Annotated in this window: 48 protein-coding genes and 1 tRNA gene (2 of these 49 cut by a window edge); 22 read left to right on the top strand and 27 right to left on the bottom strand. The window is 70.1% G+C overall.

Going from position 1 to position 56,626, the window contains the following annotated elements:
* On the top strand, positions 1-388 hold the 3' portion of the coding sequence (locus tag EEY80_RS06535; RefSeq protein WP_126975774.1) for a hypothetical protein. Its footprint begins 488 nt before the window's first position; the window shows 388 of its 876 coding nt (coding positions 489-876); its start codon lies off the left edge, out of view; its stop codon occupies positions 386-388.
* On the opposite strand, the gene EEY80_RS06540 is transcribed toward EEY80_RS06535, so the two are convergent.
* Together EEY80_RS06540 and EEY80_RS06545 are read right to left on the bottom strand one after the other, a co-directional pair.
* Complete coding sequence (locus EEY80_RS06540) at positions 380-1,582, bottom strand: DegT/DnrJ/EryC1/StrS family aminotransferase (protein WP_126975775.1); 1,203 nt, start codon at positions 1,580-1,582, stop codon at positions 380-382. The two genes, EEY80_RS06535 and EEY80_RS06540, sit on opposite strands and share 9 nt — an antisense overlap.
* Positions 1,579-2,253: an HAD-IA family hydrolase gene (locus tag EEY80_RS06545; RefSeq protein ID WP_126975776.1), complete on the bottom strand. Its 675-nt coding sequence runs from the start codon at positions 2,251-2,253 to the stop codon at positions 1,579-1,581. The genes EEY80_RS06540 and EEY80_RS06545 overlap by 4 nt, the downstream gene beginning before the upstream one ends.
* A 110-nt stretch (positions 2,254-2,363) precedes the next feature.
* On the opposite strand from EEY80_RS06545, the gene glmU reads away from it, so the two are divergent.
* The 5 genes from glmU to EEY80_RS06570 are packed head-to-tail and all read left to right on the top strand — an operon-like array spanning position 2,364 to position 7,669.
* A complete protein-coding gene (gene glmU / locus EEY80_RS06550) occupies positions 2,364-3,713 on the top strand; it encodes a bifunctional UDP-N-acetylglucosamine diphosphorylase/glucosamine-1-phosphate N-acetyltransferase GlmU (protein ID WP_126975777.1) in 1,350 nt (449 codons plus the stop codon).
* Complete coding sequence (gene glmS, locus EEY80_RS06555) at positions 3,714-5,528, top strand: glutamine--fructose-6-phosphate transaminase (isomerizing) (RefSeq protein ID WP_126975778.1); 1,815 nt, start codon at positions 3,714-3,716, stop codon at positions 5,526-5,528.
* Positions 5,525-6,202, top strand: a complete 678-nt coding sequence (locus EEY80_RS06560) for a DNA alkylation repair protein (RefSeq protein ID WP_126975779.1) — start codon at positions 5,525-5,527, stop codon at positions 6,200-6,202. Before glmS ends, EEY80_RS06560 begins: the two co-directional genes overlap by 4 nt.
* 41 nt (positions 6,203-6,243) lie before the next feature.
* Positions 6,244-7,245, top strand: a complete 1,002-nt coding sequence (moaA, locus tag EEY80_RS06565) for a GTP 3',8-cyclase MoaA (protein ID WP_126975780.1) — start codon at positions 6,244-6,246, stop codon at positions 7,243-7,245.
* Position 7,246: 1 nt separating this feature from the next.
* A complete protein-coding gene (locus EEY80_RS06570; RefSeq protein ID WP_126975781.1) occupies positions 7,247-7,669 on the top strand; it encodes a DUF1810 domain-containing protein in 423 nt (140 codons plus the stop codon).
* Here the strand turns inward: EEY80_RS06570 and EEY80_RS06575 are convergent.
* From EEY80_RS06575 to EEY80_RS06595, 5 genes are read right to left on the bottom strand one after another with little or no spacing between them, the layout of a single operon-like run.
* Positions 7,666-8,082 (bottom strand): hypothetical protein, encoded by a 417-nt coding sequence (locus EEY80_RS06575; RefSeq protein ID WP_126975782.1) that lies wholly within the window; start codon positions 8,080-8,082, stop codon positions 7,666-7,668. The two genes, EEY80_RS06570 and EEY80_RS06575, sit on opposite strands and share 4 nt — an antisense overlap.
* Positions 8,083-8,118: 36 nt before the next feature.
* A complete protein-coding gene (locus EEY80_RS06580; RefSeq protein ID WP_126975783.1) occupies positions 8,119-9,285 on the bottom strand; it encodes a M20 aminoacylase family protein in 1,167 nt (388 codons plus the stop codon).
* A 15-nt stretch (positions 9,286-9,300) separates the two neighbouring features.
* Positions 9,301-10,638 carry an NAD(P)/FAD-dependent oxidoreductase gene (locus EEY80_RS06585; protein ID WP_126975784.1) on the bottom strand — a complete coding sequence of 446 codons (1,338 nt, stop codon included), beginning with the start codon at positions 10,636-10,638 and terminating at the stop codon, positions 9,301-9,303.
* Positions 10,635-11,801 (bottom strand): acetylornithine deacetylase, encoded by a 1,167-nt coding sequence (gene argE, locus EEY80_RS06590; RefSeq protein ID WP_126975785.1) that lies wholly within the window; start codon positions 11,799-11,801, stop codon positions 10,635-10,637. The genes EEY80_RS06585 and argE overlap by 4 nt, the downstream gene beginning before the upstream one ends.
* A 2-nt stretch (positions 11,802-11,803) precedes the next feature.
* Positions 11,804-13,660 carry an ABC transporter ATP-binding protein gene (locus tag EEY80_RS06595; RefSeq protein ID WP_126975786.1) on the bottom strand — a complete coding sequence of 619 codons (1,857 nt, stop codon included), beginning with the start codon at positions 13,658-13,660 and terminating at the stop codon, positions 11,804-11,806.
* 384 nt (positions 13,661-14,044) lie between these two features.
* Between EEY80_RS06595 and EEY80_RS06600 the strand changes: the two genes are divergently transcribed.
* The 3 genes from EEY80_RS06600 (at position 14,045) to EEY80_RS06610 (ending at position 17,764) form a co-directional block, all read left to right on the top strand.
* Complete coding sequence (locus tag EEY80_RS06600; RefSeq protein WP_126975787.1) at positions 14,045-15,751, top strand: peptide ABC transporter substrate-binding protein; 1,707 nt, start codon at positions 14,045-14,047, stop codon at positions 15,749-15,751.
* A gap of 98 nt (positions 15,752-15,849) precedes the next feature.
* Positions 15,850-16,857, top strand: coding sequence for an ABC transporter permease (locus EEY80_RS06605; protein WP_126975788.1), 1,008 nt, complete (start codon positions 15,850-15,852; stop codon positions 16,855-16,857).
* A complete protein-coding gene (locus tag EEY80_RS06610; protein WP_126975789.1) occupies positions 16,850-17,764 on the top strand; it encodes an ABC transporter permease in 915 nt (304 codons plus the stop codon). Before EEY80_RS06605 ends, EEY80_RS06610 begins: the two co-directional genes overlap by 8 nt.
* Before the next feature lie 75 nt (positions 17,765-17,839).
* Here the strand turns inward: EEY80_RS06610 and EEY80_RS06615 are convergent, their stop codons facing one another.
* Positions 17,840-19,123: a DUF3422 family protein gene (locus EEY80_RS06615; RefSeq protein ID WP_126975790.1), complete on the bottom strand. Its 1,284-nt coding sequence runs from the start codon at positions 19,121-19,123 to the stop codon at positions 17,840-17,842.
* 333 nt (positions 19,124-19,456) lie between these two features.
* On the opposite strand from EEY80_RS06615, the gene EEY80_RS06620 reads away from it, so the two are divergent.
* Positions 19,457-20,203, top strand: a complete 747-nt coding sequence (locus EEY80_RS06620) for an SDR family oxidoreductase (RefSeq protein WP_126975791.1) — start codon at positions 19,457-19,459, stop codon at positions 20,201-20,203.
* Between the two features lie 30 nt (positions 20,204-20,233).
* Here the strand turns inward: EEY80_RS06620 and EEY80_RS06625 are convergent, their stop codons facing one another.
* Entirely contained in the window at positions 20,234-21,667 is a 1,434-nt protein-coding gene (locus EEY80_RS06625; protein ID WP_126975792.1) for an NAD(P)(+) transhydrogenase (Re/Si-specific) subunit beta, read from the bottom strand.
* Positions 21,668-21,680: 13 nt separating this feature from the next.
* Positions 21,681-23,255 carry a Re/Si-specific NAD(P)(+) transhydrogenase subunit alpha gene (locus EEY80_RS06630; protein WP_126975793.1) on the bottom strand — a complete coding sequence of 525 codons (1,575 nt, stop codon included), beginning with the start codon at positions 23,253-23,255 and terminating at the stop codon, positions 21,681-21,683.
* Positions 23,256-23,482: 227 nt separating this feature from the next.
* On the opposite strand from EEY80_RS06630, the gene kynU reads away from it, so the two are divergent.
* Positions 23,483-24,676 (top strand): kynureninase, encoded by a 1,194-nt coding sequence (gene kynU, locus EEY80_RS06635; protein ID WP_126975794.1) that lies wholly within the window; start codon positions 23,483-23,485, stop codon positions 24,674-24,676.
* A gap of 21 nt (positions 24,677-24,697) precedes the next feature.
* On the opposite strand, the gene EEY80_RS06640 is transcribed toward kynU, so the two are convergent.
* Both EEY80_RS06640 and EEY80_RS06645 read right to left on the bottom strand, forming a co-directional pair.
* Positions 24,698-24,784 (bottom strand) — tRNA-Leu (locus EEY80_RS06640).
* A gap of 127 nt (positions 24,785-24,911) precedes the next feature.
* Positions 24,912-26,426: a peptidoglycan-binding domain-containing protein gene (locus EEY80_RS06645; RefSeq protein WP_126975795.1), complete on the bottom strand. Its 1,515-nt coding sequence runs from the start codon at positions 26,424-26,426 to the stop codon at positions 24,912-24,914.
* A 122-nt stretch (positions 26,427-26,548) separates the two neighbouring features.
* On the opposite strand from EEY80_RS06645, the gene lipB reads away from it, so the two are divergent.
* The 4 genes from lipB to EEY80_RS06665 all read left to right on the top strand — a co-directional run bounded on the left by lipB (position 26,549) and on the right by EEY80_RS06665 (position 30,232).
* Complete coding sequence (gene lipB / locus EEY80_RS06650; protein ID WP_126975796.1) at positions 26,549-27,199, top strand: lipoyl(octanoyl) transferase LipB; 651 nt, start codon at positions 26,549-26,551, stop codon at positions 27,197-27,199.
* A gap of 119 nt (positions 27,200-27,318) precedes the next feature.
* Positions 27,319-27,738, top strand: a complete 420-nt coding sequence (locus tag EEY80_RS06655; RefSeq protein WP_126975797.1) for a c-type cytochrome — start codon at positions 27,319-27,321, stop codon at positions 27,736-27,738.
* A gap of 224 nt (positions 27,739-27,962) precedes the next feature.
* Positions 27,963-29,642, top strand: a complete 1,680-nt coding sequence (gene ctaD / locus EEY80_RS06660) for a cytochrome c oxidase subunit I (protein WP_126975798.1) — start codon at positions 27,963-27,965, stop codon at positions 29,640-29,642.
* A 101-nt stretch (positions 29,643-29,743) separates the two neighbouring features.
* Positions 29,744-30,232 carry a DUF2244 domain-containing protein gene (locus EEY80_RS06665; RefSeq protein WP_126975799.1) on the top strand — a complete coding sequence of 163 codons (489 nt, stop codon included), beginning with the start codon at positions 29,744-29,746 and terminating at the stop codon, positions 30,230-30,232.
* Positions 30,233-30,319: 87 nt separating this feature from the next.
* Here EEY80_RS06665 and EEY80_RS06670 read toward each other — a convergent pair whose 3' ends face one another.
* Together EEY80_RS06670 and EEY80_RS06675 are read right to left on the bottom strand one after the other, a co-directional pair.
* On the bottom strand, positions 30,320-30,505 hold the full coding sequence (locus EEY80_RS06670; RefSeq protein ID WP_126975800.1) for a DUF3008 family protein: 186 nt from the start codon (positions 30,503-30,505) through the stop codon (positions 30,320-30,322).
* Positions 30,506-30,610: 105 nt separating this feature from the next.
* Positions 30,611-31,072, bottom strand: a complete 462-nt coding sequence (locus EEY80_RS06675) for a GatB/YqeY domain-containing protein (protein WP_126975869.1) — start codon at positions 31,070-31,072, stop codon at positions 30,611-30,613.
* Between the two features lie 181 nt (positions 31,073-31,253).
* On the opposite strand from EEY80_RS06675, the gene carA reads away from it, so the two are divergent.
* The gene (gene carA, locus EEY80_RS06680) at positions 31,254-32,420 is read left to right on the top strand and encodes a glutamine-hydrolyzing carbamoyl-phosphate synthase small subunit (protein ID WP_126975801.1); all 1,167 of its coding nucleotides are present in this window, start codon (positions 31,254-31,256) and stop codon (positions 32,418-32,420) included.
* Between the two features lie 247 nt (positions 32,421-32,667).
* Positions 32,668-34,497 carry a glycosyltransferase gene (locus EEY80_RS06685; RefSeq protein WP_235829731.1) on the top strand — a complete coding sequence of 610 codons (1,830 nt, stop codon included), beginning with the start codon at positions 32,668-32,670 and terminating at the stop codon, positions 34,495-34,497.
* Here the strand turns inward: EEY80_RS06685 and EEY80_RS06690 are convergent.
* On the bottom strand, positions 34,494-35,129 hold the full coding sequence (locus tag EEY80_RS06690; RefSeq protein ID WP_126975871.1) for a GntR family transcriptional regulator: 636 nt from the start codon (positions 35,127-35,129) through the stop codon (positions 34,494-34,496). The genes EEY80_RS06685 and EEY80_RS06690 overlap by 4 nt on opposite strands.
* Positions 35,130-35,261: 132 nt before the next feature.
* On the opposite strand from EEY80_RS06690, the gene EEY80_RS06695 reads away from it, so the two are divergent.
* On the top strand, positions 35,262-35,966 hold the full coding sequence (locus tag EEY80_RS06695) for a pyrimidine 5'-nucleotidase (RefSeq protein WP_126975802.1): 705 nt from the start codon (positions 35,262-35,264) through the stop codon (positions 35,964-35,966).
* A gap of 86 nt (positions 35,967-36,052) precedes the next feature.
* Positions 36,053-37,264, top strand: a complete 1,212-nt coding sequence (locus EEY80_RS06700) for a UbiH/UbiF family hydroxylase (protein WP_126975803.1) — start codon at positions 36,053-36,055, stop codon at positions 37,262-37,264.
* On the opposite strand, the gene EEY80_RS06705 is transcribed toward EEY80_RS06700, so the two are convergent.
* Both EEY80_RS06705 and EEY80_RS06710 read right to left on the bottom strand, forming a co-directional pair.
* Positions 37,261-37,719 carry an Lrp/AsnC family transcriptional regulator gene (locus EEY80_RS06705; RefSeq protein ID WP_126975804.1) on the bottom strand — a complete coding sequence of 153 codons (459 nt, stop codon included), beginning with the start codon at positions 37,717-37,719 and terminating at the stop codon, positions 37,261-37,263. The two genes, EEY80_RS06700 and EEY80_RS06705, sit on opposite strands and share 4 nt — an antisense overlap.
* 72 nt (positions 37,720-37,791) lie before the next feature.
* Positions 37,792-38,250: an Lrp/AsnC family transcriptional regulator gene (locus EEY80_RS06710; RefSeq protein ID WP_126975805.1), complete on the bottom strand. Its 459-nt coding sequence runs from the start codon at positions 38,248-38,250 to the stop codon at positions 37,792-37,794.
* A gap of 121 nt (positions 38,251-38,371) precedes the next feature.
* On the opposite strand from EEY80_RS06710, the gene ilvC reads away from it, so the two are divergent.
* Positions 38,372-39,394, top strand: coding sequence for a ketol-acid reductoisomerase (ilvC, locus tag EEY80_RS06715; protein WP_126975806.1), 1,023 nt, complete (start codon positions 38,372-38,374; stop codon positions 39,392-39,394).
* A gap of 269 nt (positions 39,395-39,663) precedes the next feature.
* Positions 39,664-40,854 (top strand): OpgC family protein, encoded by a 1,191-nt coding sequence (locus EEY80_RS06720; RefSeq protein ID WP_164738172.1) that lies wholly within the window; start codon positions 39,664-39,666, stop codon positions 40,852-40,854.
* Between the two features lie 10 nt (positions 40,855-40,864).
* On the opposite strand, the gene glmM is transcribed toward EEY80_RS06720, so the two are convergent.
* The 8 genes from glmM to EEY80_RS06760 all read right to left on the bottom strand — a co-directional run bounded on the left by glmM (position 40,865) and on the right by EEY80_RS06760 (position 51,873).
* The gene (gene glmM, locus EEY80_RS06725; protein WP_126975808.1) at positions 40,865-42,208 is read right to left on the bottom strand and encodes a phosphoglucosamine mutase; all 1,344 of its coding nucleotides are present in this window, start codon (positions 42,206-42,208) and stop codon (positions 40,865-40,867) included.
* A complete protein-coding gene (folP, locus tag EEY80_RS06730; RefSeq protein ID WP_126975809.1) occupies positions 42,205-43,221 on the bottom strand; it encodes a dihydropteroate synthase in 1,017 nt (338 codons plus the stop codon). The genes glmM and folP overlap by 4 nt, the downstream gene beginning before the upstream one ends.
* A 38-nt stretch (positions 43,222-43,259) precedes the next feature.
* Positions 43,260-44,180, bottom strand: a complete 921-nt coding sequence (locus tag EEY80_RS06735; RefSeq protein WP_126975810.1) for a dihydroneopterin aldolase — start codon at positions 44,178-44,180, stop codon at positions 43,260-43,262.
* A gap of 76 nt (positions 44,181-44,256) precedes the next feature.
* Complete coding sequence (locus EEY80_RS20660; protein ID WP_328590505.1) at positions 44,257-45,246, bottom strand: cell wall hydrolase; 990 nt, start codon at positions 45,244-45,246, stop codon at positions 44,257-44,259.
* A gap of 203 nt (positions 45,247-45,449) precedes the next feature.
* The gene (locus EEY80_RS06745; RefSeq protein ID WP_126975811.1) at positions 45,450-48,011 is read right to left on the bottom strand and encodes a putative PEP-binding protein; all 2,562 of its coding nucleotides are present in this window, start codon (positions 48,009-48,011) and stop codon (positions 45,450-45,452) included.
* Between the two features lie 157 nt (positions 48,012-48,168).
* Complete coding sequence (gene glyS / locus EEY80_RS06750; protein ID WP_126975812.1) at positions 48,169-50,454, bottom strand: glycine--tRNA ligase subunit beta; 2,286 nt, start codon at positions 50,452-50,454, stop codon at positions 48,169-48,171.
* Position 50,455: 1 nt separating this feature from the next.
* Positions 50,456-50,932 (bottom strand): DUF6446 family protein, encoded by a 477-nt coding sequence (locus EEY80_RS06755; protein ID WP_126975813.1) that lies wholly within the window; start codon positions 50,930-50,932, stop codon positions 50,456-50,458.
* A complete protein-coding gene (locus EEY80_RS06760) occupies positions 50,929-51,873 on the bottom strand; it encodes a glycine--tRNA ligase subunit alpha (RefSeq protein WP_126975814.1) in 945 nt (314 codons plus the stop codon). Before EEY80_RS06760 ends, EEY80_RS06755 begins: the two co-directional genes overlap by 4 nt.
* 176 nt (positions 51,874-52,049) lie before the next feature.
* Between EEY80_RS06760 and EEY80_RS06765 the strand changes: the two genes are divergently transcribed.
* Positions 52,050-53,861 (top strand): serine protease, encoded by a 1,812-nt coding sequence (locus EEY80_RS06765; RefSeq protein ID WP_164738173.1) that lies wholly within the window; start codon positions 52,050-52,052, stop codon positions 53,859-53,861.
* On the opposite strand, the gene EEY80_RS06770 is transcribed toward EEY80_RS06765, so the two are convergent.
* Together EEY80_RS06770 and EEY80_RS06775 are read right to left on the bottom strand one after the other, a co-directional pair.
* The gene (locus EEY80_RS06770; protein ID WP_126975816.1) at positions 53,862-55,310 is read right to left on the bottom strand and encodes a TrkH family potassium uptake protein; all 1,449 of its coding nucleotides are present in this window, start codon (positions 55,308-55,310) and stop codon (positions 53,862-53,864) included. It lies immediately after the preceding gene.
* Positions 55,311-55,371: 61 nt separating this feature from the next.
* Positions 55,372-56,626, bottom strand: the 3' portion of a protein-coding gene (locus EEY80_RS06775; protein ID WP_126975873.1) for a TrkH family potassium uptake protein. It continues 194 nt past the right edge of the window; the window shows 1,255 of its 1,449 coding nt (coding positions 195-1,449); its start codon lies beyond the right edge, outside the window — the gene reads right to left on this strand; its stop codon occupies positions 55,372-55,374.

Below are 56,626 nucleotides of genomic sequence, written 5' to 3' on the forward strand. Positions count from 1 at the left end.
CCTGACCGGGCGCCCGATTCGCTGGAGCCTTGGCGGCCATTATGCCGACCATCCGCGCCTGCATCTGAGCGAGGCGCTGTTCCTGTTCCACCTGCGCTATGTCGATGCGGGCATCCTGATGGCGCGGCAGGCGCGGCGGCTGGCGATGGCCGGGGCGGCGGCCGATGTGGCCGGGGGCGGCTGGTCGCAGGACGAAAGCCAGATGGAGGCCTTCCTCGCCAGCATCGAGGCGCGCCCGCCCGAGGTCACGGATTTCACCTTCGGCTGGCAGCGCCGGCGCATCCGCGACAGCTGGCGCCATGACGAACAGGCAGGGATCTGGCGGCACGACACGCTGCACAACCGCCGCAGCTATGTGCTGCCGGACCGGTTCGCCGGGTTATTCTGAGGCCAGCGCCCCCACCTCGTCCCGGACGATCCGGGCAATCTGGTCGCAATCCTCCAGCGTGAAGGTCAGCGGCAGGCGCAGGTCGATCAGCCCGGCCAGCACCCGGTCGGTCTGCGGCAGGTCCTGCCGCGGCAGCCAGCGCCAGTGGTCGTGGCGCGAGGTGAAGCCCTGCGGCTCCGCCGCGCCGAACCACTTGACCTCCACCCCCCGCGCCGCGCAGGCCGCGACCAGCGCCGCCATCCGCGCAGGCGGCCAGCCCGGCAGCAGCGCCTGGAAGGACGAACCGACGAAATCCTCGGCCGCCGGGCGCGGGATCAGCCGCAGGCCCGGCGTGCCCGCCAGCCCCGCCTCCAGCCGCCGGTAACGGGCATTCCAGCGCTCGCGGCGGTCGGCCAGCCCCGCCAGCTGCGGGCGCAGGATCGCCGCGCGCAGGTTGTCCATCCGGCCCGAGATATTGGGCATGTCCCATCGCGCGTCCTCGAACGCCTCGGGCGGCGGCGCGGCGCGGTGGCGCGGATACAGCATGTAGCTGCCCGACAGCACCACCGCCCGCGCCATCGCCGCCGCATCGTCCGACACCAGCAGCCCGCCCTCGCCCGAATTCATGTGCTTGTAGGTCTGGGTGGAATAGCAGCCGAACAGCCCGTGCCGCCCCGAGGGCGTGCCGTTCCACGCGGCCCCCATCGTATGGGCGCAATCCTCGATCAGGATCAGCCCCAGATCGCGGCACAGCGCGGCGCAGCGGTCCATGTCGCACAGATGTCCGCGCATATGCGACAGCATCAGCACCTGCGCAGCCGAGGCCGCCGCCTTCGCCGCCAGATCGTCGAGGTCGATCACCAGATCCCCGGTCACCTCCACCAGCACCGGCCGGGCACCGACCGAGGCGATGGCGCCGGGCACAGGGGCCAGGGTGAAGGCGTTGGTCAGCACCGCATCGCCCGGCGCGACCCCCGCCGCGCGCAGGGCGCAGGCCAGCGCATAGCCGCCCGAGGCGACGGCCAGGCAATAGCGCGCGCCGGTCAGCGCCGCGAACTCCTCTTCCAGCAGCGCCGCCTCGCCCGCCTCGCCGGGGGCGAGGTTATAGCGGTGCAGCCGCCCGTGGCGCAGCACGGCCACCGCCGCGGCGATCGCCTCTTCGGGGATCGGCTCCTGCTGGGTGAAGCTGCCGGTGAAGACCTCGCCTCCGGTCACGGCACCAGCCGCTCGGCCAGGTCCGGCAGATCGTCGAAATGGTCGAGCAGCGCCTCGGGCGACAGCCGGGCGATGCCTGCGCCTTCCGGCCCGAAGGTCACCAGCGCCACCGGCACCCCGGCCGCCGCCGCCGTCCGCCGGTCGGTTTCGGTGTCGCCCACCAGCATCGACCGCGCGACCTGCCCGCCCGCCCGTTCCACCGCCGCGACATAGGGGGCGGGATCGGGCTTCCTCACCGGCAGCGTATCGGCCCCGATCATCGAGCCGAAGAGCTGCCGCACCCCCATCTTCGCCAGCAGCGCCTCGGCCAGATCGGCGGGCTTGTTGGTGCAGATACCGACGGCGAAGCCCCGTGCCTTCAGCGCCTCCACCGCCGCGATGGCGCCGGGATAGGCGCGGGTATGCACCATGATGTCGCGGCGGTAATGGTCGAGAAGCCGGGGGTAGTGGTCCGATACCAGCAGCTCGTCCACCGCCTCCTCGGCGGTGGCGACGCGGGCGAGCCCCAGCCGCAGCATCGCCCGGCCGCCATGGAAGGCGGTCAGCGCATCGCAGGCCGGGTCCAGCAGGTCGCCATGGCCCATCGCCCGGAAACAGGCATTGGCGGCGGCGATCAGGTCCGCCGAGGTATCGGCCAGCGTGCCGTCCAGATCGAAGATCACCGTGCGCATCGGCCCGCCTGACGCCCTGAAATCTGTGGTAAGGACAAGTGAAGCCCCCGCCCCTTGCGGGGCACCGGCCCTTCGGTAAAACGGCAGCGAGCAGAAATAAAGGTGCAAGAATGGCCACAGCGCTGATCGTCCTTGCCGCGGGCCAGGGCACGCGGATGAATTCGGACCTGCCGAAGGTGCTGCACCCGCTGGCGGGCGTGCCGATCCTCTGGCACGCGCTGCAGGCCGGCCGGTCGCTGGACCCGGAGCGGGTGGTCGTGGTCACCGGCCACGGCGCCGCGGCGGTCGAAGCCTCGGTCCGCGCCTATGACCCCGACGCGACCTGCGTGCGGCAGGCCGAACAGCTGGGCACCGGCCATGCCGTCGCGCAGGCGATGCCGGCGCTGGCGGGCTTCGCGGGGCGGGTCGTGGTTCTCTATGGCGACACGCCCTTCATCCATCCCGACACGCTGCAGGCGCTGATCGACAGCCCGGCCGAGGTGACGGTGCTGGGGTTCGAGGCGGCGGACCCCGCCCGCTATGGCCGGCTGGTGGCCGCGGGCGACCGGCTGGACCGGATCGTCGAATGGAAGGACGCGACCGAGGCGGAGCGGGCGATCACCCTGTGCAATTCCGGCGTGCTGGCGGCCGAGGCGGGGTTGCTCGCCGAGCTCGTTGCCGGGCTCGGCAACGACAACGCGGCGGGGGAATACTACCTGACCGACGTCGTCGGTGCCGCCCGCGCCCGGGGCCTTGCCGCCCGTGTCGTCACCTGCCCCGAGGCCGAGACGCTGGGCATCAACACCCGGGTGGAACTGGCCCGCGCCGAGGCGGCCTTCCAGGCCCGTGCCCGGGCCGAGGCGATGGAGACGGGCGTGACCCTGCAGGCGCCCGACACGGTGTTTTTCAGCTTCGACACCGCGATCGGGCGCGACGCGGTGATCGGCCCCAATGTCGTCTTCGGGCCCGGCGTCACGGTGGAATCCGGCGCCGAGGTGCGCGCCTTCTGCCATCTGGAGGGCTGCCATATCAGCCGCGGCGCCAGCGTCGGCCCCTTCGCCCGGCTGCGCCCCGGCGCGGAACTGGCCGAGGACGTGCATGTCGGCAATTTCGTCGAGATCAAGAACTCGATCCTCGATGAAGGCGTGAAGGTCGGCCACCTGACCTATCTGGGCGACGCGCAGGTGGGCGAGCGCACCAATGTCGGCGCGGGCACCGTCACCTGCAACTATGACGGCGTGTCCAAGCACCGCACCGTCATCGGGCGCGAGGTGTTCATCGGGTCGGACACGATGCTGGTGGCGCCGGTGACGGTGGGCGACCGCGCGATGACGGCCAGCGGCTCGGTCATCACCGGCGACGTGCCCGAGGCGGCGCTGGCCATCGGCCGCGCCCGGCAGGTGTCGAAACCGGGGCTGGCGGTGAAATTGTTCGAAAAGCTGAAGGCCGAGGCCGATCGGCGGCAGAAGAAGGTGCGGTAAATGTGCGGAATCGTCGGAGTTCTCGGCAATCACGAAGCGGCGCCGATCATCGTCGAGGCGCTGAAGCGGCTGGAATATCGCGGCTATGACTCGGCGGGCATCGCCACGGTGAACGCGGGCCGGCTGGACCGCCGCCGCGCGGTGGGCAAGCTGGTCAACCTGTCCGACCTGCTGGTGCACGAGCCGCTGGCAGGCAAGACCGGCATCGGCCATACCCGCTGGGCCACCCATGGCGCGGCGACGGTGGGCAATGCCCATCCGCACCGGTCCGGCAAGGTGGCGGTGGTCCATAACGGCATCATCGAGAATTTCCGCGAGTTGCGCGCCGAACTGGCGGCCGCGGGCCTGACGCCCGAGACCGATACCGATACCGAAACCGTGGCCATGCTGGCGCGGCTGCATCTGGACCGGGGCCTGTCCCCGCGCGAGGCGGCGGTGGCGACGCTGGACCGGCTGGCCGGGGCCTTCGCGCTGCTGTTCCTGTTCGACGGCGAAGAGGATCTGATGGTCGCCGCCCGGCAGGGCAGCCCGCTGGCCATCGGCCATGGCACGGGCGAGATGTTCGTGGGCTCGGACGCCATCGCGCTGGCGCCGATGACCGACCGCATCACCTATCTGGAGGAAGGCGACCACGCCTTCGTCACCCGTCAGGGGGTGGAGATCTTCGACCGCGCCGGCCGCCGCGCCAACCGCGACATGCAGACCGTGGCGCTGGACGCCACCCGGATCGAGAAGGCCGGCTTCAAGCATTTCATGGCCAAGGAGATCGCCGAACAGCCCGTGGTGCTGGGCGACGCGCTGCGCCACTACCTGCCGGCGGACGGCATCGCCCTGCCCGAGGGCGTGGAGTTCGCCGGCACCGACCGGCTGGTGCTGGTGGCCTGCGGCACCGCCTCCTATGCCTGCCTCGTGGCGAAATATTGGTTCGAAAGCCTCGCCGGCCTGCCCTGCGACGTCGATATCGCCAGCGAGTTCCGCTATCGCGAGCCGCCGCTGTCGCCCGCCTCGCAGGCGATCTTCGTCAGCCAGTCGGGCGAGACCGCCGATACGCTGGCCGCGCTGCGCTTCGTCCGCGACAAGGTGGCGAAGATCCTCGCCGTGGTGAACGTGCCCACCTCCTCGATCGCGCGGGAAGCCGACATCGCCCTGCCGATCCTCGCCGGGGTGGAGGTCGGCGTCGCCTCGACCAAGGCCTTCTCCTGCCAGCTGGCGGTGCTGGCGCTGCTGGCGCTGAAGGCCGCGGCGGATCGCGGGCGGCTCGACCCCGAGACGCTGGCCCGGCATCTGGACGAGATGCGCGCCCTGCCCGGCCTGATGAACCAGGCGCTGGCCCGCTCGGACGAGATCGCACGGCTGGCCGAACGGCTGGCCGAGGCGCAGGACATCCTGTTCCTCGGGCGCGGCGCGATGTATCCGCTGGCGCTGGAAGGCGCGCTGAAGCTGAAGGAGATCAGCTATATCCATGCCGAGGGCTATGCCTCGGGCGAGCTGAAGCACGGCCCCATCGCGCTGATCGACCGGCAGGTGCCGGTGATCGTGCTGGCCCCGCATGACCGGCTGTTCGACAAGACCATCTCGAACATGCAGGAGGTGATGGCCCGGCACGGGCAGGTGCTGCTGATGACCGACAGCCGCGGCGCGGACGAGGCGGCGCAGGGCACATGGGCCACGGTGACCTTGCCCGAGGTGCCGGCGCTGCTGGCGCCCATCGTCTATGCCGTACCCGCGCAGCTGCTGGCTTATCACACCGCCGTCGCCAAGGGCACCGATGTGGACCAGCCCCGCAACCTGGCCAAGTCGGTGACGGTGGAATGACGCCCGGGACCGCGCTGGCGGAGCTGGAGGCGGCGGGCGACCCCGACCGCGCGCTGCAGTCCGCCGCCTATCACAAGGCGCCCCGCCGCTATCTGGGCGTGCCCGTGCCCGCGATCGACGCGATGGCGCGCGACTGGCGGGCGGGGCTGGACGTGCCGGGCCGGGTCGCGCTGGCCGACGGTCTGTGGCGGAGCGATGTGCACGAGGCCCGCGTGGCCGCGGCCAAGCTGCTGACCCAGGCCCGCATCCCCGATGACGGGCCGGTCTGGCGGCTGATCGCGGGCTGGGTGCCGGAGTTCGACGGCTGGGCCATCGCCGACCATGCCTGCAGCGCCGGCGGCCGGCGGCTGGTGGCGGACCCCGCACGCATCGACGAGGTCGAGCCCTGGATCGCGGCGCCGCATATGTGGACCCGCCGCGCCGCGCTGGTGATCACCCTGCCCTGGACGAAGCTGCCCTTCCCGAAGCCCGAGGATCAGGCGATCCGCGCCCGGGTGCTGGGCTGGTGCGCCGCGCTCGCCCCCGACCGCGACTGGTTCATCCAGAAGGCGGTGGCCTGGTGGCTGCGCGACCTGTCGAAGCACGACCCCGCCCTGACCCGCGCCTGGCTGGTGGAACACGGCGCGGTGCTGAAGCCCTGGGCCCGGACCGAGGCCGCCCGCCGCCTCGACTGAGCGGACTTGCGTCGCCCGCGCCGCGCGCCTACGTTCCGTCAATGGCTCCTCTCGTCGATCCCTTCGCCCGGCCGATCAGCTATCTGCGCGTTTCGGTGACGGACCGCTGCGATTTCCGCTGCACCTATTGCATGGCGGAACACATGCAGTTCCTGCCGAAGAAGGACCTGCTGACGCTCGAGGAACTGGACCGCCTCTGTTCCGCCTTCGTGCGGATGGGGGTCGAAAAGCTGCGCATCACCGGGGGCGAACCGCTGGTGCGGCGCGACATCCTGACCTTCTTCCGCGCCATGTCCCGGCATCTGGACTCGGGCGCGCTGAAGGAGCTGACGCTGACCACCAATGGCAGCCAGCTGGCACGCTTCGCCGCCGATCTGGCCGCCTGCGGGGTGCGGCGGGTCAATGTCTCGCTCGACACGCTGGACGAGGGCAAGTTCGCGCAGGTCACCCGCTGGGGCCGGCTGCCGCAGGTGCTGGACGGCATCCGCGCAGCCACCGCCGCGGGGCTGAAGGTCAAGATCAACGCCGTCGCGCTGAAGGGCTTCAACGAGGACGAACTGTTCCGCCTTGTCGACTGGTGCGGGGCCGAGGGCCATGACCTGACCTTCATCGAGGTCATGCCGATGGGCGACATGGGCGAGGAAACGCGGCTCGACCAGTACTGGCCCTTGCGCGAATTGCGCGAACGGCTGGCCGAACGCTTTACCCTGATCGACCTTGCCGAACGCACGGGCGGGCCGGCGCGCTATGTCCGGCTGGCCGAGAGCGGGCAGAAGATCGGCTTCATCACCCCCCTCACCCATAATTTCTGCGAAAGCTGCAACCGCGTCCGGCTGACCTGCACGGGCGAGCTGTACATGTGCCTCGGGCAGGAGGACATGGCCGACCTGCGCGCGCCGCTGCGGGCCTCGCCCGAGGATGGGGTGGTGGAGGCCGCGATCCGCGCCGCCATCGCCCGCAAGCCCAAGGGCCATGATTTCGACTATTCCCGACAACGTGTCGCCGGCCAGATGAGCCGGCACATGAGCCATACCGGCGGCTGAGATGGCAGACCTGTCGCGGTTCCACGCCGCGCAGGCGGACACGATCGAGGCGGCGCTGGCGGAAATGCGCGCCGGGCGCAAGCACAGCCACTGGATGTGGTTCGTCTTCCCGCAACTCGCGGCGCTCGGCCGCTCGGGCACGGCAAAGTTCTACGGCATCGCCGATCTGGCCGAGGCGCGTGCCTATGCCGCCGACCCGGTGCTGGGGCCGCGCCTCGTGCAGGCGGCCGAGGCGATGCTGTCCCATCCCGGCCGCAGCGCCGAGGACATCCTCGGCCCGGTCGATGCGCTGAAGCTGCGCTCCTCGGCGACGCTCTTCGCGCGCGCCGCGCCGGGAACGCCCCTCGGCGCGGCGATGGACCGGGTGCTGGCGGTCTTCTACGGCGGCACGGACTGCGAGGTCACGCGAGCCGCCTTGGACTAGTCGCGCACGGTTATGGTCGGCATCATCAGCACGACCTTGCTGTCGGGCGGAGGCACGGGCACACCCGTCACCCTGCATTCGGCCTCGGATGCCTCCGGCTTCTGGCTCATCCCGACACGCGCGAAGTATTGCAATCCCTCGATGACCGGCTTGCCGTTCACCTCGACGCTCGCCCGCTTCAGCAGCGTCCTGTCGTGCATCATCAGGCTGGGGTCGTGGTGCTGGATTAAGCCGCAGATCACCAGTCGCCCGGACGCGGCATAGGTGTTCCAGTAGACCGTCGACGAGCGATTGGTGATGTTCCGCTGGATCGGAAAGCTGGCGAAATCATCGTCGACCGGAACGCGAAGCGGTTCCGCACGGGCGGGCAAGGCCGCCAATGTCATCAACAGGACAGCAGAAATGAGGCGCATGATGATCCTTTGGGCAAAACGGGCTGCGTCCGGCGGTCACGCCGCCGGCATCCGCGCCTCGACCATACCCGCATACCAGCTGGACCCGAAGGGAATCGCGTTGTCGTCGAATTCATATTCCGGGTGATGCACGCTTGCCGTATTGCCGTTGCCGAGGAAGATGTAGGCGCCGGGGCGTTCGTTCAGCATGTAGCTGAAATCCTCGGCCCCCATCAGCGGCGCGGTGTCCGGATCGACATTGCCCGACACGTCCCGCGCCACGCTGACCGCATGTTCGGTCATCCCGGGTTCATTCACGGTGACCGGATAGCCGCGGTCGTATTGCACCGCCGCCGTCGCGCCAAGCGCCAGCGCCACCCCCTGCGCCACCTCGGACAGGCGGCGTTCGACCATGTCCTGCACCGCCGGGTCCATGGTCCGCACCGTGCCCTTCATCACCACTTCCTGCGGGATGACGTTGTAGGCCGGGCTGTCGGTGGCGAGCGTGCAGACCGACAGCACCGCCTGTTTCAGCGGGTCCACGTTGCGGCTGACGATGCTTTGCAGCGCCACGATAATCTGCGCCGCGACCAGCGTCGTGTCGATGCACTGATGCGGCTTGGCGGCATGGCCGCCCTTGCCGGTGACGGTGATGGTGAAATGGTCCGCCGCCGCCATGATCGCGCCGGGGCGGATGGCGAAGGTGCCGACGGGGATGCCCGGCATGTTGTGCATGCCGTACACTTCCTGGATGCCCCACCGGTCGATCAGCCCGTCGGCCACCATCTCGCGCCCGCCGCCGCCGCCCTCTTCGGCGGGCTGGAAGATCACCACGCAGGTGCCGTCGAAATTCCGCGTCTCGGCGAGGTATTTCGCGGCGCCGAGCAGCATCGCCGTATGCCCGTCATGGCCGCAGGCATGCATCACCCCCGGCGTTTTCGAGGCATGGGGCAGCCCGGTCTTTTCAAGGATCGGCAGCGCATCCATGTCGGCGCGCAGCCCCACCACCCGGCCCGAGGCATCGGTCTTGCCGCGGATCACCCCCACCACGCCGGTGCGGCCGATGCCCTCGACCACCTCGTCGCAGCCGAAGCCGCGCAGCAGGTCGGCCACCTTGCCCGCGGTGCGGTGCACCTCGTACAGCAGTTCCGGATTCTCGTGGAAGTCCCGGCGCCAGGCGGTGATTTCCGGGAGAAGCTCGGCGAAGCGGTTCTTGACGGGCATGGCAGCCTCCTTTGGTCAGATCCAGGGTCCAAGCTCGATCTTGGACCCGTCGGTGAAGCGGGAAAAGCGGAACCGGGTGAGATCATGCCCCGGATCGCGGCCCCGGACCAGATCGGCGACGATCCGGCCGAAGGCGGGGCCGATGCCGAAGCCGTGGCCGCACATGCCGGTGGCGATGGTCAGGCCGGGGATCGGCGCCGCATCCACCACCGGCACGATATCGGGCATGGTGTCGATCATCCCGGCCCAGGCGGTGGCGATCTTCACCTCTCCCAGTTGCGGGAACGCCCGGGCGAAGCCCGCGCGCACCGTCTCCAGCCGCCGCAGGTTCGGCGCAGGCTCCAGCACGCGCATCGCCTCGAACGGGCCGGGACGATCGGCATCCCAGCGGCGGGGCGTGGTCCAGGCATCCGGCCAGCCCTTCGGCGCGGCGGGACGGAAGGCGGTGGAGGACAGGTCGGCGCGGATCTGCGGGATGAAGGGACGCAGGGCGCGAAAGGCGTCGGGGCCGATGTAGAATTCGTGGAAACTGCCGGGCGCCAGCGTATAGCGCCCGTCCTCGCGCCGGCGAAAGGCAAAGCCGCTGCCCGCGGCCCCGCCCGCGAAGACCTCGGGCAAGGGTTCGGTGACGGCGACGGAAGAGCGGACCGACAGCTGCGGAATCGCGACGCCATGCGCCCTGAGGAACAGCGAGGACCAGGCGCCCCCCGCCACCACCACCCGGTCGCAGGCGATGCGGCCCCGTTCCGTGACCACCCCCCCAACCCGCCCCGCGGCCAGGTCGAGCGCGCGGACCGCGCACTCCTCGACGATGATGGCGCCCGCAGCCTCGGCCGCCTTCGCCAAGAGCGGCACCGCGGCCCAGGGTTCGGCCCGCGCGTCCGACGCCGTCCACAGCGCCGTGGTCCAGCCCTCGGCATGGGGCAACAGCGCCGCGATCTGATCCTTCGTCAGGATGCGGGTATCCAGCCCGTGCGCCTGCGCATGAGGCAGCCAGCCTTCGTAGCGGGCGCTGTCCGCCTGCGTCTTGCCCAGATACATCACCCCGGTCTGGCGAAAGCCCAGGCCCGGCATCTCGGCCGCGAGGTCGCGCCACAGGCGGTTCGCCTCGATCATGATCGGCAGTTCGGCGGGGTCGCGGGCCTGCTGGCGGATCCAGCCCCAGTTGCGGCTGGACTGTTCGCCCGCGATGCGGCCCTTTTCCAGCAGCGCGACCTTCACCCCCGCCCGCGCCAGCCACAGGGCGGTGGCGACGCCGATGATGCCGCCGCCGATCACCGCCACGTCGCAGGCGGCGGGCGGCGGGCCGGGATGGGCCACGGGACCGTCGGCCCGGATCGGGAAGCGGATCATCGCGTCAGATGCTCCAGCATCCGGCCCATGAAGGCCCAGCCTTCGTCCAGTTCCGCGATGGCGATATATTCGTCGGCCTTGTGCGCCCGGTCGATGTCGCCCGGCCCGAAGACGACGGTGGACCAGCCCTGCGCCTGGAAATGCCCGGCCTCGGTGCCATAGCTGACCACATGGCCGGCATTGTCGCCCGACAGGCGGCGCAGCAGTGTCTCGGCGCTGCCGCCGGGTTCGGGCACCAGCGGCGGCACGGTGAAATAGCGGTCGGCATGGATCCGCGTCTCGGGCCGCACCGCCTGCATCTGCGCCTCGACCTCGGCCACCTTCGCCTCGAAGGCCGCCACCCAGTCCTCGACCCGTTCGCCCGGCACCACGCGGAAGTCGAGCAGCATCCGGCAATCGCCTGCGGTGATGTTATGCGCGGTGCCGCCCTCGATCTTGCCCACATGCACCGTGGTCCAGGGCGGCTCGAAGGCCGCGCCGACGGGATCCGGCGTCTTCGTGCGGTTGGCGGCATTGGCCTCGTTCGCCCACATGGTCAGCTTCGCCGCCTCCATGATCGCGTTGACGCCGGTGTGCATGATCGAGGAATGCACCTCGTAGCCTTCCAGATGCAGCCGATAGGCGGTGCCGCCCTTGTGGCCGGTCACGACCTTCATCCGCGACGGTTCGCCCACGATCACCGCCTCGGGCGCGGGCAGGCGGGTGGCCATTTCCGCCACCATGTCCTTGCAGCCCTCGCAGCCCAGTTCCTCGTCATAGCTCAGCGCCAGCATCAGCGGCCGTTGCAGCGGCAGTCGTGCCGCCCGCGCCATCGCGGCGATGGCCAGCGCGTCGAAGCCCTTCATGTCCACCGCGCCGCGCCCGTACAGCCGCCCGTCGCGTTCGGTCAGCACCCAGGGGTCGGTCGTCCAGTCCTGCCCCTCCACCGGCACCACGTCGCTGTGGCCGGACAGCACGATCCCGCCCGGCACTTCGGGCCCCGTCACCGCATAGAGGCTGGCCTTGTCGCCGCCCGGGTTCGGCACCCGCGCGGTGCGAACGCCGTAGCCAGCGAGATAAGCCTCCACCCAGTCGATCAGCGGCAGGTTCGTGTCGCGGCTGACGGTGGGAAACGCCACCAGCTGCGCGAGGATCTCGCGCGGGGTCAGGTCCGGGGTCGTCATGGTCAGCCTTTCAGGACGTAGTGGTCGGGGCCGATCTCGTCATAGGCCGAGGCGGCGGGTTCATGGCCCACCGGGAAGATCGGCGAGGGGATGGGGGTATATTCCACCTCGCCCCGCAGCACCCGGCGGCGGGGATCCGCGATGGGCACCGCCGACAGCAGCGACCGGGTATAGGGGTGCGTGGGGTTGCCGAAGACCGCCGCGCGCGGCCCGATCTCGACGATCCGGCCCAGATACATCACGCCGACATGATGGCTGACCCGTTCGACCACCGCCATGTCGTGGCTGATGAACAGGAAGGACAGGCCGAGGTCGGACTGCAGTTCCATCATCAGGTTCAGCACCTGCGCCTGCACGCTGACATCGAGCGCGCTGACCGCCTCGTCGGCGATGATCAGCTTGGGGTTCAGCGCCAGCGCCCGGGCGATGGCGACGCGCTGGCGCTGCCCGCCCGACAGTTCGTGCGGATAGCGGCGCAGGAAGCTGCGCGGCAGTTCCACCCGGTCGAACAGCCCCGCCACCCGGTCATGCAGCGCGCTGCCCGAGGCGATGCCGTAGTTGCGCAAGGGTTCGGCCACCACGTCCAGCAGCCGCATCTGCGGGTTGAGGCTGGCGAAGGGGTCTTGGAACACCATCTGCACCTCGCGCCGGGCGCGGCGCATGCCGCGCTCGTCCAGCGTCAGCACATCCTGCCCGTCCAGCCAGACCTGCCCCGAGGTGGGTTCCACCAGCCGCAGGATCGACCGGCCGCAGGACGACTTGCCGCAGCCCGACTCGCCCACCAGGCTCAGCGTCTGGCCCTGCCGCAGGGTGAAGCTCACATCCTCGACGGCGTGGACATAAGCGATGGTGCGGCGCAGCAGCCCGCCCTTGACCGGAAAGCGCGTGGTCAGGTGCTTCACGTCCAGCAGCACCGCGGGCTCCACCGCGGGCGCGACCGGCGCGGGGCGGGCAGCGGCGGGTTCCGCCTGCGCCGCGCCGCCGCGATCCAGCAGGCGCATCGGCTCCGGCGCATCCTTGCCCGCCATCTCGCCCAGGCGGGGCACCGCGGCGAGCAGCGCCTTGGTATAGGGATGTTCCGGGGCCTCGAAGATCTTCTCGACCGGCCCCTCCTCGACCTTGTTGCCGCGATACATGACCACGACGCGGTCGGCCATCTGCGCCACCACCGCCATGTCATGGGTGATGAACATGACCGCGGTGCCCTTCTCGCGCTTCAGCCGGTCGATCAGGGCGAGGATCTCGGCCTGGATCGTCACGTCGAGCGCGGTCGTGGGTTCGTCGCAGATCAGCAGCCGCGGCTCGCAGGCCATCGCCATGGCGATCACCACCCGCTGCCGCATCCCGCCCGACAGTTCGTGCGGGTATTGCCGGATGCGGCGTTCGGGTTCGCTGATCCGCACCAGCCGCAGCAGTTCCAGCGCGCGGGCCTCGGCCGCGGCGCGGGACAGGCCCTTGTGCACGCGCAGGCCCTCGGTCAGCTGCCGGCCCACGGTGAAGACCGGGTTGAGCGAGGTCATCGGCTCCTGGAAGATCATGCCGATCTCGTTGCCGCGGATCTGGCGCATCAGGTCCGGTTCGGCCTTGGCCAGATCGATCTCGCCGCCGCCCTCGCGCCGGAACAGCAGCCGCCCGCCCGCGATCTCGCCGCCGCCGAATTCCACCAGCCGCATCAGCGACAGCGACGACACCGACTTGCCCGACCCGCTTTCGCCGACGACGCAGACGCACTCGCCCGGGGCGATGTCGAAACTGACATCCTCGACCCCGACGACGGTGCCCTCGCCCGTCTCGAATTCCACCCTCAGGTTGCGAATCGATACCAGCGGAGATTCGGCTGCGGCCGGCGTGTCGAGCATCTGGGGACCCTGTCAGATCGGAATTCGATGGACGCGGCCGACGGTCGCGGCCTTGCCCCGACGCTAGCGAGAAGCTGACCGGAAAGTCAAACGTGCTTGGGTCCTTCCCGTGCGGCAAGGATGACGCAAGGCCACCTCGCAAGCCTATTGCCTTTTTTCGCGGCTTGATCCGACAATCAGCATCAGTCGGGCCGCGCCGCACCGGGGCACCCGTCAGCAACCATCAGACGCGAAAAGGAACGCGCATTGCCGAGGTCATCGACACCATCCGGAACCGGATGAAGGACGACAGGTGATGCGGGGTGCCCGCCGGGATCCGGCCGGGTGCCTGCCGCGAACGGCGGCCGACGCGGAACCGCGCGGATATCCAACAAGGAGAGTGGAATGAAACTGAAGACGATCTTGCTGGGCGCGGGTGCGACCCTGGCGCTGGCCCCGGCCGCATTGGCCGAACGGGGCGCCGACGGCCATGTGAACGTGATCTATTCGCAGGCGCCGTCGATCATGAACCCCTACCTGTCCTCGGGCACGAAAGACATCGAGGCGGCGAGCCTCGTGATCGAACCGCTGATCCGCTATGACGAGACGGGCGCGATGCTGCCCTGGCTGGTCGAGGAGGTGCCGACGCTGGAAAACGGCGGCGTGTCCGAAGACCTGATGACCATCACCTACAAGATCAAGCCCGGCCTGAAATGGTCGGACGGCACCGACTTCACCGCCGAGGACGTGGCCTTCACCGCCGAATACTGCATGCATCCCGAAGGCGGCTGCGCGCAGCTGGCCAAGTTCGAGGGCGTGAGCAGCGTCGAGGCGGTGGACCCGCTGACGGTGAAGATTACCTTCAGCGAACCGAAGCCCTTCCCCTATGGCCCCTTCTCGGGCGGCCAGGGTCCGGTGATCCAGAAGGCGCAATTCGCCGAATGCCTCGGCGCGCGGGCGCCCGAATGCACCGACGCCAACTTCATGCCGGTCGGCACCGGCCCGTTCAAGGTCGACGAGTTCCGCCCGAACGACGTGATCTCGCTGTCGGCCAACCCGGAATACCGCGACCCGGCCAAGCCCGCCTTCGCCACCATGACCTTCAAGGGCGGCGGCGATGCGGCGGCGGCGGCGCGGTCGGTGCTGGAAACCGGCGAGTTCGACTATGCCTGGAATACGCAACTGGCACCCGAGGTGCTGGCCGAGATGCTGAAGGGCGGCAAGGGCCAGCTGGTCAACGCCTTCGGCACGCTGGTCGAGCGGATCGAGATCAACATGACCGACCCCTCGCCGAGCCTGCCCGAGGGCGAGCGCTCGACCGCCGCGCACCCCCACCCGATCTTGTCCGACATCCGGGTGCGGCAGGCGCTGTCGATGGCGATCGACCGCCAGCTTCTGTCCGACGTGGGCTATGGCGAGGCCGGCCGGCCGACCTGCAACCTCGTGCCCGCGCCCGAGATGTATGCCTCGACCGACAACACCGGCTGCCTGACCTGGGACATGGAGGGCGCGAAGGCGCTGCTGGAGGAAGCCGGCTGGACCGATACCGACGGCGACGGCATCCGCGACAAGGACGGCATGAAGCTGAGCCTGCTCTACCAGACCTCGACCAATGCCGTGCGCCAGGACTTCCAGGCGATCATCAAGCAGTGGTGGACGGAACTGGGCGTCGAGACGGAGCTGAAGAACGTCGACGGCTCGGTCTTCTTCGGCGGCGACCCCGGCTCGCCCGACACGTTCCAGAAGTTCTATGCCGATGTCGAGATGTACGCGAACAACTTCGACGGCACCGACCCGGAAAGCTATCTGGCCATGTATACCTGCGACAAGGCGCCCAAGCCGGAAACGCAGTGGCAGGGCGAGAACATCAACCGCTTCTGCGACCCGGAGTACGATGCGCTGATCGCCGAACTGGGCAAGACGGGCGAACTGGAACAGCGGGGCGAGATCGCGAAGCGGCTGAACGACATGCTGACCAAGGACAGCATGGTCATCATCCCGCTGGTGGATCGCGGCCGCCTGTCGGCGCATTCCAACACCCTGGGCGGCGTGGTCCTGAACACCTGGGACAGCGAGCTGTGGAACGCTGCCGACTGGTACCGCATCAAGTAAGGCGGTCCGCCGCCTGAACCGGACGCCCCGCCCGCAGCCCGGGCCGGGGCGTCCGTCGCATTCCCCTTCCCTCTCGCGCCCGGAGGCATCGCCCCCGCATGCTGACCTATACGATCCGCCGCCTGCTGATCGCCATACCGACGCTGCTGTTCATCAGCCTGATCATCTTCCTGCTGCTGGACCTCGCGCCCGGCGACCCGATGGCACAGATGCCGCTGACGGTGCCGCCCGAGGTGCGCCAGAGAATGCGCGAGGCGCTCGGCCTCGGCGAACCGATCCATATGCGCTATCTGCTGTGGCTGAAGCAGTTCTTCGTGATCGAGCCGCTGAACATCCTCGACCAGATGCTGGGCACCGACATGGCCGGCGATGCGCAGCGGGTAATTTCCTGGCAGACGCGCAGCCCGGTCGCCGACATCATCGCGCAGCGCATCCCGCAGACGCTGTGGGTGGTGGGCCTCGCCTATGTGCTGGGCGTCGCCATCGCGCTGCCGATCGGCATCCTGTCGGCCTACCGGCAATATTCGTGGTTCGACCAGCTGGGCACCTTCGTGTCGATGGTGGGCTTCTCCGTCCCGACCTTCTTTACCGGCGTGGTGCTGATCATCCTCTTCGCGGTCAACCTGAACTGGTTCCCCTCGATCTACGACACCACGCACCGAGTGACGGACTGGGACAGCTTCGTCTTCCAGATCCGGCAGATGGTGCTGCCGGTGACGGTGCTGGCGCTGTACAACGCCAGCCAGATCAGCCGGTTCATGCGCGCCTCGATGCTCGACAACCTGCGGCAGGACTATGTGCGCACCGCCCGGGCCAAGGGGCTGCGGGAACGGGCCGTGGTGCTGACCCATGTGCTGCGCAACTCGATGATCCCGGTGGTCACGGTGATCGCGCTCGGCGTGCCCACGATCTTCGGCGGGGCGATCATCACCGAACAGGTGTTCAAGGTGAACGGGCTGGGGCAGCTGCTGATCACCGCCATCCAGGCCAACGACATCCCGATGGTGCAGACGCTGACCTTCATCTTCGCGGTGCTGATCGTGCTGTTCAACCTGGTCGCCGATGTGCTGTACGGCCTTCTGGACCCGAGGATCCGCTATGACTGAGACCGTGGTCCCCACCCCGCAGACCGCCCCCGCCTCCAGCCAGATGCGCGACATCTGGCGCCAGTTCCGCAGCCATCGCGGCGCGATGCTGGGGCTGGCCATCTTCGTCACCATCCTCGTGGTGGTCTGGCTCGGGCCGCTGGTCTGGAACACCGCGCCCACCTTCGTCGACATGCGCAGCCGCAACCAGGGGCCGTCGCTGGCGCATCCGCTGGGCACAGACCAGCTGGGCCGCGACATGCTGGCCCGGCTGATGGCGGGCGGCAAGGTGTCGATCGCCGTGGGCCTGACCGCGATGGGCCTGTCGATCCTGCTCGGCACGCTGATCGGCGTGTCGGCCGGCTTCTTCCGCCGGCTCGACGGGGTGCTGATGCGGCTGACGGACCTGTTCCTGGCCCTGCCGCTGCTGCCTCTGCTGCTGGTGATGGTGATGCTGTTCCGCGAACCGCTGTCGCAGCGCTTCGGTCCGGAAACGGGGATCTTCATCCTGATCGTCATCGCCATCGGCGTGACCAGCTGGATGCAGACCGCCCGCATCGTCCGCGGCGAGGTTCTGGCGCTGAAAGAGCGGGAATTCGTGCTGGCGGCGCGGTCCATCGGCACCTCGCCCGCCAAGATGATCCTGCGCCACATCCTGCCCAACGTGCTGTCGCCCATCATGGTCTCGGCGACGCTGGGGATCGCCGCGGCGATCATCACGGAATCGGCGCTGAGCTTTCTCGGGCTCGGCTTTCCGCCGGATTTCCCGACCTGGGGGCGGCTGCTCTATGACGCCGTGGACCAGATCCAGCTGTTCCCGATGCGGGTGGTGATGCCGGGGATCGCGATCTCGCTGACGGTGCTGAGCGTCAACTACATCGGCGACGGGCTGCGCGACGCGCTGGACCCGCGCATCCGCGGCCGCTAGCAGGCGTGAAATGGAGGCGGCGGGGGGCCCTGCGCCCCCCGCAGGCTGTTCGGGTCGGCTGCAGGGGGCCTTGGGTCAGTGCCCGCCCTGGCGGATGCGACGGCGGATCACCCACCAGACCGCCAGCAGCACCGGCGGCACCAGCACCGCGGTCAGCACCTCCTTGCCGATACCCGCGCCCTTGGCGAGCGGCGCCAGCGCATAGGCGGCAAGGCTGACCGCGTAGTAGCCGATGGCCACCACCGACAGCCCCTCTACCGTGTGCTGCAGCCGCAATTGCAGCGCGGCGCGGCGGTCCATGCTGGCCAGCAGGTCCTGGTTCTGCGCCTGCCGTTCCACATCGACGCGGGTCTGCAGCAGCTCGCCCGCGCGGGTGGCGCGTTCGGCCATCCGCTGCAGCCGGCGTTCGGCGCTGGCCACGGTGCGCATCGCCGGATCGTAACGGCGCAGGAAGAACTCGCCGAAGGTCTGCCAGCCTTCCAGCCGCGTTTCGCGCAGCACGTCCAGCCGTTCGCGCACGATGGCCTCGTAGGCGGCGGTGGCGCCGAAGCGGAAGGCATGGCGCATGGCCAGCGCCTCCAGCTCGGCCGAGACGGTCAGCAGCCCGTGCAGCACCTCTTCGGCCGGGCGGGCCTCGTCGGACATGTCGGCGACGAGGTCGAGCAGACGGCGGTCGATGCCGTTCAGCCGGGCGTTCAGCGCCCGCGCCTGCGGCAGCCCCAGCATCGACATGGCGCGATAGGTCTCGATCTCGCACAGGCGCTGCACGATCCGGCCCACCCGCTGCGGCCCGGTATCCGGCCGCACGAAGACGGCAAAGCGCATCTGGCCCGAGGGGTCGATGCGGAAATCGCCGGCGATCACCGCCTGCCCGTCATGGATCGCCGCGACGGCGAGGCTTTCTGGGACGAACCAGCCCGACAGCCGGCCCTCCAGCGCGCCCATGTCCGGCAGGTAGTCGACCCGGATCAGCACCGCCGCCAGCCGCCGCCCCGGCGCCTCGGCCCGCCAGTCCGCCGGGAAAACCTCGGCCAGCGCCGGGTCGAAGGGCCGGTCGGACAGGCCGGGCGAGAAGGCGGAATAGGTCACGAATTCGGTATGGCTTTCCCATTTCAGCGCATGGCGCCCGATGGTCCCGGCATGATGGGTGACCTCGGCATCCGGCGCGGACGCGCCATGGCGGGACAGCAGCGCGACCAGATGCGCATGGTCGCGGGCGCGGTCGCGATTGGCGGCATCGGCGGGTTCCTTGATCGCCAGGAACGCCGCCTCGCAGGGGGCAGCCAGCGCGGGAAAGGGCCGCGCATGCAGTTCGGATACCAGCGGGTAGCGCTGCGGGTGGTCGTCGGGTGTGGGCATCGGGCATCTTCCGTCGGGCTGACCCGCAGCTAGGCGCGCGGGCGCGCCCCCGGCAAGGGACGGCCTGTCGCAGCGGTTGCATGCGCGCGCATACTGGCACCGATGCCACGCCCTGCGAAGGGGGCGCCCCCTTCCGGCCGGTCCCGCGTGCCGGCCGCCCGGCCGGACCTCGACGGCTGCCGGCAAGGCCGGCGACCCGCCGCTGCCGCAAGAGCCGGGGGCACCCGTTTCCTGCGCATTGCCCGCACGGCCCGACCGGACCCGCAGGTTCCGGGTCGTGACGGCGGGCTGCCGCGACCAGGTTCCCCGGGCAACCACACAGGAGCCAAGACCATGGAACTTCGCAACAAGATCATCATCGTGACGGGCGCGAGCAGCGGCATCGGCGCGGCCGCCGCCGCCCTGTTCGCGCGCGAGGGCGCAAGACTGGTGCTCGGCGCGCGGCGCGAACCCGAGCTTCGGGCGCTGGCCGACCGCATCGGGTCGGCCGAGGTGCTGGCGGGGGATGTCTGCGAGGCCGGATATGCCCAGGCCCTGGTCGATCTGGCGCTCGCCACTTACGGCCGGCTCGACGGCGCCTTCAACAATGCCGGCATCCTCGGCGATCTGGGCCCCCTGCCCCAGATGACGCCCGACACCTGGCACCGCGTGATCGCCACCAACCTGACCAGCGCCTTCCATGCGGCGCGCGCGCAGATCCCGGCCCTGCGCCGGACGGGCGGCGGCTCGATCGTCTTCACCTCGTCCTTCGTCGGGTTCAGCAATGGCGGGCTGCCGGGCATGGGGGCCTATGCCGCCTCGAAGGCCGGGCTGATCGGCCTGACCCAGTCGCTCGCCAGCGACCATGCCGCCGAGGGCGTAAGGGTCAACGCCCTGCTGCCGGGCGGCACCATCACCCCGGTTCTGGGCGACGACAGCCCCGAGGTGATGGACTACATCGCCGGGCTGCACCCGATGAAGCGGATGGCAGAGGCGGAGGAAATCGCCCAGGCGGCGCTGTTCCTGCTCTCGGACCGCGCGAGCTTCATGACCGGCAGCCCGATGATCGTCGATGGCGGGATGTCGGTGCGGCTGGCGTAAAGCGAAAGGGGGCCGCCCGGCCCCCTTTCCTCAGTCGATCATCGGCAGCAGCTGGTCGATGCTCTTCTTGGCATCGCCATAGAACATCCGGGTGTTGTCCTTGTAGAACAGCGGGTTCTCGATGCCGGAATAGCCGGTGCCCTGACCGCGCTTGGACACGAACACCTGCTTGGCCTTCCAGACCTCCAGCACCGGCATCCCGGCGATGGGGCTGTTCGGGTCTTCCTGCGCCGCCGGATTGACGATGTCGTTCGAGCCGATGACGATGGCCACGTCGGTCGAGGGGAAGTCCTCGTTGATCTCGTCCATCTCCATGACGATGTCATAGGGCACCTTCGCCTCGGCCAGCAGCACGTTCATGTGCCCGGGCAGGCGGCCGGCGACGGGGTGGATGGCGAAGCGGACCTCCTTGCCCCGGGCGCGCAGCTTGCGGGTCAGTTCCGACACGCTCTGTTGCGCCTGCGCCACCGCCATGCCGTAGCCCGGCACGATGATCACGCTGTCGGCCTCGTTCAGCGCGGCGGCCACACCGTCGGCGTCGATGGCGATCTGTTCGCCGGTAACTTCCATCGCCGGGCCGGCCGTGCCGCCGAAACCGCCGAGGATCACCGAGACGAAGCTGCGGTTCATCGCCTTGCACATGATGTAGCTGAGGATCGCGCCCGAGGAGCCGACGAGCGCACCCACGACGATCAGCAGGTCGTTGGACAGCGAGAAGCCGATGGCCGCGGCGGCCCAGCCGGAATAGCTGTTCAGCATCGACACCACCACCGGCATGTCGGCGCCGCCGATGCCCATGATCAGGTGATAGCCGATGAACAGCGCGGCCAGCGTCATCACGATCAGCGCCAGCGTCGAGCCGGATTGCAGGTAGACCAGCAGCAGGACCAGCGACAGCGCCGCGGCGCCCGCGTTCAGCAGGTGCCCGCCCGGCAGCTTCTTCGCCTTGCCGTCGACGCGGCCCGCGAGCTTGCCGAAGGCGATGACCGAGCCGGTGAAGGTGACCGCCCCGATGAAGATGCCGAGGAAGGTCTCGACCCGCAGGATGCCGATCTCGACCGGCGACTTGTGGGCGATGACGGCGGCGAAGCCGTCCAGCGCCGCCCGCGCCTCCATCGACATGCCGGCGATGCGCGCCATCTCGATATGGGTGTTGAAGCCGATGAAGACCGCGGCAAGGCCGACGAGGCTGTGCATCGCCGCCACGAGCTGCGGCATCTCGGTCATCTGCACGCGCGTGGCCACGACCCAGCCGATGCCGCCGCCGAGCGCGATCAGGATCAGCGACAGCAGCCACAGCCCGGCGCCGGGTCCGGCCAGCGTCGCCAGCACGGCCAGCGCCATGCCGGCGATGCCGTACCAGACGGCGCGCTTGGCGCTTTCCTGCCCGGACAGGCCGCCCAGCGACAGGATGAAGAGGATCGCCGCGACGACATAGGCGGCGGTGGTGAAACCGTAATCCATTGTCCCCGTCTCCTTACGACTTCTGGAACATGGCGAGCATGCGCCGGGTGACGAGGAAGCCGCCGAAGATGTTGATCCCGGCCATGAAGATCGACAGCGCCGCCAGCAGGATCACGAGGAAGGACCCCGATCCGATCTGCATCAGCGCGCCGAGGATGATGATCGACGAGATGGCGTTGGTCACCGCCATCAGCGGCGTGTGCAGCGAATGCGACACGTTCCAGATCACCTGGAAGCCCACGAAGACCGCCAGCACGAAGACGATGAAGTGCTGCATGAAGCTGGCCGGCGCGACCATCCCCAGCCCCAGCATCAGCACCGCGCCCACCGCGAGCAGCCCCACCTGGTTGCGGGTCTGCGCCTTGAAGGCCGCGACCTCGGCGGCGCGGCGTTCCTCGGGCGTGGGCTCCTTCACCTTCTCCTTCGGCTTCTGCGCGGCGATGGCCGCGACCTTGGGCGGCGGCGGCGGGAAGGTGATCTCGCCCGCCGTCGTCACCGTGGCGCCGCGGATCACGTCATCTTCCATGTTGTGGACGATGACGCCGTCCTTGCCGGGCGTCAGGTCGGTCATCATGTGGCGGATGTTGGTGGCGTACAGCGTCGAGGCCTGCGCGGCCATCCGGCTGGGGAAGTCGGTATAGCCCACGACCGTCACGCCGTTCGGGCTGACGATCTTCTGGTCGGGCACGGTCAGGTCGCAGTTGCCGCCGCGTTCGGCGGCGAGGTCGACGATGACCGAACCGGGCTTCATCATCGCCACCATGTCCTCGGTCCACAGCTTCGGCGCGGGCCGGCCGGGGATCAGCGCGGTGGTGATGACGATGTCGACCGAGGGTGCAAGCTCGCGGAACTTCTTCAGCTGCGCCTCGCGGAATTCCGGCGAGGAGGGCGCGGCATAGCCGCCGGTCGCGGCGCCGTCGGTCTGCTGTTCGGCGAAGTCGAGATAGACGAACTCCGCCCCCATCGATTCGATCTGCTCGGCCACCTCGGGGCGCACGTCGAAGGCCAGCGTGATCGCGCCGAGGCTGGTCGCCGTGCCGATCGCGGCGAGACCCGCGACGCCCGCGCCCACCACCAGCACCCGGGCCGGGGGCACCTTGCCCGCCGCCGTCACCTGCCCGGTGAAGAAGCGGCCGAAATTCGCGCCCGCCTCGATCACCGCGCGATAGCCGGCGATATTCGCCATCGAGGACAGCGCGTCCATCTTCTGCGCGCGGCTGATGCGGGGCACCATGTCCATCGCGACGACGGTCGCGCCCCTGGCCTTGGCGCGTTCCAGAAGCTCGGTATTCTGGGCGGGGTAGAAGAACGAGATCAGCGTCTGGCCGGGGCGCAGCAGATCGACCTCGGCCTCGGTCGGCGGGCGCACCTTGGCCACCACATCGGCTGCGGCATAAAGCGCGGCAGCATCGGGCAGCACGGTCACCCCCGCGGCCTCATAGGCCGCATCGGTGATGCCCGCCGCCATCCCGGCGCCGGCCTCGACGAGGCAGTCATGTCCGAGTTTCTTCAGCTGGGCTGCCGAATCCGGCGTCAGCGCGACCCGCGCCTCGCCCTCGTGGCTTTCCCGTGGTGAACCGATCTTCACTGTCTTTCCTCCATCTGTCGGGCCGTTCAGCCCCGGTGGATCCCCGTCGTGCGCCTTTAAACACGGGCAAAGCATGTTTCACAAGAAGATGATCGCGCCGGGCGGGGTGCGGGAGTGACCCTGCGGCACGCGCAAGGATGTTGCGCCCGGCCGGCGGCGGGGTCAGGGTGCCGGGCGATGGCGCATCTGGCGACGGGGCCGGCGCCGCCGGCCGGGGGAGGGCAGGCATGACCACGGATTTCGGGGCGACGCGGGCGATGTTCGACCTGCCGGCCGGGGTGATCTATCTCGACGGCAATTCGCTGGGCCCCCTGCCCCGCACCGCCCCCGCGGCGATGGAACGGGTGCTGCGGGCGGAATGGGGCGCGCAGCTGATCACCGCCTGGAACCGCGCGGGCTGGATGGACCAGCCGCGGCGGCTCGGCGACCGGATCGGGCGGCTGATCGGCGCGGCAGAGGGCAGCGTCACCGTGGGCGACACCCTGTCGATCAAGGTCTGGCAGGCGCTGGCGGCGGCGCTGGCGCTGCGCCCGGACCGGCGCGTGATCCTGTCCGACAGCGGCAACTTCCCCTCCGACCTCTACATGGCGGACGGGCTGGCGCGGCTGATGGCCCGGGGGCACGCGTTGCGCGTGGTGCCGCCGGAAGATGTCGCGCAGGCCATCGACGCCAGCGTGGCGGTGGTGATGCTGACCGAGGTCGACTATCGCACGGGCCGGCTGCACGACATGGCCGATCTGACGGCGCGGGCCCATGCGGCGGGGGCGCTGACGGTCTGGGATCTGGCGCATAGCGCGGGCGCCCTGCCCGTGGACCTGGCCGGCGCAGGGGCCGATTTCGCCGCCGGTTGCACCTACAAATACCTGAACGGCGGGCCGGGGGCGCCCGGCTTTCTCTATGTCCGGCCCGACCATGCGGGGGCAGAGGCCGCCTTGCAGGGCTGGCTCGGCCATGCCGCGCCCTTCGCCTTCGAACCGGGCTACCGCCCCGCGCCGGGGGTGGCGCGGATGCGGGTCGGCACGCCGCCGGTGCTGCAGATGGCGGTGCTGGAGGCGGCGCTCGATGTCTGGGAGGGCGTGGACATGGCCGATCTGCGCGCCCGCTCCATCGCCCTGTCCGAGGCGTTCCGGGCGCGGCTGGCGCGCGACTGCCCCAGGCTGGCGCTGGCCTCGCCCGCCGATCCGGCCCGGCGCGGCTCGCAGCTGTCGTTCCGGCATCCGCAGGGCTATGCGGTGATGCAGGCGCTGATCGCGACGGGGGTGATCGGCGATTTTCGCGCGCCGGACCTGCTGCGCTTCGGCTTCACCCCGCTCTACCTGTCGATGGACGAGGTCGAGCGCGCGGCCGACATCCTCGCCCGGCTGATCCGCGACGGCAGCTGGGACCGGGCAGAGTTCCACCGGCGGGCCGCGGTGACGTAAAATCCGGGGATGAGGGTGGAGTGGTGCGGTCGAGAAGACTCGAACTTCCACGGGGGTTAGCCCACAGCGACCTCAACGCTGCGCGTCTACCAATTCCGCCACGACCGCACCTTTCGGGGCGCACCCCTGAGGTGACGCGCTTCTAGCGCGGCGGCGACGGGTTGAAAAGGGGAATCTTGGCCCCTTTTCCCGCCCGCCGCCGCCCTGTCATCGGCCTGTGCGGCCCCGCCGCGGATCAGTTGCGGAACAGCAGGAACGGCAGCTGCGCCGCGACCGGCAGCGCCGAAACCGGGCTGTCGGACGGGGTGTCGGACGGGCTGTCGACTGCGGCCGCCGCCGTCTGCTGGACCCCCGGGGCCGGGGCGATCGAGGACTGATCCTCGCCCGCCGGCTGCGGCACCGGCGCGGCCGGCGCGCCGAAGTTCGGCAGCGCCGCGGGCACCGGGGCGGGCAGCGCATCGGCCTTGCCGCCCAGCGTATAGGCCGCGCGGCGGATCAGGTCGGTGCGTTCCGGCTGGCCCGGGGCGAAGACCGCCTCGGTCGCGCCCAGACCGATGTCATACCAGCCGAGCGCGAGGTCGGGACGGGTCGCCGCGCCGAAGCCCTGCGACAGGTGATGGCCCAGAAGTTCGGCATAGGCCGGCTCGCCCAGCGCGGTCAGCAGCAGCGCCGAGGCGATGGCCACGTCCATCGCATCGGTCCGGTAGCCGACCGACAGGCAGATGCCGGCGGTGCCGGTCAGCTGCGCCGGGGGCATGCCGCTCGACAGCGCGAAGGCCTGGGTCGAGGCCAGGACCTCGGCCGCCGGTTTCAGCGACAGCGCGGCGATCTGTTCCGCCATGGCCGGGCCGAAGCCCGCGCATTGCTGGCTGATCTGCTGCGGGGTGAAGCCCTGGATGCGCGCGGCGGCCGTTTCGCCCTCGGCGATGGCATAGGTCCGGGCGAGGCAGAACTGTTCGCCCAGCGCCTGCCGCGGATCGGCCATCGAGGCCGCGGTGACGAAGCCGCCATTGGTCGAGGTCATCAGGCTGACGGTATTGCAATGCGAGGCGAGCGAGGCCTGCGCCGTATCGCCCGCCATGAACGAGGGCAGGCCCGGCGCCGCCGGGGCCGCCGCCTCGACCGGGGCGGGCTCGGCGGCCGGGGCCTGCGTCATCGGCACGACCGGCATCACCGCCATAGCGGCGCCCGGCATCGCCATGCCCGGCATCACCGGCATCGCGCCGCCCATCGCCGCCATGGCCGAACCCGGCGGCAGGCCGCCCGCGGCCTCGGACTGCCAGGCGACCAGCAGGCCGCGCATCCCCATCGGGTTCTGCGCCGCCATCTGCATCGTCGTGGGGCCGCCCGCCACCGCCCGGTGATAGGAGCCGAGCAGGAAGGTCTTTTCGTATTCCGTCAGCTGGCCGGTGGGCGGATAGCCCAGCACCATCTGGTAGTCCGAGATGGCGGCGCGGCTTTTCGGGCCGATGGCGCCGTCGGGGGTGCCCACGGGGAAGCCGAAATAGTTCAGCGCGGTCTGGACCTGACGGTTTTCCTCGCGCTGCGCCGAGGAGACGCCCGAGGAACTGCGCCGCACGACGGTCGTGGTCTGGCGCTTCTTGTTGTTCTCGTTGACGATGGCACCGGTGATGATGCCGCCCACCACCGCCCCCAGCAATGCGTCCCCGGTATCCGCCACCGCCCGCGCCGCGGGGGTGATGGCAACCGAGGCCGCGATGCACATGCTTGCAATCCGCTTCGCCGTCATTTCTTTTCCCTCACCTAAAGACTCAATTCCAAAAATCTGGCGGCAATCCTAGCACGGCCGGGCGCAGGCACCGAATCGAAATGCCGCCCGGTCCGAGGCCCGCGAGAACCCGAGGCAGCCCGATGGTCGACTGGATCCACGCCCCCGCCCCCGTGGCCTATCCCGAAGCGCTGGCGAGGATGGAGGCGCGCGTCGCCGCCATCGCGGCCGGCACCGCGGATGAGGCGGTCTGGCTGCTGGAACACCCGCCGCTTTACACCGCAGGCACCTCGGCCCAAGTGGCCGATCTGGTCGATCCGGGCCGGTTTCCGGTCTTTGCGGCGGGCCGGGGCGGGCAATACACCTATCACGGCCCGGGGCAGCGGGTGGCCTACACGATGCTGGACCTCAACCGCCGCGGCCGCGACGTGCGCCGCTTCGTCTGCGCGCTGGAAGACTGGGTGATCGCGACGCTGGCGGAATTCAACGTGCCGGGCGAACGGCGGGCCGGGCGCGTCGGCGTCTGGGTTGTCCGGCCGGACCTGCCGCCCGGGCCGGACGGTACCCCGCGCGAGGACAAGATCGCCGCGATCGGGGTCAAGCTGCGCCGCTGGGTCAGCTTCCACGGCATCTCGATCAATGTCGAGCCGGACCTGTCGCATTTCGCCGGGATCGTCCCCTGCGGCATCCGCGACCACGGGGTGACGAGCCTCGTGGACCTCGGCCTGCCGGTGACGATGGCCGATCTGGACGCGGCGCTGCTGGCGACCTTCGACCGCGCCTTCCCCGGCTGAGCCCTCTTCAAAGGGCAGGCGGAGACAGGGCTGCGGCATCCGGTCCGGTTTTCTTGACGCACCGCAAAATGCTACGGTATCCTGCGCGTCGAACAGGCCACCGACACCCAGAGGAAGCCATGACATTCCGTATCTTCGCCGCGGGCCTCGCGCTCGCCCTGTCCACCGCCGCGATCTCGGTGCCGGCCCTCGCCCAGGATGCGGCCAAGGGCGAGACCGAGTTCAAGAAGTGCAAGGCCTGCCACGCGATCACCGCGCCCGACGGCACCGACATCGTCAAGGGCGGCAAGGTCGGCCCGAACCTCTATGGCGTGGTCGGGCGGCCGGTCGCCTCGGTACCCGATTTCAAGTATGGCGACGGCATCCTCGCCGTGGGCGCGGCCGGCACGGTCTGGGACGAGGCGACGCTGGCCGAATATGTCACCGACCCCACCGCCTTCATCGACACGCATGGCGGCTCGGGCAAGTCGAAGATGACCTTCAAGCTGGCCAAGAACCAGGCCGACGTCGTGGCCTACCTCGCCTCGGTCGCGCAATAACGCCACCCGCCGCGGATCGCGTCCGGCAGCGCGGCCCCCGGGATCGCGCCGCCGGATCGCATCGGGCGCCGCGTCAAGCATCGCGTTCAAGGGGCATGGGGCAATTTTTCGCAGCCGCCTGCCCCTTCCGCCGTTGCCGAGTCTCGGGCAAGGTCCTATGACGACTGCATATGTGCGCCGCTGGAGGGAGACCGGCGGCGGACGGCTCGGAACGGGAGTATCGCATGGCCGACGCAGCCATTCACGGCCACGGAGATCATGACAACCGCGGGTTCTTCACCCGCTGGTTCATGTCCGTGAACCACAAGGACATCGGTGTCCTCTACATCTTCACCGCAGGCTTCGTGGGCCTGCTGTCGGTCATGTTCACCGTCTACATGCGGCTGGAGCTGATGCATCCCGGCGTGCAGTACATGTGCATGGAAGGCGCGCGCTTCATCGCCGACTCCGCCGCCGAATGCACGCCGAACGGCCATCTGTGGAACGTGATGATCACCTATCACGGCGTCCTGATGATGTTCTTCGTCGTCATCCCGGCGCTGTTCGGCGGCTTCGGCAACTACTTCATGCCGCTGCATATCGGCGCGCCCGACATGGCCTTCCCGCGGCTGAACAACCTCAGCTACTGGCTCTATGTCGCGGGCGTCTGCCTCGGCATCGCCTCGATGCTGACCCCGGGCTCGTCGGACGGGCAATGGGGCGCGGGCGTGGGCTGGGTGCTGTATCCGCCGCTGTCCACGCAGAACGCCGACATGATCTCGATGGACCTGGCGATCTTCGCGGTGCACGTCTCGGGCGCCTCGTCGATCCTCGGCGCGATCAACATCATCACCACCTTCCTGAACATGCGCGCCCCCGGCATGACGCTGCACAAGGTGCCGCTGTTCGCCTGGTCGGTCTTCGTCACCGCCTGGCTGATCCTGCTGGCGCTGCCGGTGCTGGCCGGCGCCATCACCATGCTGCTGACCGACCGCAACTTCGGCACCACCTTCTTCGACCCCTCGGGAGGCGGCGACCCGATCCTCTACCAGCACATCCTGTGGTTCTTCGGCCATCCGGAAGTGTACATCATCGTCCTGCCCGGCTTCGGCATCATCAGCCATGTCATCGCCACCTTCGCCCGCAAGCCGATCTTCGGCTACCTGCCGATGGTCTATGCGATGGTCGCGATCGGGGTGCTGGGCTTCGTCGTCTGGGCGCACCACATGTACACCGTGGGCATGTCGCTGACCCAGCAGAGCTACTTCATGCTGGCCACGATGGTCATCGCGGTGCCGACCGGCATCAAGGTCTTCTCGTGGATCGCGACGATGTGGGGCGGCTCGATCGAGTTCAAGACGCCCATGCTGTGGGCCTTCGGCTTCCTGTTCCTGTTCACCGTCGGCGGCGTGACCGGCGTGGTGCTGAGCCAGGCGGCGGTGGACCGGGTCTATCACGACACCTATTACGTGGTGGCGCATTTCCACTATGTGATGAGCCTCGGCGCGGTCTTCGCGATCTTCGCGGGCGTCTATTTCTGGATCGGCAAGATGTCGGGCCGGCAATATCCGGAATGGGCGGGCAAGCTGCACTTCTGGGCCATGTTCATCGGCGCGAACCTGACCTTCTTCCCGCAGCACTTCCTCGGCCGTCAGGGGATGCCGCGCCGCTATATCGACTATCCCGACGCCTATGCGCTGTGGAACTACGTGTCGTCGATCGGCGCCTTCATCTCCTTCGCCAGCTTCCTGTTCTTCATCGGGGTGGTCTTCTACACGCTGTTCGCGGGCAAGCGCGTGACCGAGAACAACTACTGGAACGAATACGCCGACACGCTGGAATGGACCCTGCCGTCGCCGCCGCCCGAACACACGTTCGAGCAGCTGCCGAAGCGCGAGGACTGGGACCGCGGCCACGCCCACTGAGGCCGCCGCCCGGCACAGAACACAGCGAAGGCCCCGGTGATCCGGGGCCTTTTCCTTTGCGGCGGACACCATAGACTGCCCGCAAACAGCGCGATGACCCCATGCCCTACGAATGGATTTCCGAAGACGGCGAGTCCCGGCGCCGCCTGCACCTGTGGCCCTACCGCTCGCTGCCCAAGCGCGGCTTCGTCGCCTTCATCGGCGGCACGGCGCTGCTGCTTTGCGTGCCGCTGAGCCCGGTCATCGGCTCGGCGGCGCTGTGGGTGGTGCTGCCCTTCCTGCTGGCGGCTCTCGGCGGGATCTGGTGGGCGCTCGACCGCAGTTATCGCGACGGCGAGATCGTCGAGGATCTGCGCCTGTCGTCCGACCTGATCAGCCTGACCCGCACCGGCCCGCGCGGACGGCGGCAGCACTGGCAGGCGAATGCCTATTGGGTCAGCCTGCACCTGCATCCGACCGGCGGGCCGGTGCCGGATTACCTGACGCTGAAGGGCGCGGGGCGCGAGGTGGAGATCGGCGCCTTCCTCGCGCAGGAGGAGCGGCTGGCGCTGCATGGCGAGCTGCGGGCGGCGCTGGCGGGGCTGCGCTAGGGCCGGGGCGTGCAGCCGCGGCGCCGTCGCGGGGGCGCTGCCCCCGCCCCCCGGGATATTTGGATCAGCTGCAGGAGGGCGCGGCTCTCAGTCGCCCTTCTTCTCGGGCAGGCCCTTGCGCTTCGTCTCGGCCAGGTCCTCGAGTTCCGTTTTGGTCATGCTTTCGGCCATGCCCTTCGAGGCGCCTTTCAGCTTCGACTTCGGCATGTCGCCGCGCTTGGCGGCCAGGGCGGCGCCGGCGGCCTTCTGCTGGGCTTTCGACTTGGCGGGCATCGGGTCCTCCTTCGGGGCGGTTGCGCCTTCGGAAAACCGGCAGGGGGCCGCGGATGTTCCCGCGGCCCCCTGCCCTGTCCTGCCCTATCCTGTCCGGCGCGCAGGTCAGCCCAGCCGGTCCTTCACCGCAGGCCCCGCCGCGCCGAAATCCATCTGGCCCGTGTGCCGCGCCTTCAGCACCGCCATCACCCGGCCCATGTCGCGGATGCCGGTCGCGCCGGTTTCGGCGATGGCCGCGTCGATCGCCGCCGTCACCTCGTCGGGCGACAGCTGCCGGGGCAGGAATTCCTCGATCACCCGGACCTCGGCCAGTTCCTTTTCCGCCAGTTCCAGCCGCCCGCCCTCTTCATAGGCGCGGGCGCTTTCCTGCCGCTGCTTCACCATCCGCCCGAGGATCCCCAGAACCTCGGGATCGCCGACGCCGGTGTCGCCCCCGCCCTCGCCGCGCAGGGCGATGTCCTTGTCCTTGATCGCGGCGTTGATCAGCCGCAGCGTCGAAAGCCGGTCCGCCTCTTTCGCCCTCATGGCCTCTTTGAGAGCCACGGCGATGCGGTCGCGCATGTTCATGTCCAGTCCCATCCCCAGGGTCACCAAGGCGCGACTCTACCTGCTCGCCCGGGGCGGCACAACCGGCCGCAACTTTGCCAAGTCCTTGATTTTCCTGACCCGGCGCTGCCGCCGCGGCGGCCCTTGACCCCGGGACACGCCCCCCTTAGGTTCCGCAGGATTTTTCCCCGGGAGTCGCGCCATGCCTGCCAGCCAGAGCCAACCGAAGCCGACCGCCTGCCTCGCGCTCGCCGACGGCACGCTGTTCTACGGGCAGGGGTTCGGCGCCGTGGGCGAGACGGTGGCGGAACTGGTCTTCAACACCGCGATGACCGGTTATCAGGAGATCATGACCGACCCCTCCTATGCCGGGCAGGTGGTGACCTTCACCTTCCCTCATGTGGGCAATGTCGGCGTGACGCCCGAGGATGACGAGACCGCCGATCCCGTCGCCGCCGGCATGGTGGTGAAATGGGACCCGACGGAGCCGTCGAACTGGCGGTCGGTCGAACATCTGGTGGGCTGGCTGGAGCGTCGGGGCCGTATCGGCATCGGCGGCATCGACACCCGCCGGCTGACCCGCGCCATCCGCCAGCAGGGCGCGCCGCATGTGGCGCTGGCGCATGATCCGTCGGGCAATTTCGACATCGCGGCGCTGGTGAAGAAGGCGCGCAGCTGGACCGGGCTGGTGGGGCTCGACCTCGCCAAGGACGTGACCTGCGCGCAAAGCTATCGCTGGGATGAAACGCGGTGGGCCTGGCCGGGCGGATTCGGCACCCGGACGGAACCGGGAATGCGGGTCGTCGCCATCGACTATGGCGCGAAGCGCAACATCCTGCGCTGCCTCGCCTCGGCGGGCTGCGACGTGACGGTGCTGCCGGCCTCGGCCACGGCCGAGGATGTGCTGGCGCTGGAGCCCGAGGGCGTGTTCCTGTCGAACGGTCCGGGCGACCCTGCGGCGACCGGCAGCTATGCCGTGCCGATGATCCGCGGCGTGCTGGACCGGTCCGAGGTGCCGCTGTTCGGCATCTGCCTCGGCCATCAGATGCTGGCGCTGGCGCTTGGCGCGAAGACGATCAAGATGAACCACGGCCATCACGGCGCCAACCATCCCGTGAAGGATCTGGAAACCGGCAAGGTCGAGATCACCTCGATGAACCACGGCTTCGCGGTGGATGCCCAGACCCTGCCCGAGGGCGTGACCGAAACGCATGTGAGCCTGTTCGACGGGTCGAACTGCGGCATCCGCATGGCCGGGCGCCCGGTGTTTTCGGTGCAGTATCACCCCGAGGCGAGCCCCGGCCCGCAGGACAGCTATTACCTGTTCGACCGGTTCGCCGAGGCGATGCGCGCCCGCCGCGGCGCCTGAGCCGGCCCTTCGACGGGCGGCGGCAAGGCTTAACGCCGCATTAACCACGGGAACGCCATGCTGACCCCGCCACGAGCGCGGGGGCACCATGGCGCAGCCGATTCCACAGCCGCATCCACTGCCGCCGGTGCCGCAACCGGCGCCGCCCCCCGTGCGCGGCGGCGCGGCAGCACGGGGCTTGCGCGCCATCGGCGGCCCGCCCCCGCCCCGCCCCGACCTTGCACAGACCCTGCTGGCGGAGGGTTCCGTGACGGCAGAGGTGCTCGCCCGGGCGCAGGCCGTGGCCGGCCCGGGGGACAAGGCGCTGGCCGATCTGCTGCTGGCCGAGGGCGCGATCGCGGAACCGGCGCTGACCGCCGCGCTGGCCCGGCAATGGGCGCTGCCGCAGCTCGATCCCCGGCGCGACGGCGCCCGGCCGGACCCCCGGCTGATCGACGCGATGGGGGCCGCGACCTGCCTGCGCCATGCGCTGCTGCCCTGGCGGCAGGCGGGGGCGGTGACGCTGCTGGCCGCCGCCCGCCCGTCGGTCTTCCTCACCCGACGGGACGAGATCGAGGCCGCGCTCGGCCCCTGCGCGCTGGCGCTGGCGCCCGAGGCGCAGATCCGCGCGGCGCTGCTGGACTGCCGGGCGACGCGCCTTGCCCGCGCGGCCGAGGCGCAGGCCCCGGCGGCCACCAGCTGTCGCGGCAGCGACCCGCGCCGCGCGGCAGAGGCGGCGCTGCTGGCGCTGCTGGCCGCCGCGATCTGGCTGATCGTCGCGCCGCTGACGGCGCTCGCGCTGCTGGCGGCGGCGGTTCTGGGGCTGCTGGTGGCGGTGCAGGCGCTGAAGCTCGCGGCGCTGGTGGCGGCGATCTGGCCCGCGCCCGCCTTCGCCCCGCCCGAGCCGCCCGGCCCCGCCCTTGCCCGGGCCGAGGCGGCGCGCCTGCCATTCGTGTCGGTTATGGTGCCGATGTTCCGCGAACCCGACATCGCGCCCCGGCTGCTGGCGCGTCTGGGGCAGCTCGACTATCCGCGCCACCGGCTGGAGGTGCTGCTGGTGATCGAGGCCTGCGACCACACCACGCGCGCGGCGCTCGCCGGCGCCGGGCTGCCCGGCTGGATGCGCGTCGTCAGCGTGCCGGCCGGGCCGGTGCAGACCAAGCCGCGAGCGCTGAACTACGCGCTGAACCTGTGCCGGGGCAGCGTGATCGGGGTCTGGGATGCCGAGGATGCGCCCGATCCCGGCCAGATCCGGGCCGTGGCCGCCCGCTTTGCCACGGCGCCCGAGGATGTGGTCTGCCTGCAAGGCATCCTCGACTTCTACAACCCCGCCACCAACTGGCTGGCCCGCATGTTCACCATCGAATATGCGGCATGGTTCCGGCTGTTCCTGCCGGGGCTGGCCCGGCTGGGGCTGGTGGTGCCCCTGGGCGGCACCACGCTGTTCTTTCGCCGCCGCGCGCTGGAGGCGCTTGGCGGCTGGGACGCGCATAATGTCACCGAGGACGCCGATCTGGGCCTGCGCATCGCCCGCGCCGGCCTGCGGACCGAACTGATCGCCACCGTGACGCGGGAAGAGGCGAATTGCCGCACGATCCCCTGGGTCAAGCAGCGGTCGCGCTGGCAGAAGGGGTTCCTGATGACCTGGGCCGCGCATATGCGGGCGCCGCGGGCGCTGTGGCGCGATCTGGGGGGACGGCGGTTCCTGGGGCTGCAGGTGCTGCTGGCGGGGACGGTGGGCCAGGCGCTGTTCGCCCCGCTGCTGTGGAGCTTCTGGCTGATCGCGGCAGGCCTGCCGCATCCGTTGCAGGCCGTGCTGCCGCCCGCGGGCCTGCGGGCGATGGTCGCGCTGTTCCTGCTGGCCGAGGCGGCGACGCTGGCGGCGGGGGCCATCGCGACCCGCGGCCCGGCGCATCGGCATCTGTGGCCGTGGATGCCGCTTCTGCACCTGTACAACATGCTGGGCACGTTGTCGGCCTGGAAGGCGCTGCGCGAGATCGTGGTCAAGCCCTTCTACTGGGACAAGACCCAGCACGGGATCTACGATGCCGATCCGGCCGCAGTGCCGGAGGCGACCCTGCCCCGGCCCGCAGCCTAGACGCGCTGGCGCAATTCGCCCGCGTCGATCTTCAGCCGGGTCTCGAAGGCGCGCGAGATGTGGTCGCGCAGGCTGTCCTGCGCCGCCGCGCCGTCCCGCGCCTCAATCGCGGCGACGATGGCCGAATGCTCGGCCAGCGCGGTTTCCGTTCGCCCCTCGCCGGCCAGCGATGTCGAGGCCATCAGCGCCATCGACCGGTGCACGAGGTCCAGCTGCTGCACCAGATAGCGGTTGTGCGAGGAGAGGTGGATCATCCGGTGAAAGCGCCGGTTCGCCCGGGAGAGCGCCCCCGGATCGTCCACCAGCGCCCGGTCGGCCTCCACCATCTCGCGCAGCACGCGAATTTCCTCGGGCGTGGCATGCTGCGCGGCCAACCGCGCCGCCAGACCCTCCAGCTCGGCCCGCACGACATACAGTTCGGCCAACTGGTTGTGGTCCAGAGAGGCGACGATCAGGCTGCGGCCGTCGCGCGCCACCATGCTCTGCGTCTCCAGCCGCTGCAGCGCCTCGCGGATCGGGGTGCGCGACACGCCGAAGCGTTCGGCCAGTTCCGCCTCCACCAGCCGGTCGCCGGGACGGTAGGCCCCCTGCTCGATGGCTTCGAGGATCAGGGTATAGGCGTCTTTCTGCATGGTCATCGGCCCCGGTGGGTCAGAGGGCGAAACCTTAGGCGGCAGCGGGAGGCGGAGGCAAGCGGGAAGCCGGGGCGCGCGTGCGCGCGGCCCGCGTTGCCGCCCGGCCGGACAGCGGCTAGGCTGCGCGCCATGCAGCCCGATGCCCCCCCGCCCGCGGCCGACCGCGCAAAGCCACCGGCCGGCGACGGGATCGCCGCGGCCTTCGCCCATGTCCGGCACTGGGTCTTCGACCTCGACAACACGCTCTACCCGCCCGAGGCGCGGCTTTTCGACCAGATCGAGCGGCGGATGACGGCCTGGGTAATGCAGGCGCTGAACCTCGGCCAGCCCGAGGCCGACGGGCTGCGCCGCCGCTACTGGCAGTTGCACGGCACGACGCTGGCCGGGCTGATGGCCGAACACGGGGTGGACCCGGTGCCCTATCTGGTGGACGTGCACGACATCTCGCTCGACCATCTGACGCCGGACCCCGGCCTGCGCGCGGCCATCGCGGCGCTGCCGGGGCGCAAGATCGTCCACACCAACGGCTCCGCCCCCTATGCCGAACGGGTGCTGGCGGCGCGGGGACTGGCGGGCCTGTTCGACGGGGTCTATGGCGTCGAGGATGCGGGCTATGTGCCCAAGCCGCAGCGATCCGCCTTCGAGACGGTCTTCGCGCGGGCCGGCATCGCCGCGGCCACCGGCGCGATGTTCGAGGATGACGCCCGCAACCTTGCCGCCCCGCACGACATGGGCATGCGCACCGTGCATGTGGCCCCGCTGCCCGCGCCGGCCCCGCATATCCATCACCACACCGCCGGACTGGCCGAATTTCTCGCCCGGCTGCGCGGCTGACGGCCGCGCGCCGGCGGGTGCGGCCGCTTGCCGCTTGGATGCCGGCCGGCCCCGCGCTAGACCGGAAGGTGCAGGAGGACCGCGCCATGAGCCATGACAGCACCGATATCCTGATCGCGGGCGGCGGCGTCGCCGGGCTGACCGCGGCCGCGGCCTTCGGCGCCGCCGGGTTCCGGGTGATCTGCGTCGATCCGGCGCCTCCCGTCACCAGCGACGCCGATCCCGCCGCCGACCTGCGCACCACCGCCTTCCTGCAGCCCTCGATCCCGGTGCTGCAGGCGGCGGGGCTGTGGGACCGGCTTGCGCCGCACGCGACGCCGCTGCAGGTGATGCGGATCGTCGATGCCGGCGGCGCGCGGCCCGAACCGCGGGTGACGAAGGATTTCGACGCCGCCGAGATTTCCGGCGACATCGCCGGCCAGCCCTTCGGCTGGAACCTGCCCAACTGGCTCTTGCGGCGCGAGATGGTGGCGCGACTGGCCGAACTGCCGCAGGTCGACTTCCGCCCCGGCACCGGATTTGCCGGGATGACCCACCGGCTGGACGCGGCGCTGGTCGGCCTGAGCGACGGCAGCCGGGTCGCGGCGCGGATGGTCGTGGCCGCCGACGGACGCGACAGCGCGGTGCGCCGGGCGCTCGGCATCGGCGCCCGCACCTGGCGCTATGGGCAAAAGGCGCTGGCCTTCGCCGTCACCCACCCGATCCCGCATGGCAATGTCTCGACCGAGATCCATCGCTCCGGCGGCCCCTTCACGCTGGTCCCGCTGCCCGACCGCGAGGGGCGGCCCTGTTCCGCCGTGGTCTGGATGGAGACCGGGCCCGAGGCGGAACGGCTGGCCGCGCTGCCGGTGCCGGAGTTCGAGGCCGCGATGACCGAACGGTCCTGCGGGCTTTTCGGTCCGCTGACGCTCGCCAGCCGCCGCCCGGTCTGGCCGATCGTCAGCCGCATCGCCGACCGTTTCGACGGCCCCCGCACCGCGCTGATCGCCGAGGCCGCGCATGTGGTGCCGCCGATCGGGGCGCAGGGGCTGAACATGAGCCTCGCCGACCTCAGGCTGCTGCTGGACCTTGCCGTCGCCGCCCCGGCCGGGATCGGCAACCCGCAGATGCTGGCGCGCTATCACCGCCGCCGCTGGCCCGAGGCGCGGGCGCGTCTGGCGGGGATCGACATTCTGAACCGCACCTCGATGCTGGCGCCGCAGCCGCTGCGCGACCTGCGGGCCGGGGCGCTCGACGCGCTCTATTCGCTGGCGCCGGTGCGGCGCGGGCTGATGCGGGCGGGGCTGGGGATGCGCTAGCCGATCGGGCCGGGCCGCCGTTCCTCGGATAGCAGCACATTGGCCTCGACCTGCCCCACCCCCGGCAGGGTCATGATCCGCCGCCGCAGCACCCGCTCGAAATCCGGGATGTCGCGCGCCACCACCCGCAGCCGGTAGTCGAACAGCCCCAGCACATGCTGGACCACCTGCACCTCGGGGATCGCCGTCACCGCGCGCTCGAAATCCTCGAGGCTGACCCGCCCCTTGGTGGCGAGCTTCACCCCCAGGAATACCGTCACCCCGAAGCCGAGCGCGGCGCGGTCCAGCACGATGCGCCGCCCCTTCAGCACCCCCGCCTCTTCCAGCCGCCGCACCCGGCGCCAGGCGGCGGGCTGGCTGAGCCCGAAGCGGCGGCCGAGCGCGCCGGCCCCCTGCGTGGCATCCGCCGCGAGCGCGCGCAGCAGGGCGCGGTCGGTATCGTCGAGGTCGATCATGGTCTTCTTGTCGGTCCAAACATCCTCGGGGAGGGTGCGGGAGGGGCAGACGGCCCCTCCCGCCGGAAGGGTCTACAGCGGCAGCGCCTCGGCCTGCTTGATCGTGGCCACCAGCATCAGCGCCTCGATATCGGCGATATGCGGCAGGGTCAGGATGCGGCGGCGATACACCTCCTGATAATGCGCCATGTCGCGGGCGATGACATTCAGTCGCACGTCCACCCGGCCGAGGAAGGTCTCGATCCCGATCACCTCGGGCACCTCGCGGGCGGCGGCGATGAAATCGTCGAAGGCGCGCGGCTCGGTCTTGTCGAGGATGAAGCGCAGGCTGACCTCGACCTCATAGCCGAGCGCGCGCCAGTCGATCACCGCCTCCTGCCCCCGGATCAGGCCTTGGGCGCGCAGCCGGTCCAGCCGGCGCCAGCAGGTCGCGGTGGTCAGCCCGGCGCGCGCGGCCAGTTCCGCCGTGGGCAGGTCGGGTTCGGCCAGCAGGTGGCGCAGGATACGGCGGTCGATCTCGTCGGCAGACATTTTTCATCAAACGCAATTTCGCGCATGATCGTTACCGTATCCGGGCGCCCAAGGCAAATTTTGCACGAAGCCGCATCTCAACCTGCCTATGCTGGCCGCAGCAGACAGAGAGGAGCGCCCCATGCGCGTGTATTACGACCGCGATTGCGACATCAACCTGATCAAGGACATGAAGGTCGCGATCCTCGGCTATGGCAGCCAGGGCCATGCCCATGCGCTGAACCTGCGCGATTCCGGCGCGAAGAACGTCGTCGTGGCGCTGCGCGAGGGTTCGGCCTCGGCGAAGAAGGCCGAAGGCGAAGGGCTGAAGGTCATGGGCATCGCCGAGGCCGCGGCCTGGTGCGACCTGATCATGTTCACCATGCCCGACGAGCTGCAGGCCGAGACCTACCGCAAATACGTGCATGACAACCTGCGCGAAGGATCGGCCATCGCCTTCGCCCACGGCCTGAACGTGCATTTCGGCCTGATCGAGCCGAAGCCCGGCATCGACGTCATCATGATGGCGCCGAAGGGGCCCGGCCACACCGTGCGCGGCGAGTATGTCAAGGGCGGCGGCGTGCCCTGCCTGGTGGCGGTGCATAACGACGCCAGCGGCAAGGCGATGGAGATCGGGCTGTCCTATTGCTCGGCCATCGGCGGCGGCCGGTCGGGGATCATCGAGACCAACTTCCGCCAGGAATGCGAGACCGACCTTTTCGGCGAACAGGCGGTGCTGTGCGGCGGTCTGGTCGAACTGATCCGCATGGGCTTCGAGACGCTGGTCGAGGCGGGCTACGAACCCGAGATGGCCTATTTCGAATGCCTGCACGAGGTGAAGCTGATCGTGGACCTGATCTACGAAGGCGGCATCGCCAACATGAACTACTCGATCTCCAACACCGCGGAATACGGCGAATATGTCAGCGGCCCGCGCATCCTGCCCTATGACGAGACCAAGGCGCGGATGAAGGCGGTGCTGCGCGACATCCAGACCGGCAAGTTCGTCCGCGACTTCATGCAGGAAAACGCCGTGGGCCAGCCCTTCTTCAAGGCGACCCGCCGCATCAACGACGAACACCAGATCGAGAAGGTCGGCGAGAAGCTGCGCGCGATGATGCCCTGGATTTCCAAGGGCAAGATGGTCGACCGCGCGCGGAACTGACCGCGCCCCGCCTGCAACTGGCCTGCAACCGGAACGGGCGCCCCCGCGGGCGCCCGTTCTGCTGCCCGGCCCGGCGATCCGCCGCCGACGCACGTCACGCCCGCGTCATGGGCACGTTACGGGCGGAACCGGAGGGGCCAAGCGAAGGTTTCCGCTGCAACTTATCTCGCAGCACCCTCCGGTCGATCCCGCATGGCATCCCGGCCCGCGCCCCTGCGCGGCGGCCGCCGGCCCCGGCTCGACCCGCGGGCCTTGAAAGGATGCCGCCAATGCGGTTCGTCATTCTCGACGGTTTCCGGGGGTTCTTCCTCCTGTTCATGATGATCGCGCATGCGAACGCGGTGCTGAACGCGCCGATCGGGCGCTATAACCACCACTACATCGGCTGGGTCGAGGATGCGCAGGGCTTCGTCTTCATCTCGGGGCTGGTCGTGGCGATGGTCTATGGCAAGATCCTGCTGCGCAAGGGCCGGCAGGCGATGGCCGAAGGGATCGGAGGCCGCATCCGCAAGATCTATGCCTATCACGCGGCGCTGATCCTGACCTTCCTCGTCGCGGCGCTGCTGCTGCCGATGGCGGGCATCCGCGCCGACATCCTCGGCCAGCAGCAGGACGAACCCTTCGTGTTCACGCTCGCGTCGCTGATGCTGACCACCGGCACGCTGCATATGGGCATCCTGCCGATGTACCTCTTCTTCATGCTGGCCACCCCCGGGGTGCTGTGGCTGTTCCATACCGGCCGGGCGCCGGTGGTGCTGGCAGGCTCGGTGCTGCTGTGGCTGTTCGCGCAGACGGGCCTGCCCGACCTTGCGCAGCTGCCGGTCGAGGCCGGGCTGGACGCGGCGGGGCATCCGATCAACATCGGCATCTATTTCAACATCTTCGGCTGGCAGGCGCTGTTCTGCGCGGGGCTGTGGATCGGCTGGTTGTCGGCGTCGCGGCGGCTCGACCTTGGCGTCCTGCGCCGGCCCGAGCTGCGGCCGATGGTCTGGCTCGCGCTCGGGGCCTTCCTGCTGCTCCTGGTGCTGGATGTCATCGCCTACAAGGGCTACCTGCCGCAGCACTGGCGCCAGCTGATCCTCGCGCCCATCGACCGCGGCAATTTCCACATCGTCTATGTGATCGCCTTCGCGGTGGACCTGTTCCTGGTGACCTGGCTGATCGTTGCCGGCCCCGGCAGCGGCAATCGCGGCTTTGCGCTGGCCGGCACGGCCCTCAACTGGCTCTTCACCCGGCCCGCGCTGATCGCGCTCGGCAAGCATTCGCTGCAGATCTTCGCGGCACATATCCTGATGGTCTATGCGCTGTCGATCTGGGCGGGCGAGACGGATGTGGACGCGATTTCGCCGATGACGCGGAACCTGCTGCTGCTGGCGAGCCTCGCGCCGCTGTGGGGCGTGGCCTGGCTGCACGAGCGGGTGAAACTGCGCCGCGCCGCGACGGCCGCCGCCGCGGCCTGAGGAGAGGCGGTCAGGCCACCGCCGTGACCGCCTCCACCACCTGATCGACGACGAGGCGCAGCACGCCCTCATCCTCGCATTCCGCCATCACCCGGATCAGCGGCTCCGTCCCCGACTTGCGGATCAGAAGCCGCCCCTGCCCGTTCAGCCGCGTCTCGGCCGCCGCGATGGCGTCGCGGACCCCGGTTTCGGCCAGCGGATCGTGACCGGCGCGGTAGCGGACGTTCTTCAGCATCTGCGGCACCGTCTCGAACTGGCGCACCAGGTCCGAGGCCGGCCGCCCGGTTTCGGCCATCGCCGCCAGGAACTGCAGCGCCGCGATCAGCCCGTCGCCGGTGGTGGCATGGTCGGTCATCACGATATGGCCCGACTGTTCGCCGCCGAGGTTGAAACCGCCCTCGCGCATCCGTTCGACCACATAGCGGTCGCCCACGGCGGTGCGTTCCAGCCGCAGCCCGCGCGCCTGCAGGAAGCGTTCCAGCCCGAGGTTCGACATCACCGTCGCCACCAGCGCCCCGCCCCGCAGCTTGCCCGAGGCCGCCCAGCGGTCGGCCAGCAGCGCCATGATCTGGTCGCCATCCGCGACGCTGCCGGTTTCGTCGAGGATCATCACCCGGTCGGCATCGCCGTCGAGGCTGATGCCCAGATCGGCACCATGCGCCACCACCGCCTCGGCCGCGGTGCGGGTATGGGTCGATCCGCAGTCGCGGTTGATGTTGTGCCCGTCCGGTGCCACGCCCACGGCGACGACATCCGCCCCCAGTTCCCACAGGACCTGCGGCGCGGCCTTGTAGGCGGCCCCGTTGGCGCAATCGACCACCACCTTCAGCCCGGCCAGCCGCCCCTGCCGGGGGAAGGTCGTCTTGGCATATTCGACATAGCGGCCCAGCCCGTCGTCGATCCGCTTCGCCCGGCCGATCTGGGCGGGCGGGGCAAGCTGCGGCGCGCCCTCGGCCAGCGCCTCGATCCGCGCCTCGGCCTCGTCCGACAGTTTGAACCCTTCGGGACCGAAGAACTTGATGCCGTTATCGGCCGCCGGGTTGTGGCTGGCCGAGATCATGATGCCCAGATCGGCGCGCATCGACCGGGTCAGGAAGCCCACCGCCGGCGTCGGCACCGGGCCGAGCAGCAGCACGTTCATGCCAGTGGAGGTCAGGCCGGCGGTCAGGGCGTTTTCCAGCATGTAGCCCGACAGCCGCGTGTCCTTGCCGATCACCACCCGGTGGCCGTTGCGGCCGTCGGTGCGGAAAAAGGCCCCCGCCGCCGCGCCGAGGCGCAGCGCCATTTCGGCGGTCATCGGATGGCTGTTGGCGGTGCCCCGCACCCCGTCGGTGCCGAAAAGCCTGCGTGTCATTCCCGAACCCCCTGCTGAACCGCCTGCCACAACCGGATGCCCTGCACCACCTCGGCCACATCATGCACGCGGTGGACCTGCGCCCCCTGCGCGATCCCCGCCAGCACCAGCGCCAGCGTGCCGGGGGCGCGGCGGTCGGGCCGCGCCTCGCCGCCGATGGTGCCCACGAACCGCTTGCGCGACACGCCCAGCAGGATCGGGCAGCCCAGACCGTGCAGCAGGCTCAGGCCGCGGATCAGCTCCAGGTTCTGCGCCGCGGTCTTGGCAAAGCCGATGCCCGGATCGACCCAGATGCGCGCGCGCGGGATGCCCGCCGCCTCGGCCGCCGCGATCCGCGCCGCGAGCCAGTCGAAGACGTCGAGCAGGACATTCTCATAGGCGGTGTCCGCCGCCATCGTCTCGGGCGTGCCGCGCATATGCATCAGGCAGACCGGCACCTGCCGGTCGGCCACCAGCGGCGCCAGCGCCGGGTCGAAAGTCAGCCCGGAAACATCGTTGACGAAGCCCGCCCCCATCTGCAGCGCCATGTCGGCGACCGCGGACTTGCGCGTGTCGATCGACAGCGGCAGCGCGGCATCCGCCCGGTGCAGGGCCTCGATCACCGGGGCGGTGCGGGCGATCTCCTCGGCCAGCGGCACCTCGGGCGCGCCGGGGCGGGTCGACTCGCCGCCGATGTCGATGATCTCGGCCCCGCAGGCCCGCAGCGTGTGCGCCTGCTGCAGCGCCGCCGCCGTGTTCAGATAGCGCCCGCCATCGGAAAAGCTGTCGGGGGTGACGTTCAGCACCGCCATCACCCGCGGCCGGTCGAGCGTCAGGCCTGCCAGCGCCGGGCGCGGCGCGGTCAGCCGCGCCAGAAGGTCGTCCGGCAGGTCGCCCGCGGGCACCACACCCTCGCTGCCCGCGCGGGTCAGCACCTCTGCCCGGTCGAACCAGCACCAGCCGCCGGCCAGCGGCAGGGCACCCGCCGGTCGGGCGGGATCGGTCATCGGGATCGGGCGGTAATAGCGGCTCATGTCGTCATTCACCGCATGGGCGGCAGCTTGGCAAGCGCTCAGCGCGGCAGATGGCGCACGGGCACGCGGCTTCCTGCCGGGACTGACATATCGCCGTGAATGTCGAGCTGCGCGGCCGCCAGCGTCTCGGCCAGCCACAGCGCCAGCGCCACCGCGTCCGAGGGCGCCGATTTCGGTCCGTCGACGGCATCGAGCACGATCTTCGACGGCGCCCAGACGATGATCTGGCGATGCCGCATCGCCCAGTCGATTTCCGTCCGGGTCGAGACGACGACGCAGCGCCGGTCGCGCGCCGCCAGCCGCCAGGCGTTCTGCTCGATCGCCAGCAGGTCGATCCGGCGCTGCACGACCCGGTTGCCGCTGTCGGGGCGCGGCCCGTCCGGCAGGCCCACGGTCAGGATCACCGGCTCGGGCAGCGCCTGCAGCGCAGTCAGCCGCGCCGCCAGATCGGGCGCGTCGATGGCCGGGTTGGCAAGGTAGACGACGCGGGGATGGATCGCCGCCTGCGACCCGTCCGCCGCCGTCCGCTGCACCGGCTGTGCCGCGCGCGAGCGCACGATTTCCACGCCCAGCGCGCCGGGGCCGCGGTCGAGCTTCTCGACCCGCACGAAGGCCCGCATCGCCTGCGGTTCGGCGAGGATGCGTTCGGCCACCTTCTCGGCCAGCGTTTCCAGCAGGTTCAGCCGTTCCGCCGCCAGTTCCGCCTGGATCGCCTCGGCGATGCGGTCATAGGACAGGATCAGGTCCACATCGTCCGCCAGCGGCGCGGGATGGGGCCGCACCTCGACCACGACGTTAAAGCGCAGCCGCTGCGTCTGGCCCCGTTCCTGCTGGAAGGCGCCGATATCGGCCTCGACCACATGGTCGCGCAGGCTGATCCGGTCGCGCGGATCGGCGCCGGCCGAGGCGATGGCGCGCTCTTCGGGATGGGCGAAGGCGAGGGTAATGTCGTTGCTCAAGGGGCGGCTCCGGCGGAACAGGTCCGCCATCATAGCGCGCCCCGCGGCAGAGGAAAGGCCGGGCCCGTCCGGCGGATCAGTCGCGGCCGCCCTCGGCTGCAAGGCTCCCGGTGCTGCGCGGCTGGCGCAGGAACCCGAACAAGCCGGCCGGACGCTTCGGCTCGGCCTCGGCCATCGCCACCAGCACCGGCGGCCGGTAGAAGACATGGCCGTCGATCTGCGCCGTCCGCACGAAGGCGCTGGCCCAGTCGGGCCGGACGCGCGGCGTGTGGAAATGCGTGGCGCCGTTGGTCAGCACCCGCGGCGCGCCGTCGAGCATCGCGCGGGCGACCCGCGCCGCGCGGTCCCAGGCGGCAGGTTCGTCGACGACATCGGCCCTGCCGTCGCAGAAATAGGAAAACTGGCAGCCCCGCGAGTTCGACTGCTGCACCACGCCGCAGACCGAGGCGGGATAGCGCGGGCTTTCCACCCGGTTCAGGATGACTTCCGCCACCGCCGCCTGCCCCGACAGGCTTTCGCCCCGCGCCTCGAAGTAGAGTGCGTTGGCGAGGCAGCGGAACTGCTGGTCGCCCTTCGGCGCGGGCTGCGCGGCCAGCCACATCATGTCGGTCACGCGCAGGTCGGCGCGGCCCGGAACAGCGGCCCTGCCCCGACCGGGCGCGGCGGCAAGGCGCAGGTTCGGCGCGGCCGTGCGACCGGCGGTCTGCGCCACGGCGGTGCCGGGGCGCGGCATCGGCCGCAGCGCGGGCATGTCAGGCGCGGCGAGAATCACGGGGCCGACGGCGGCGGTTTCGGCGACCGCGCCCGCCGCCGGCCGCCCGAACAGCGCCCGCCGCTGCGCCGGTTCGGCCACCAGCCCCGCCAGCGCGGCATCCGGGATCCGGGCAAACCCCTCCCGGTCCTGCCCCAGCAGCGTGGCCAGCCGCGCGTCGAGCGTGGCGGTCGGATCGTTGGAATGGCTGACGGTGACATCGGCCCGCAGATGGCCCGGCAGGATCAGCAGCAGGCCCACGGCCATCGCCCGGCCCCCCGCCGCCACAGTCCGCCAGATCCCCAGCACCCTCATTCCCGCGCCCCGATCAGCTTCCGGCCCCCGTTCAACTTTTCGTCAGAACAGCAGGAACCTGCCGCCGACAGCCAGTTCCGTAGCGGAAGGAGGGTTCACGGTCCACGAAAGGGCGTCCGCATCGGCGGTTTTTCGCCGATCACGCGCGGAAACAGGCCCGGATTCGGCAGCGAATCGGGTAGGTGATCCCACAAGGGATAGCGTCAGCCTTGCCGCTGTCCACCGGAATCTTGGGGTTTCGGCCGGTCCAGCAGCGCGAAATGCGCCGCCGCCAGCCGCGCCACCGGAACCCGGTAGGGCGAGCAGGAGACATAGTCGAACCCCGCCGCCCGGCAGAAGGCAATCGATTCGGGGTTGCCGCCATGTTCACCGCAGATCGACAGGGTCAGGTCCGGCCGCGTCTGCCGTCCGCGCCGGGCGCCGATCAGCAGCAGTTCCCCCACCCCGTCCTCGTCCAGCACGTGGAACGGGTCCTCGCGATAGACGCCCTGATTGACATAGGACCCCATGAACCGCCCCGCATCGTCGCGGCTGAGCCCGTAGGTCATCTGCGTCAGGTCGTTGGTGCCGAAGGACAGGAAGGCGGAATGCTGGGCGATTTCCGAGGCGCGCAGCGCCGCGCGCGGCGTTTCCACCATCACGCCCAGCCGATAGTCGAAATCCTCGCCCGTCTCGTTGCGTACGCCGGCGGCGACGGCGTCGATCCGGGTCTTGACCAGTTCCACCTCGCGCTTGGCCGACACCAGCGGGATCATGATCTCGGGCACCACCGGCGCGCCGCGGCGGCCGGATTCCACGGTCGCCTCGAAGATCGCCCGCGCCTGCATTTCGTAGATTTCCGGTATGGTGATGCCCAGCCGGACCCCGCGCATTCCCAGCATCGGGTTGAATTCGGACAAGGCGTCCACCCGCCGCGTCACCTCGGACAGCGGGCGGTCCAGCGCCTCGGCCAGTTCGCGCAGGCCCTCGCGGTCATGCGGCAGGAATTCGTGCAGCGGCGGGTCGAACAGCCGGATGCAGACCGGCTGGCCCGCCATGATGTCGAACAGCGCGATGAAGTCGTTGCGCTGCATCGGCAGCAGCCGCTCCAGCGCGATCCGCCGGTCATGCGGGGTGTTGGCGAAGATCATCTCGCGCATCACCGTCAGCCGGTCCTCGTCGAAGAACATGTGCTCGGTCCGGCACAGGCCGATGCCCTCGGCCTCGAAGGTGCGGGCGGTGCGGGCATCGTCGGGCGTGTCGGCATTGGCGCGGATGCCGATGTCGCGCACATTGTCGGCCCAGCGCAGCAGCGTGCGGAACCCGTCGTCCAGCGCCGGTTCCAGCATCGCGGGCGCGCCCGCCAGCACGTCGCCGGTGGTGCCGTCGACCGTGATCACATCGCCGTCGCGGAACACCCGCCCGTCCGGCCCGGTCATCGTGCGCTCGCGCGGATGCATGCGGATGTCCGATGCGCCGACGATGGCGGGCAGACCCAGCCCCCGGGCGATCACCGCCGCATGGCTGGTCATGCCGCCGCGTTCCGTCAGCACCGCGACCGAGGCATGCATCCCGCGGATGTCCTCCGGCGCGGTTTCGCGGCGGACGAGGATGCAGGGTTCGTCCCGCGCCGCGCTGGCCTGCGCCGCGGCGGCGCTGAACACGATGCGGCCGGTCGCGGCGCCGGGGCTGGCGGCAATGCCGGTCGCGATGCGGTCGCGGGGGACGCGCGGGTCCACCTGGTGGTGCAGCACCTCGCTCAGCGCGCGCGGCTCGATCCGCAGCAGCGCATCCTCGCGGGTGATGATGCCGTCATTGGCCAGCGCCACGGCGATGCGCACCGCGCCCCGGGCGCTGCGGGTGACCTTGACCGCGTCGATGACGCGCAGCGCGCCGTCCTCGATGGCGAACTCGATCTGCATCTCCTCGCGCAGCCGCTCGCGGCAGACCCGCCCGTGGCGCAGCAGCTCGGCGAAGATGCCGGGCGCGATCTCTTCCAGCGCCGGGCCGCGCGGATCGGCGACGAGGTAGAGCGTTTCCTCGGGCCCGTCGCTGTCCGGCCGCTGCCCGCGAAAGCGCCCGGTGATCTGCGGCCCGCCGGTCACCCCGTCCACGAACTGGATGGTGCCCGATCCGCACAGCCCCGGCCCCATCGGCAGCGCCATTTCCTGCACCACCAGCCCGAGCGCCGCGTCGGGCGTGGCGCCCTTGGCCGCGCGCAGCAGCCGGGCGGTCGTGCCCTCCCAGGCCCGGGCCATGCTGCGCAGCACCTCGGCCAGCTGCCGGGCCGGGTCCTGCGGGAAGGGCTCGTCGGTTTCCGCCTCATAGGCCGCCAGCGCCGCGGGCAGCGCATCCGGCCCCGCCGGGGCCGAGAACATGTCGGGATCGAGCCGCGCGACATGGATCGCGAAGGCCTGCACGAAGCGCAGATACAGCGCATCCGCCGCCTCGCGTCCGTGGGTCCGGGCGAGCGAGGCGTGGCGGCGGGCATTCATCCCCACGTTCAGCACCGTCCCCGGCCCGCCCCATTCCGGCCGTTCCGGCGAGGGCCGGACCGAGATCAGCGGTTCGTCCCCGAAGGGCGCGAGCAGCCGCGCGAGGTCGGGCATCGTGCCGGCCGCGATGGCGCGGACCGTGTCCGAGGGCAGCGCGACGGTCACCGGCACCGGCAGGTCCAGGCGGATCAGCCGCTGCAGGCATTTCGCGCGCCAGCCGTGCCGGGCCGCCGTGATGGCGGCGACCGGCTCGATCAGGGTGAACTCGGCGAAGTCGGTGATTTTCTGCACTGCGGCGAACTCCTTCCGCGGCAGGATACGCCGCTGCCGATTCTCCGCAAGTGGCCGAATTGGGCAAATCTGCACCCGGACGCCACGATAATTTGCACAGACATGACGCGTGCGTGAAGTTTGGGCGAAACCGGGGCCGGTTTTCCGGCCCCGCGCCCTAGCCTTCGACCTTCGTCAGATCGGCCACCGACAGGCAGATGCTGCGGATGCGAGACAGCAGGTTCAGCCGGTTGCGCCGCACGACGCCATTGTCGGAATTCACCTGCACCGCGGTGAAAAAGGCGTCGATCGGGCCGCGCAGGGCCGCCATCGCCGCCATGGCGCGGGCGAAATCCTCGGCCGCCATCGCGGGCGCGATCTCGGCCTCGGCGCGGTCGAGTGCCGCGAACAGGGCACGTTCGCTGTCATCCTCGGCGAACTTGACATCGGCGCCGAAGCTGTATTCGACCCCGTCCTTCGCCTCGGCCTGGGTCAGGATGTTGTTCGCCCGCTTGAACCCCTGCAGCAGGTTCGCGCCATCCTCGGTCTTCAGCGTGGCCGACAGCGCCTCGGCCCGGCGGACCAGCAGGGTCAGGTCGTCATTGCCGGGCATGGCGAGGCAGGCGTCGATCACGTCATGCCGGATGCCCTGGTCGCGGAGGAAGACCTTGAGGCGGTCGTGGAAGAAGGCGAGGAGGTCGGAGATGGCCTCGGCTTTCGCAGGAAAGCGGAAGTCTAAGCCTCGGCCGTCCGCGGTGAGGATGCCCAACTCGCCCTTCACAAAGGCACCCAGCAGGCGGGTGCGGTCCACTTTGAGCGTCTCCGGAAAATCTTCCGCCAAAACCTCGGCGTCTCTCAAAGCCGAAAGCAAAGAGGTTCCGTCGGGCGAGTCTTCAATAAGAACCGCCCGCTTGTGTCCGGCAACGCTCAACATGACGCTAGCCAATGCGTGGTCGATTTCGCGGCGAAGCTCCAATCGCACCCCATTCCCCACCACCAGCCGGATCACCCCCAATGCCGCCCGCCGCAGCGCATAGGGGTCCTTGGACCCGGTCGGCTTCTCGTCGATGGCCCAGAACCCGGCCAGCGTGTCGATCTTGTCGGCCAGCGCCACGGCGACCGAAACCGGTTCCGCAGGCACATCGTCGGACGGCCCCAACGGCGAGTAGTGGTCCTTGCAGGCGGCGGCCACGGCATCGGGCAGGCCGGCGGCGCGGGCATAGTAGCTGCCCATCAGCCCCTGCAGTTCCGGGAACTCGCCCACCATCGCCGATTGCAGGTCGGCCTTGGCGACCCGCGCCGCCTCGGCGGCGAGGTCCGGCGCGGCGCCGACGAGGGGCGCGATCTCGCGCGCCAGCGCCTCGATCCGGCGGATGCGGTCCATCTGCGAGCCAAGCTTGTTGTGGAAGGTCACGTGGGCCAGCCCCGCCGCCATGCCCTCCAGCCCCTGCTGCGCCACGGTGCGCAGGTCGTTGTCCCAGAAGAAGCGGGCGTCGGACAGCCGGGCGCGCAGCACCTTGCCGTTGCCCGCCAGCACGGTCGCGCCGTGATCCGCCGTCTCGCGGTTGGCGACGGTGATGTAGCCCTCGATCCGGCCGGTGCCGGGATTGCGGACCGAAAAGAACTTCTGGTGTTCGCGCATCGAGGTCTGCAGCACCTCGGGCGGCAGGCCCAGGAACTCCTCCCCGATCCGGCCCATCAGCACCACGGGCCATTCGACCAGCCCCGCCACCTCGGTCAGCAGGCCCGCATCCTCCACCACCTCCAGCCCGGCGGCGAAGGCGGCATTGGTCGCATCGTGCCAGATCCGGTCGGCGCGTTCGGCCGGGTCCAGCAGCACATGGGCGCGTTTCAGCTTCGCGGCATAGTCGTCGAAGGAGGACACCGGGAACCGCCCCGGCGCCATGAAGCGGTGGCCTTCGGTCGTGTTGCCCGCGACGATGCCGTCCACATCCAGCGGCACCACGCGGGCGCCGGCCTCGTCCGACATCAGGCACAGGATAGATTGCAGCGGCCGCACCCAGCGCAGGCTGCCCGTGCCCCATCGCATCGACTTCGGCCAGGGGAAATTGCGGATCGCGGAGTCCAGCACCTCGGCCACGATGGCGTCGGCGGGCCGGCCCGGCCGTTCGATCACCGCCATGTAGACCTGCGCCTTCTTGTCGTCGCGCACCGTCAGCTGCTCGCGCGTCAGGCCGGTGGAGCGCAGGAAGCCCTCGACTGCCGCCGCCGGCGCATCCACGCGCGGCCCCTTCCGCTCTTCCCGCAAGGTCGGGCTTTCCGCCGTCAGCCCCTGCACGGTCAGCGCCAGCCGCCGCGGGGTCGAGAAGGCCGCGGCCCCGGCATAGGTCAGCCCGGCCTCGACCAGACCGTCGGTCACCAGCTTCTTCAGGTCGTCGCGGGCGCGGGCCTGCATGCGCGCGGGGATCTCTTCCGAGAAGAGTTCGATCAGAAGGTCGGGCATGTCAGTGTTCCAGCGTCTCGTTGATCTGGTGCCAGGCGTAGGCGCGGCCATCGGGGAAGACCGCGATCACGCGGTCCACGCCGGGGCGGATGTCCTTCTGCGACAGGAAGGCCACCGCCTCGCCCGATTCCAGCGCGGTGCCGATGGCCTCGGCGTCGAAGCAGTCGAACCAGGCGGGGGCGATGGTGGGGGTCGGGGCGTCGTAGACCTGATAGGTTTCGGTCAGCATCGCCAGCGACTGGCTGGTGCGGAAGCAGGCCCGATAGCGCAGGGGCGAGCTGTCGCCCTCGATCCCCTCGAACTCGGTCGTCAGGATCGGCTCGGGCGCGCCGCTCGCCACCGAGGTCAGCCGCTGTTCCGCCGCCGCCGCATCGGCCGAGACGGGCTCGAAATGGCCGTATTCCTGCGACCAGTAGACCAGCCCGCCGAAGGCAAGCGCCGAGATCACGATGCTGCCGGCCACGATCTTGCCATTCACACCGCCACCTCTGCCGCCGCGCCGCCTGCCCCGCCGCCGCCCGCTTCGGTCGTCACGAAGGCATCGGCGCATTTCTTCGCCAGCGCGCGCACCCGGCCGATATAGGCCTGCCGTTCGGTGACCGAGATCACGCCCCGCGCGTCCAGCAGGTTGAACAGGTGGCTGGCCTTGATGCACTGGTCATAGGCGGGATGGGCCATCACGATCGCGCGACCGGCACCGTCCGTCGCGGGCGCGGCCAGGATGCGCTCGCACTCCGCCTCGGCATCCTCGAAATGGCTCAGCAGCATCGCGGTATCCGCCTGGTCGAAGTTCCAGCGGCTGTATTCCCGCTCGGTCTGGCGGAAGACATCGCCATAGCTCAGCGCGATCGGCGATTGCGGGTCGTTGTAGGGCATGTCCATCACATGGTCGATGCCCAGCACATACATGGCCAGCCGTTCCAGCCCATAGGTCAGCTCGCCCGAGACGGGGCGGCAGTCATGGCCGCCGACCTGCTGGAAATAGGTGAACTGGCTGACCTCCATCCCGTCGCACCAGACCTCCCAGCCGAGGCCCCAGGCGCCCAAGGTCGGGCTTTCCCAGTCGTCCTCGACAAAGCGGATGTCGTGCAGCGCAAGGTCGATGCCGATGGCCTGCAGCGAACCGAGATAGAGATCCTGCAGGTCTTTCGGCGAGGGTTTGATCAGCACCTGGTACTGGTAATAGTGCTGCAGCCGGTTCGGGTTCTCGCCATAGCGCCCGTCGGTCGGGCGGCGCGAGGGCTGGACATAGGCCGCAGCCCAGGGACGGGGCCCGAGCGCGCGCAGCGTCGTGGCCGGGTGGAAGGTGCCCGCGCCGACCTCCATGTCATAGGGCTGCAGCACGGCACAGCCCTTGCCGCCCCAGTAGCTTTGCAGGCGCAGGATGATCTCCTGAAACGAACGGGGCGTGTCGGTCATCGCGGTCTCGCGTCTTCGGTGGGGTCCCGGGCCGGCAGGGCGGCCGAATGGCGCGTTCTCAATAGGCAACAGGGCCGGGGCGGTCAATCGGCGCCGGGCCGCGTTGGGGGCGTCCGCCCTTGACGCGGCGGCGGGCTTTCGGAATGGAGTCCGGGACGGGTGAGGTGGCGAAAGTGATGATGAGGACGTTTCTGGGACTTGGCGTGGCGCTGGCGGCGCTGCCCCTGGCAGGCCTGGCCCAACAGCAGGGCGCACCGCTGGTGACGGTCCAGCCCCGCGACGCGGTCGTGCAGGGGGTCTGGGTGCAGGTCGAGGCGCAACCCACCCTCGCCCAGGCCGAGGCCCGCGCCCGCGCCTATGCCAGCCGGCTGCCGCAGGTGGCGGGCTATGCGATGGACACCGGCTGGTACGCCATCGTCCTCGGCCCCTTCGCCCCGGAGGACGCGGCCGAGCGGCTGGCCTTCCTGCGCGGACAGGGGGTGATCCCGGCCGACAGCTATGTGACCGATGGCGCCCGCTTCGGCCAGCGCTACTGGCCGGCGGGCGCTTTCCCCGATGCGCTGGCGGTCGCCCCGCCGGACACGGCGCTGCCCGGGACGGCCGCTGCGCCCCTGCCCGCCGATCCCGCCCCCGCCGATCCCCTTGCAGCCGATCCCTTCGCGGCCGAGGAAACCCCCGCCGAGGCCCGCGCCGCCGAGGCCGCGCTGGATGCCGAAGCCCGCCGCGCCCTGCAGGAGGCGCTGCAATGGGAGGGCCACTATCTGGGCGCCATCGACGGCGCCTTCGGCCCCGGCACGCGCGCCAGCATGGCCGAATGGCAGGGCGAGCGCGGCCTCGACACCACCGGCGTGCTGACCACCCGCCAGCGCGAGACCCTGCTGGCCGAGGTCGCCGCCGCCCGCGTCGCGCTCGGCCTGGCCACCGTCACCGAGGAAGAGGCCGGGATCTCCGTCACCCTGCCGATGGCGCTGGTGGAGTTCGCGGGCTACGAGCCGCCCTTCGTGCAATACGCACCGAAGGACGGCTCCGGTGTGCGGGTGATGCTGATCTCGCGCCGCGGCGATGCGGCCACGCTCGCCACGCTTTACGACCTGCTGCAGGGGCTCGAGGCGATGCCGCTGGAGGGCGAGCGCAGCCTGACCCGCAGCGACTTCCGGATCTCGGGCCGCGATGCCCGCCACCGCAGCCATGCCGAGGCCGAACTGAGCGGCGGCAGCATCAAGGGCTTCGTGCTGGTCTGGCCGGCCGGGGATGCCGACCGCATGGACCGCGTGCTGGCCGCGATGCAGGGCAGCTTCCGCGCCACTTCCGACCGGACGCTGGATGCGGGGCTGGGCCTGCCCTCCGCCGTCGCGCCGGACCTGCTGATGCAGGGGCTCGACACGCGCAAGCCCCTGCGCGCGCGGTCGGGGTTCTACGTGGACGGGCGCGGCACCGTCGCCACCACGACCGAGGCGGTGGAGGCCTGCGGGCGGATCACGCTCGACGGCGGGATCGAGGCACGGGTCCGGCTGACCGATGCCTCGGGGCTCGCGCTGCTCGACCCCGCGATGCCGCTCGCGCCGCCGGCCCATGCCGCCTTCGCCAGCACCCCGCCCCGCCCCGGCAGCGAGGCGGCGGTCGCGGGCTTCGCCTATGCCGAGGTGCTGGACGCGCCGGTGATGACCTATGGCGCGGTGGCGGAGCTGACGGGCCTCGGCGGCGAGACCGACCTGATGCGCCTGTCGCTGCCGGCGCTGCCGGGCGACGCGGGGGGCGCGATCCTCGACGCCTCGGGCGCGGTTACGGGCATGCTGCTGCCGCGCGCCGAGGGTCCGCGGGTCCTGCCGGAGGAGGTGGCGCATGCGCTGCAGGCGGGGCCGCTGGTGACACGGCTGGCCGAGGCCGGGCTCGCGCCCGAACCGGCGGTTCCCGGCCCGTCGCTGCCCGCCGCCGACCTGACGGCACGCGGGGTGAAGATGGCGGTGCGCGTGCTCTGCTGGGAGTGATCAGACCCGCCAGAAGCGGGGCAGCAGCAGCACGATCACCGACAGAAGCTCCAGCCGGCCCAGATACATCCCGACCGTCATCATCCACTTCGCGGCGACGGGGAAACCGTCCACTGCGCCGGTCGGACCGACCTCTGCCCCCCAGGCCGGGCCGACATTGGCGATGGCGGTCCATGCCGCGGTGATGGCGGTCTGCCCCGACAGCCCGGTCAGCGACAGCCCGACGATCAGCACGCCGAAGGTCAGCACGAACAGGCTGACGAAGGCCATGACCGAGCTGACCACCTCCTCATCCACCGGCACGTGGCCCATGCGGATCGTCTGCACCCGGTGCGGGCTGTGCAGCCGGCGGATCTGCGCCCGGATCGCGCTGAGCAGGATCATCCAGCGGAAGACCTTGATCGAACAGACGGTGGACGAGGAACAGCCGCCGATCAGCCCGACCATCAGCAGCAGGACCAGCGCCATGTGACCCCAGGTCGAGACATCGACCGACACGAAGCCGGTGCCGGTGAAGACCGAGACCACGTTGAACATCACCTCGCGCAGCACGGGCCAGAACGCATCCTCGTGCCGGATCATCCGGTACAGCGTCAGCACGACGATCGTGTAGCCCATCCAGCGCAGGAAGGTACGGACCTGCCGGTCCTCCCACAGCGGGCGGGCCTGCCCCTGCGCCAGCTGGACGAAGCGCACGAAGGGCAGCGCCGCGAGGATCATGAACAGCGTCGCAACAACCTCGAGCGCGCCGGTCATCGCGCCGAAGCTGGCGTCATAGCTGGAAAATCCGCCGGTCGAGACGGTGGCCAGCGCATGGGTCACGGCGTCGAAGGCGTCGAGCCCGACCAGCGCGAAGGCTGCGGCGCAGGCGACGGTCAACCCCAGATAGACCCGGATCAGCGCCGTCGAGATGTCCATCGCCCGGGGCAGGACCTTACCCAGCGTGTCGAACCCCTCGGTGCGGAAGAACTGCATGCCGCCGACCTTCATCACCGGCAGGAAGATCAATGCCACGATGACGATGCCGAGCCCGCCCAGCCATTGCAGCATCGCCCGCCACAGGTTCAGCCCCCGGGGCAGCGCGTCCAGCCCGACGATCACCGTCGATCCGGTGGTGGTGACGCCCGACATCGCCTCGAAATAGGCATCGGTGAACCCGAGCCCTGTCGCCCCCAGCATCAGCGGCAGCGCGCCGAACAGCGGCACCGCCGCCCAGATCCCCGCCGTCACAACGAAACTTTGCCGCAGGGTCAGCCCCGCCCCCACGCTGTTACGGCAGGACAGGGCCAGCAGGCCGCCCGCCGTCGCCGTGATCACCGCGCTTTCAAGGAAGGCCGCCCAATGCGGATCGCCCGACAGCGCGTCGAGCGTCATCGGCAGCAGCATGAGCGCCCCGAGGGTGGCCAGAACCAGCCCGATGACATATCCGACGGGACGCAGGTCGATCATGGCCGAGGCTTGGCCGGGCCGGCGGGCGGTGTCAACCGGCGAGGCGGGGGCGACCCGCGCCTCACGCCCGCCAGAACCGGGGCAGCACGATCACGAAAATCGCCAGCAGCGCCAGACGCCCCATCAGCATGGTGACGATCATCACCCATTTCGCCGTCTCGGGAAATTCCACGAATGTGCCGGTGCGCGCCACCATCGGGCCATAGCCGTAGCCGATATTGCCGATCGAGGTCCATGTGCCGAAGATCGCGCTTTCCAGATCGACCCCGGTCAGGGTCAGCGCGACGCTCATCACGCCGATGGTCAGGACATAGCCGTAGACATACATGATCAGCGCGCTCATCGCGTCGTCATCCACGGTGCGGCCGTCGTATTTCACCGGGCTGACCCGGTGCGGGGCGTGCAGCCGGCGGATCTGGTTCAGGATCGCGGCCCCGGTCAGCTGCACCCGGAACACCGTCAGTGCCCCGGAACTCGACGAGGAGCAGCCGCCGATCACCCCGATGATCAGCGACACCACCATCGCGAAGGCGCCCCAGCCGCCGAAGCTGCCGGAAAAGAACCCGGTGCCCGAAAAGATCGACACGATGTTGAACAGCGCCTCGCGGAACACCGCCTCGGCCGGCATCTCCGAGGTGGCGAGCCGCCACAGCGTCACCGCCGCCACAGCGATGGCGATCCAGCGCAGGTAGCCATGCACCTGCGGGTCGCGCCACAGCGCCGTCCGCGCGCCCGACACCATCTGCACATAGCGCACATAGGGCAGGCTGCCGAGGATCATGAACAGCGCCCCGGCATATTCGCCCGCGCCCTGATACTTCCCGAACGAGGCGTCGGCGGGCGAGAAGCCCCCGGTGGCAATGGTGGCCATGGCGTTCACCACGGCGTCCAGCGGCTCGAACCCCAGCGACAGATAGGTGACGAGGCAGGCGAAAGTCAGCCCCGCATAGACCAGCACCAGCGACCGCGCGATGTCGGTGGCGCGGGGCAGGATCTTGCCCAGCGTGTCGAAGCCCTCGGTGCGGAAGAACTGCATGCCGCCCACCCGCATCACCGGCAGGAAGATCATCACCACGAAGGCGATGCCGAGCCCGCCCAGCCAGTTCAGCATCCCCCGCCACAGGTTCAGCCCCGGCGGAAAGTCGTCGAGCCCGGTGAAGACGGTGGAGCCGGTGGTGGTGATGCCCGACACCGCCTCGAAATAAGCGTCGGTGAACGAGGCTTCGGTCGCGCCCAGCATGAAGGGCAGCGCCGCGAACAGTGGCAGGAAGGCCCAGATCCCCACCGTCAGCAGGAAGGCCTGCCGCACCGACAGG

The sequence above is a fragment of the Frigidibacter oleivorans genome (assembly GCF_003993775.1).
Lineage (GTDB): Bacteria > Pseudomonadota > Alphaproteobacteria > Rhodobacterales > Rhodobacteraceae > Frigidibacter > Frigidibacter oleivorans.

Excerpts from the sequence above, each read along its gene's own strand:
- glyS (WP_126975812.1), bottom strand. The coding sequence starts at position 50,454 with ATGCCCGACCTTCTGATCGAACTCTTCTCGGAAGAGATCCCCGCGCGC.
- glmM (WP_126975808.1), bottom strand. The coding sequence starts at position 42,208 with ATGACACGCAGGCTTTTCGGCACCGACGGGGTGCGGGGCACCGCCAAC.
- EEY80_RS06625 (WP_126975792.1), bottom strand. The coding sequence starts at position 21,667 with ATGGATTACGGTTTCACCACCGCCGCCTATGTCGTCGCGGCGATCCTC.
- kynU (WP_126975794.1), top strand. The coding sequence starts at position 23,483 with ATGACCACGGATTTCGGGGCGACGCGGGCGATGTTCGACCTGCCGGCC.
- ctaD (WP_126975798.1), top strand. The coding sequence starts at position 27,963 with ATGGCCGACGCAGCCATTCACGGCCACGGAGATCATGACAACCGCGGG.
- EEY80_RS06615 (WP_126975790.1), bottom strand. The coding sequence starts at position 19,123 with ATGCCCACACCCGACGACCACCCGCAGCGCTACCCGCTGGTATCCGAA.
- EEY80_RS06695 (WP_126975802.1), top strand. The coding sequence starts at position 35,262 with ATGCAGCCCGATGCCCCCCCGCCCGCGGCCGACCGCGCAAAGCCACCG.
- glmS (WP_126975778.1), top strand. The coding sequence starts at position 3,714 with ATGTGCGGAATCGTCGGAGTTCTCGGCAATCACGAAGCGGCGCCGATC.
- EEY80_RS06655 (WP_126975797.1), top strand. The coding sequence starts at position 27,319 with ATGACATTCCGTATCTTCGCCGCGGGCCTCGCGCTCGCCCTGTCCACC.
- ilvC (WP_126975806.1), top strand. The coding sequence starts at position 38,372 with ATGCGCGTGTATTACGACCGCGATTGCGACATCAACCTGATCAAGGAC.
- EEY80_RS06760 (WP_126975814.1), bottom strand. The coding sequence starts at position 51,873 with ATGACCGACACGCCCCGTTCGTTTCAGGAGATCATCCTGCGCCTGCAA.
- EEY80_RS06600 (WP_126975787.1), top strand. The coding sequence starts at position 14,045 with ATGAAACTGAAGACGATCTTGCTGGGCGCGGGTGCGACCCTGGCGCTG.
- argE (WP_126975785.1), bottom strand. The coding sequence starts at position 11,801 with ATGACGACCCCGGACCTGACCCCGCGCGAGATCCTCGCGCAGCTGGTG.
- EEY80_RS20660 (WP_328590505.1), bottom strand. The coding sequence starts at position 45,246 with ATGAGGGTGCTGGGGATCTGGCGGACTGTGGCGGCGGGGGGCCGGGCG.
- EEY80_RS06605 (WP_126975788.1), top strand. The coding sequence starts at position 15,850 with ATGCTGACCTATACGATCCGCCGCCTGCTGATCGCCATACCGACGCTG.
- EEY80_RS06545 (WP_126975776.1), bottom strand. The coding sequence starts at position 2,253 with ATGCGCACGGTGATCTTCGATCTGGACGGCACGCTGGCCGATACCTCG.
- moaA (WP_126975780.1), top strand. The coding sequence starts at position 6,244 with ATGGCTCCTCTCGTCGATCCCTTCGCCCGGCCGATCAGCTATCTGCGC.
- EEY80_RS06585 (WP_126975784.1), bottom strand. The coding sequence starts at position 10,638 with ATGATCCGCTTCCCGATCCGGGCCGACGGTCCCGTGGCCCATCCCGGC.
- EEY80_RS06710 (WP_126975805.1), bottom strand. The coding sequence starts at position 38,250 with ATGTCTGCCGACGAGATCGACCGCCGTATCCTGCGCCACCTGCTGGCC.
- EEY80_RS06580 (WP_126975783.1), bottom strand. The coding sequence starts at position 9,285 with ATGCCCGTCAAGAACCGCTTCGCCGAGCTTCTCCCGGAAATCACCGCC.
- lipB (WP_126975796.1), top strand. The coding sequence starts at position 26,549 with ATGGTCGACTGGATCCACGCCCCCGCCCCCGTGGCCTATCCCGAAGCG.
- EEY80_RS06720 (WP_164738172.1), top strand. The coding sequence starts at position 39,664 with ATGCGGTTCGTCATTCTCGACGGTTTCCGGGGGTTCTTCCTCCTGTTC.
- folP (WP_126975809.1), bottom strand. The coding sequence starts at position 43,221 with ATGAGCCGCTATTACCGCCCGATCCCGATGACCGATCCCGCCCGACCG.
- glmU (WP_126975777.1), top strand. The coding sequence starts at position 2,364 with ATGGCCACAGCGCTGATCGTCCTTGCCGCGGGCCAGGGCACGCGGATG.
- EEY80_RS06560 (WP_126975779.1), top strand. The coding sequence starts at position 5,525 with ATGACGCCCGGGACCGCGCTGGCGGAGCTGGAGGCGGCGGGCGACCCC.
- EEY80_RS06765 (WP_164738173.1), top strand. The coding sequence starts at position 52,050 with ATGATGAGGACGTTTCTGGGACTTGGCGTGGCGCTGGCGGCGCTGCCC.
- EEY80_RS06770 (WP_126975816.1), bottom strand. The coding sequence starts at position 55,310 with ATGATCGACCTGCGTCCCGTCGGATATGTCATCGGGCTGGTTCTGGCC.
- EEY80_RS06570 (WP_126975781.1), top strand. The coding sequence starts at position 7,247 with ATGGCAGACCTGTCGCGGTTCCACGCCGCGCAGGCGGACACGATCGAG.
- EEY80_RS06705 (WP_126975804.1), bottom strand. The coding sequence starts at position 37,719 with ATGATCGACCTCGACGATACCGACCGCGCCCTGCTGCGCGCGCTCGCG.
- EEY80_RS06665 (WP_126975799.1), top strand. The coding sequence starts at position 29,744 with ATGCCCTACGAATGGATTTCCGAAGACGGCGAGTCCCGGCGCCGCCTG.
- EEY80_RS06645 (WP_126975795.1), bottom strand. The coding sequence starts at position 26,426 with ATGACGGCGAAGCGGATTGCAAGCATGTGCATCGCGGCCTCGGTTGCC.
- carA (WP_126975801.1), top strand. The coding sequence starts at position 31,254 with ATGCCTGCCAGCCAGAGCCAACCGAAGCCGACCGCCTGCCTCGCGCTC.
- EEY80_RS06675 (WP_126975869.1), bottom strand. The coding sequence starts at position 31,072 with ATGAACATGCGCGACCGCATCGCCGTGGCTCTCAAAGAGGCCATGAGG.
- EEY80_RS06690 (WP_126975871.1), bottom strand. The coding sequence starts at position 35,129 with ATGCAGAAAGACGCCTATACCCTGATCCTCGAAGCCATCGAGCAGGGG.
- EEY80_RS06575 (WP_126975782.1), bottom strand. The coding sequence starts at position 8,082 with ATGCGCCTCATTTCTGCTGTCCTGTTGATGACATTGGCGGCCTTGCCC.
- EEY80_RS06620 (WP_126975791.1), top strand. The coding sequence starts at position 19,457 with ATGGAACTTCGCAACAAGATCATCATCGTGACGGGCGCGAGCAGCGGC.
- EEY80_RS06700 (WP_126975803.1), top strand. The coding sequence starts at position 36,053 with ATGAGCCATGACAGCACCGATATCCTGATCGCGGGCGGCGGCGTCGCC.
- EEY80_RS06595 (WP_126975786.1), bottom strand. The coding sequence starts at position 13,660 with ATGCTCGACACGCCGGCCGCAGCCGAATCTCCGCTGGTATCGATTCGC.
- EEY80_RS06610 (WP_126975789.1), top strand. The coding sequence starts at position 16,850 with ATGACTGAGACCGTGGTCCCCACCCCGCAGACCGCCCCCGCCTCCAGC.
- EEY80_RS06670 (WP_126975800.1), bottom strand. The coding sequence starts at position 30,505 with ATGCCCGCCAAGTCGAAAGCCCAGCAGAAGGCCGCCGGCGCCGCCCTG.